Below are 52,208 nucleotides of genomic sequence, written 5' to 3'. Positions count from 1 at the left end.
TCCCATTCCGAGCCGTACTCGGCCCGCTGCTCCACCACCATACGAACCGCCCGCTCGCGGACTTCAGGTGAAAATTTGTTGGTTGTCTTGCTCATAACGGATGCTCCTTCTCACAAGTTGGAGCCTCCTGGAAACCCGGGGCGCTTCAAAGCCTCTCTACGTCAGCCTCTATGGCATGACGTCAGTCACGCAGATCGAGGACGAGTTCTACCGCCAACTCCATCCCGTCCTCTCACATCCCGGCATGAAGCTGGCGGGCGCCGTCTCCAAGGGGTTGCTGAAGGCTGCCTTCAAGATTGACCTGAACAGCGACGGCAAGGACGACGGCACCATCAGCCCTTCGTTACCTGAACTTGACCTGCGCACCGGCCTCGACGATCCGCGCGGCCGCCTGCTGGTATTCGACGACCTGGAGCGCTGCCGCATCCCCGTGAGCGAAGTGCTTGGCTTCGTTAATGCCTATGTTGAGCACGAGAAGCTCAAGGCGATCATCGTCGCGAACGAGACGAAGGTGATGGAGGGCGACGAGACCTACCTAGAAATCAAAGAGAAGCTGATCGGGCAGACTCTGGAAGTTCTGCCAGAGACGCAAGCAGCGTTCGCTTCCTTTCTGACTCTGATTAGCGACCAGCGAACCCGCGACTTTCTCGAAGAGCATGCTGACGTCGTTCTCGCCGTACATGCCGAAGGCGGTCGCGGCAATTTGCGTACGCTGAAACACGCCATGTGGGACTTCGAAAAGCTGTCCCGGCACTTCGAGAAACGGCACTGGGATAAGTCGCCCAGCATGACAAAGGCGCTCAGGGGCGTGCTGGCCACCTCAATGGAGAGGCGTGCCGGAAAAATGGTCGAAGCCGACTTGGAGCGCCTCGTCGGCAACACCTTCTCCCGGATCTTCCACAAAGAGGCTAGCGCAAAGACGACTGCGGCTGATGAGATCGATGACCGCTACAAGCAGATAGACTTCGACGACATCGTTATATCGGTCGGCGTCCTCGCGGGCATGCTCTTCCGCGGCGATGTAGATGGCGACGCGATCCGCGCCAGCCTCGATGCGAGCAGCGACTTTCTCCAGCCAGAAGAACAGCCGCTCTGGCATCGCGCGCACCATACCTTCTACGGTGACGACGACGAGGCCGACATCGTAGCCGCCCAGGTGGAACATGCATTCGCCTCCGGATCCGTCAAGGCCCGGGGCCAGCTGATGCACCTTTTCGGTATCCGGCTCTGGTTCTCCACCCTCGGCCTGATCGACCGCAACCGACAGCAGGTTGTCGACGAGGGACTAGCTTACATAGCGAAACTGGAAGACGCGGGCGAGATCGCCGAGATCGATCGGAGCTCATTCGACCGCGACAACTCATTTTTCCAGACCCGCGTGATTGACGAGACGACACCGGAATACCGCACACTGGCCGACGCCTATTCAGAGGCGTCAAACCGCGTGCTCCGTTCCAAATACCTCACAATAGCGCACGAGCTGATACGCCGGCTTCCTTGCGAGCCTGACGAGGTCCTGCTCGACATGGTCGTCAACAACGTTCGCTCGGCCCCCTATTTTGATCAGCCGATTCTCGCCGCCCTACCTCCAGAATATTTCGTCAAATGCGTCCTTGGATGGCCGCCGAAGATTCAGTCGCAAGCACTCAATATCCTGCACGGACGACACGAACTGCGTCATGGCGACATGCTCACCAGTGAGCGCGCATGGGTGACGAGAGTTGACGATCTTCTGACTGCAGCCCTTCCGGCGCAACGCCCCATGAGCCGCGAGCGGTTGCGCGCCGCGATCGCGCGCAAACTGACGCCACTCCGCCCGACGTCAGATACATCAGCTGTGGGGCCATAGGAAGGAGAACAAAAACCCCGCATTGGCCCAAATAAAATGACATACTAGATCGCCAACGGCTCTATGGGCCAATCTAACTCGCTGTCGCTGATCAAAATTCTGGCCGCATCACCACATCACGGAACAGGGCAGTGATCGCGCTCGCCCGCTCTTCACGCATACGTTGAGACTTCTCGACCGTCGGCTCCGCCCGCTGCCACTGGCTTTCGTTCCAGCGCATCGCCTCCACGAGCAGCGCCCGCTCGAGAACCTCTTGCTCAATCCCCTCGCTGATCGAGTTGCTGAAAGGAGCCCCCTCCTCCGTAAATCGCGGCTTGAACTGATATGGCCCCAGCGTATCGCCCAAGTAACGGACCAGCTGCGTACCGTGACGCCATTTCCCACCTGCATGAATGTCAAACGACACTCGGCGGTTGAAGACCCGAAAGCGCTTCTGCAACTGCTTGCTCTGCCGCGTCCCGCCTGGAGGCGCGATAAAGTCGATCGACTCCACGCGATCGAAATGCACCTGCGTGTGCTGCACGAGATGGCGCATGAGGTCGTCATCCATATTGCGGGTAGCGCGCATAAGCCCGTCTTCCGGAATCAGCGGATCGCCCACCCCCAATCCAAGGATCATCCTAGAGCTGGTATCGACAATGAACGTAGCCGTAGCCAATTCCACCCGGCCGCTGATCTGAACCATCACATCGACTGCGGTCTGGTCCACCAGGATCTGAAGACCAGCAGCCCCAGCCGCCGGCTCTGCGACACCTTCCCGGCGGAGTACCTTTATGCGTCGCTGGATCGAGGATGCGGACGGAGGCGCCTCGCCCGCGTCCGCGCAGGATTCAAATATCCAGCGTATGATCGACGCGGGCGAAGCCGCGGGCTCATGCTGCAGTTTCCAGCGCAGCGCACGCTCGGCAACGGGTGCGAAGCCTTTCTGTGCTGGTGCCGCGACAGCCTTCACCCGGAAGCTCGGTGACAGACCTCGTGTTGGGCCCAGATCCTTCAGCTTCTTCAGCAGTCGGTAAAAATTGCGCTGCTCCATATCGAGCGCGCTGCACGCGTCGCCCACGGGCATGGGGTCATCGTCGCGAAGATAGAGGTCCATCGTCCTCAGTCTGGCAATCACCGCCTCCCGCTTAGAATCATCCAGAGACAGGAACAGGGCGTACTCTGATTCGCCAGAAAAGCCTGAAGCGGCATGCCGTTTGACCAACTCCTCGTCAGTTTCGAGGGCCGACCGGTCCGAAGCAACGTCGCGCGTGCCGTTTTTCTTACTGTTCATCCATGACTTATTAGAACAGTAAGGCACTCATCGTCAAGTGAGTTGGTCACGATACTGTGCAGTTGAAACCACATTCCTGTTGCCATCACGGTCATTTTAGCGTTCCTAAATGCACAGTATCGTGACCAACATGGAGACAGTGCGATGACGACTAAACCGCGAAGTGCAGATCGAAACAACCTCGTTTCAATCGTTTATACAGAGTATCTGATCGAGATCATCCGACATTTTGAACGACAGCAGCGCGTTAAGACGTGGAGTCGCTCTCGCTCCAAGTGGCCCAACAGCAACCGTCGCGGCTGGACGTTCTGGAATGACTGACGCATATGAAGAACTGGCTGAGATCGACGTTCGCGCCGCTATCAACCTCATGCTGCGCAACCCGTCATACGAACCCTCCGCTGGCCGGTTGCGCGCCGAAACCTTGCTCAGGAAGCACAACAGCCTGGTCAACACCATGGCTCGCATCGTGGTCGCCAACGACAATGGATCGCTCCGAACAGTCTCTGGCGGAACGCACCATGCGAGCGGCTGGTACCCTTCCGTGAAGGTCGGCCGCACACAGCATTATGAGAGCCTGCATCAGCTTGCACTGATCGAGCGGTGCGAGACGGACCCCAATGTCGTCCACTACCAATCAGAGGCTCGCCGCTTCGAATTCATCCTGCGGAGGAAGGAGCGGTACACCAGTGACGTCGACATATTGGACGCCGATGGTCGCCTGGCGGTCGTCGAAGTCAAAGGCGACGATGCGGACCTCCGAGATCCAGAATATCGGCTGAAACTCGCCGGCGTCGCCGAGATTTGCCGCCGGGTGGGCCATGAGTTCCGTATCACCTTCGGTTCCGAAATTTTCGAGAATAGCCGCCACCGCTTCAACGTACGCCTCGCCAGCTCAATGCGCCGCACGGCCATCTCATCGTCGCAGAAGCGGCTCGTCGAAAGCCTCCGCAGCAAAGGCGATGACATGCGGTTGGGCGAATTCGCTGAGCTGATGGCGCCCGGAAATTTTGTCCAAGGGCGGGCAATCACTTTCGCCATGCTGGTGAGGCGCATCGTGTCGCTCGATCTCACGCAGCCTCTCATCGATGAGATGCCTGTCAGCTTCATCTGATCATAGATCAAATACCCTAGGAAGGATTCAACCATGACCTAGAGTGAAATCATAACTGCCTGACGAACCCGCAGGCACCCATCACAACAGAAGCAATGCCATTCGCAGCGTAGAAATATCTACTGCTGATGGATGTTGCGCGCCCTCAGAATACCCAAATCTCGGGAGAGATACGTGAATTACTTCCCCTATAAGCTCAAACGCAATCAGCTATACAGTATCGAAGGTCAACCCTGTGTTTTTACATCACATGGATATGGCACACGCCTGAACTTCGAACATGCTGCCACAGGCAAGCCCGTCGAATATCTCGATGACGCCGGCGTCGTCCGTCCAATGGACCAGGATCGCTTCCGGACGCTGCTTCAGAACGGTCAATTCTTCCAGATGGCAGAGCGTGGGCAGTCCCCGGCCAAGAACAAGATCGCTGAATCACATCTCACGCCCGCCGAATGTGAGGAACTCGATCCCGAAAGCGCACTTCGGCTGGCAACGTTACGGCTGCTCGACCGGAACGGCGTAATGACCGGCGTGAAGGCAATCTCTGCGGGATTTGCCGAGCACTGGACACCCGAGCTGCACGCCAAATATGGCGAGGCACCCAATCCGCACACCGTGAAACGCTGGATGCGGGAGCGCGGTAAAGTTGGCGATCGCGATGCTCGTGAGGCCACAAGCGCCCAGGGGCACCATTGCTATGATGAAGATGGCATCCGCATGGAAATCCGCCAGCGCCTGGCTTTGACCTACTATGTGTCGAAGAAGAGCGTCACCGATATCAATGTGCTGACCAACGCCGAGATTAGCCGCGTTAACGATGGCACTTCGCTCGAATACGAGATGCCTACGGAGCCGCTCCTCCCGGTGAGCATGAGCACCACATATCGCGATATCAAAAAGCTGGAGTGCGAACAGACGGTTGCGGCCCGCCACGGCAAACAGGCGGCCTACTCTCGGTGGCGTGGCGCAGGGAAAGGCCATGAGGCGGAGCGTCCTCTGGAATTCGGGCTTATGGATCACACACCCATACCCGCTCTCCTCGTCATCGACGTGGAACGCGCCATCATCCTGGGCCGCCCCACTTTCTCCGCACTTGTTGATGGGTTCAGCAGGGTCGTGCTCTCGCACATGCTGTCCTTCAATGCTCCATCATACGCCACCGTGTCGGAGTTGCTTCGCCGGTCTGTTCTGCCCAAGATCGTGCCGCCGATCATCAAGAACAAGCACCCTGAAGCCCAGGACGTCTGCGGCCTATGCAGCACATATCACGTGGATGGCGGTATGGAATTCCGCAGCCACGATATGGAGAGCATGAGCAAGGCGACCGGTGCAACGATCCGCATCAGTGGTCGGAAAAAGCCGCGCGAACGAGCCCTTGTTGAGCGCATCTTCCTCACCATCCACAATTACGTGTCATCGAAGGTGGCCGGCGCCCATCTGCCGATCGCCCTCTCCCGCGAGTATGATTACGACCCCGCCGTGGATGCCGTGCTGACGCTCGACGAACTCGAGGCACTCATCATGTTCGCCATCGCGGTCTATCACACGACCCCGCATGGCGGCCTGAACGAGAAACAGCCTCTGCTCTGTTGGAAACAGGGCACCGCCCAGTACGGGATCGTTCTACCGCGTGACCCTCGCATCTTCGAGAAGGCCCTCCTCCCCAAGATCAATTCGCACCGGCTGACCCACGCTGGCATCGAGTGGAATGGCCTGCGCTTCGGCGATTATAAAGCCGTGCCTGACCTGCTCGCCGATCTTGTCCCTTTGGAAGGCAAGCGTCAGCGCCTGAAGAATGCCACTGCAACGGTGTCGTTCCGCTATGACCCGTACGATCTGCGCAAGATTTGGGTGATCAACCGCAAAACCAATCAGGACGTCGAGCTGTACTGCCAGACGGCCGGCTATACCGACGAGCCGATCAGCCTGTGGATGCACGAGCAGATCCGTGAGAAGGCCAAGGCGGAAGCCGCCGACTTCAACTCACGGGAATGGCGTGACGCCTGCCGCGCCGAGCTTCTCGACGCCATCGACCAGCTGACGCCCGAAGCCAAGGAGCGTGAACGCAAGCTTCTGGCCAAGCTGTACGAAAACAAGCGCATCCGCAGCATCACCGGTGAACTCGCCAGCCTGCAGCGCGAGCGCCCCGAACCGGTCGATATCCCGATCATCTATGCAGACGTGATCGAGCACGAGATGCACGATGCCGACACCCTGTCTCGTCGCCCCGCTCCACAGAAAGCTGCCCCTACCGCATCTAAACGGCGGAGCAACCGGCAGAAGGCGAAAGCTGCCAATGCCCGAGAGGCGACGCCAGAGGACATGCCAGAGCGCGACCGGCGTGCTCCTGCGCCGCCACCCACCCCGGACGCGTCGACCACCGACCCCGAACCACGCCGTGAACGCAAAAAGCGCTCGAACGACAGCAGCTACTTCTAACCCCTACCCGAAAGGCAACACATGACTACCACCACATCAAACCCGCCCATTGTACGGCCGAATGAAGCCGCTGCCCGGTCTCAGCGCGTGGCAGATGCCCGCAGCGCGTTCCGCCAGATCAAGATTGTTCATCCTCGCCAAGAGGCCATCATTGCGGGGCTGGATGAGGTCCGGCGCTCTGGCATCGCCACCCGTGGCGAGCGGCAATATGGCATCACCCTCCTGGCTGAAAGCGGTTCCGGCAAAACGACAGCAGCCGAACATTTCCGGGACGGCATCGAACGCCTGGGCGAACTTCCAGAAGGCAGCCGGCCCGTCCTGATCGTTAAGCTCATGAGCACTGGCACCGCCAGGTCGCTATTCTCTTCCATCCTGCAGGCCCTGGACGACCCCTTTTATGACCGCGGCACCGAACCCAACCTGCACAAGCGCGCCGTGCAAGCCATCAAACGGGATAACGTGCAGTTGCTCGTCATCGATGAAATCCAACATCTGTCGCGCCGGTCATCGGCCGCAAACCATGTCACGGATAGCCTGAAGACGTTCCTTGATTCTGGCCTTGTTCCTATCGCCTTTTTCGGCACCCACGACGCGGACAAGCTGTTCCAGTCCAGCCACGAGTTGAACGGCCGGCTCTTCCCTCCCCTCACGCTTCCTCCCCTTGATTGGTGGGCGGATGACGATCGAGACCTATTCCTGGACTTCGTCGAAGACCTCGATGCCGCCATGGTCGACAAGCAGATCATGAAGGTCGCCAGCGGCCTGGTCGAAGAGGACATCGCTCGCCCCCTTTGCCTCGCAAGCAGCGGAATCATCGGCCGCACCTGCCGCATCGTGGAAACGGCGGCGATAAATGTCGTGCGTGGAGGTCGGCATGCGATTACCCGCAACGATCTCGCCATGGCAGTGAACAGCTGGGCCATTGCCCATAGCTTCATCGACTATAATCCGTTCGTGGAGATCGAAGCTTGAGCCAAGTGAAATACCCGCTCGCGCCAATCGCTGGCGAAAGTCTCATGGGCCTTGTCGCCCGTGTGACTGCCGAGAACGGGTATCCACGGACAGGAACGCTGTTGTCTGAGGCTGGCTGGGTTTACGACAACAAGCCGACGGCGGCCACAACCAACGCCGAACAGCTACCGGCGCTGGCTGACATTCTGGTGGTGCCGTACCCCCAATTACTGCACCATGCCCACGGTCCAGAAGAAGGCAGCGCGATCATACATTGGTTTGGTGGACGCGCGTGGCAGAGCGAACTGAGAACCACCATCCGCCGATATGCACCGGCCAGCCTTGCCCTATCGGCTCATCATCGTGCGATTTGGCAGTTGGCCTCCGTCCCATTCTGCCCGGAAACCTTTCAGGTCTTGCGCAGTGAGTGTCACGAATGCGGCGTTACCCAGCGGTGGCGCTACGCCAACGGCATTGCCACCTGCGACCAAGATGTCTGCAGCGCGGATCTCCGAGAGGGACAAGCCGAGTTCATCCCTCACGAGATGCGCGGCAATTTGGGCATCTATGCTGGCCTCTTCAGCCATGATCCCGATGTACGGGCCGCTTCACGATCACAGCTTCCAGACCCGATTGCGAGTTTGGAGCCGCACGACATTGCCGACTTGGCCTTGAAGCTCTCCCCCTGGCTAAACGACCAACTGCGCGGAAAATGGCTGACCAATCCTGACCTTACAATGGCGGTCGTCAGCGCGCTTCATGACGCTGTAACGCTGCTGCGCCAATGGCCCATCGTTCCAGCCCAGCTACTTCCAACTCCAGGCGAAGGGGACAACTGGTCGAACAAGCTGGGGCACGCCGTCAAGCAAGCCCGGATCGGCCGCTCCTCGCCCCGAGTCAAAGCCCTGTTCGCGATGTTTCTACATGGCCTGCAGCAAGAGCAACCCGATCTCAGTCAAAGCCCTGATCTGTCCGACCTCCCGTCGGCCGACGAGGGGAATGACATAATTGGACTGATCTCCGCCAAATCAGCCGTGCGCGTGCTGCGCGAGACGGATACCATCATCGCAAAGCTGCGAGCCGCCGGCGTCTTCAAGCTAACCGACGTGCGAGTTCATGGCGTAGTTAGACCATTCCATGATCCCGAAGAAATCGAGGAACTGGCGCGCACCAAGCCTGACCGTCTGCCTTTGACCGCTGTGTCGCAGTCAACTCAGTTGCCCCGCTATGCCATAGCGCAGCTGATGCAATCTGGATTGGTCGCTCCCCTGACCCACCCTTATTGGGAGGCGCGATATGGCGTCCGCAATACCACCACGCAGGCCTGGGCGGCATTCGAGGCAAAGATCCAAGCCAAAGCCGATCCCGCTGTCGTTGACGGCGTTCCGCTACAAATCGCAGCTAGGGCTATTGGCGGTCGCGCCAAGCCATGGGCCGACATCTTCACCTGGCTCCTGGGGCCGGATGGTCGATTCGGTTTGCCCCCCAAGGCGACGGACCTGTCCCACCAGATACTAATCCCGGCCGAACTCATCGACACTTTGCGGATGTTGGAAAACCCGTTGTCCGGTGCCCATGTCGAGGATGAGCTATCAGGCGCCGATGCCAGCGAGATACTCAACCTGGCCACCAATCAGTTTCTCAAATTCGTCGCCACCGGCCGCATACGTCGCCACGGTAAAGCATATCTCGCAGCGGATGTTCTTCAGGCTGCAGCAGAGATCATAGGATCGGTCGAGATCGGCTACAGGATGGGATTGCCTCCCCAGTCAGCACAAAAATGGGCGCGGAAGGTCGGTTTGCCGACGATACATGATGCGGGCTACTGCCGCATGAGCTTCGCCAAGATCATGAAACAAGGCGCTTGGTCAGCCTAGACGACGCCCGCGTCGCGTGAGCGCTCCTCGATCCGGGCCAACATAGCACGCTTGCGCGCTGTTCGGCGCGATCCGCTATTGCGCATGGCATCGGTACGCTCTGGGGTATCGATGATACCCAAGGCAGCCTTGCGCTCTCGGATTCCCGCTAAAAGGTCAGAGAGGGTGATAATCATGCCGCTCCATCCCTTCCGTGGATCCCGGTCCATTTTAGAAATGTTCAGCCCGCCTGCGACGTTCCTGCGTCGGTGCCGATAATATCCCATGCAGGGTGCATGTGACAGCTGCGTCCACCGCCCAGGTGCGATGCCTGACCGCCGCAAATCCGAACCCGCGGTCCTGTTGCAAACCAGTGCAAAAGCTCAACGAGGGTCTCGCCGGGAAATCCGACGATTACTATCGTATAGTCGATAGCGATTGAGGAAAGCATGCCCGGGAATATTCCCCCCGACAAGAAAGCCGCGTTCGAACGTCTGGCAAACCATCTGGATGAGGAATATCCCTATCCCGGGTGTCGCGACGATCTCAGGGATGTGGCCAGCGGCAGCTCCGCCATAATTGAACGCGCATACTGGCGCGATCCCGTGCAAGTCATGACCGGCCTCGCATGGATGCTCGTCGGCCTGATGATCGGAGTGCTGCTGTGAGGGCCGATCGCATTGAGCGCGAATGGTTTTGCAAGCGCTGCGGCAATTCCGTCCACAAGCTGCAAGGATCATGGGCCCACATACGCAATCAACATAGCCCAAAGTCGTGCGGTCGAAAGCTGACCGACAACGACGTCTATCGGTTGCCGCTGAGCCGAACGAGGGAACGCACCCGTACACGGAATAAACAACAGGAAGCGCAAGATCGCCTGCTCATCGCTAAGCGGCGCTGGGATGAAGCCCGCTGTGAATGGGAGGCAGCCCAAGACGAACTCTATCTTGCCTCGGAAGCGCTGAAGTCCATCAAGAATAGTCCCCCATTGGACTAGCCTGGTCATCCCATCGGTTCAATCCAACGCCGCCGATAACTGCGGCGCATAAGCCGCTTTCCGGAGGATTCGAAGCAGCCTGTTCCATATCCAATGCAACCTGTGCTGAAGGGGGTCTGGAATTTGCCCAATCGGTCTGAGACAATTACTCCCGGTCTTGCAGGGAAGCATTACAATGGACTTCAGAGTAATTGAGGAATGGCTGTCTGATGCGCCTGAACGGCACGCGATGCCGAAGGAACAACAGAATGCCACGACGGCTGCCATAGGCGCTGCGGCGAAGACAGCCGCGGCTTCCGGCGTTGAAGCGTTCGATTTGGCGCGGCTGGAGATGGCCACCGGCCCTCAGGCGGAAGAGTATCGCCCTTTCCGGACTTTGACGCTTGCTGAGTTGGTCCGCGCCGCCGCTGAAATTCGGACCGTTCAGGACAAGCTTCGCTACCGCGACGATACGATCGCTGTTGATCCAGCCCTTGAACGCGCGGTCCTGACCCTTGGCGATGCCGGGATGCCTCTCAACGAGCACCGGTTTGCGGCGACCGAACGCGCCTTTGTCCGTGCGGAAATCTACGAGGCGGCGAATGGGGCCCTCTCGCCAAATGAAAAAGCCCGGATGATCCTCTACGACGTCGCCACTCAGGAAGAGGCGCGTGGCCTCGAACTGATCGGCCGAGGCGGAGTCCTAAGCGTCAGCCGAGGCATGGCGATCGCCAAGCCCGCTCAGGAGCTCGTATCCAGCATGGGCATCCGAACACTGGAAAAGGACGGCCTGGGTCAAAAGGACATCACGATGGCAGCCGTCGGCCGTTATGAGCGAGTGTCAGAATTCCATCGAGCCGGGATCGATTTAGGGGCTACTTTAGCGCGAGCCGGTGGCCCTGGCGCCGCAGCATTAGATGCGCGGTTGGAACGCCTTGCTTCTCAAGCGCCAGAGCCGGTGCCCAATGGCCTCGATCGGGAATCTGAAATCACCGGGGGCGATGCGGAGGGAACCTACCTATCTGAGGCAGTTACTCGCGGGATCGCTTCGCAGGCGAGCGACATCAAGTTCGAATTAGCCATCAAGCCGAAAGGCCGCACAGATCCAGATGCAAGCGAACAGCACAGCTTTGCTATGCCTCGCGGTCGAGGCCGCGATTAAAGGCGCAATGGCGCGCGACCAGATGATCATTGAGGCCCCGCGCGCCGACGTCGTCATGCTTGGAAACACACTTCGCTAATGTTCGCGTAATGAAATGAGGATTCGAAATGCCCGATGAAACCATGATCTTCGGCGTCAGCGAAGAGGGCCCGAATGGCGATGCACTGGACTTCATCGATCTAACCAAGCTGCATGTCGGAAATAAGGCTCATGACGCCTACCGCGCAGCCGTTCTCGAAGCCGCGCAACAGCGACGGGAGAAGGGATTTGGCTGCGCCTATCTTCCACATGAGGGCATGCTGCTACTCATGCATGAGGTTCCAGGTGAGGCGAAGGTGCCTGACGCCGCCATGCCATTCACGATCCACGGCTTCGCGTCTCTCCTTTCCGACGACTGACAGGAATAGGCACGTCCTCAGCGTAACCTGTCGCCGCACCGGGATGAGGGACCGCCCCCCCTTTCGGCTAGTCCAAGCCCATCCATCAACTTCGTTAGCCGAAGAACAGGCTCTTGCTATGTTCTCTTTTTGTTCGCATATTGCCGGACATGACACAGCCCGATTCTCTCTGGCTCGCGCAGAGCCTTCTGAACGCCCCTGGGTGGGCACGAGTGGCACTGACGGCGCCGAACGAACGGTTGCGGGAGCAAGCCGCTGTAGAACTGGCCCAAACAATTATCGTGGCCATGGAACGTCAGCCGCCTCACTTTGATCGCAGGCAGATGACCCTTCCCCTCTGACGTGGGGGCGAACGTCCCCCTGCGGAACCTCGGCGATTATGCCCACCGAAACGTCAATCTTTTCATCATCTGCAGATGCGGCCACTCAGGAGTAATCGATGCTGACAAACTCAACCGCTGGTTCCTCGCGCATTGCTGGAACACCGCTATGGAAACCGTCGGATCGCACCTGCGCTGCACGCTCTGTCGGGGACAGCCTGAACGATTTGCTCCAACGCCTCGACAACCGGACCGGCCTAACTGGATGAACAGTGAAGCAAGCTGGAAACGGCTGGTTCGGCGCCTGCGCGATTAGTGGCGAAATTCGCAAGTGCCTGGCAGCAGATCAAGCTGCAGGGGATTCTGTTTTGTCGTCCAATGCGTTGTCATGCGCACTATGTAGCGCTGTGTATGACGCGTCTCGCTCACTGGGATTTACCCGTCCTTCAAAACAGGCGATTTCCCGGTGTGTTTCGCCGAACACGTCCTGAAAATCTGCCACAACCTTTATCGTGATCGCGATAAAGGTAGCCTTCTCGAGCAGGGCCGCAACGCCATCCTGAGAACGCAATCCAAGCGGAGATGATGTCCAGGAATCCGCCGAAGGTATGTCCTGCCGCCAGTGAGATCTTTCCAGGTCTGGTTCATCGCCAAGCATCATGCCGCGCTGAGTGTTATCGCCATAAACAGCGACAATATGTGCGTTGTATAGCCAGCGTAACCGGCGCGCAGGCGATGCGCCAGAATTCTGGAAAGTTACCTTGGCAGTCAGATCGCCCAGCTCACTAAGCTTTGCCTCCACCGACTGAACCACGACATATGCGCGGGCCTGCGCCCGCCCATATTCCATAGCTATGCGGTTCGCATCGGTGGCTATCCCGATCGTGCGCTGCCCTTGTTTGAAGGCGCTGATCAATCCCAACAGCGCCGCGCTGCTAGCGCAAAGCGAGCCAACCGCGATCAGCAGACTCCATTGCGCTGTCAATGTCGCCTGCTCAGTAGCAACTGCTGAACGCAGAGCGATACAATCCGCCATCGGTCCTTTCTTTGGCAAATTTCGACAGATCTCCGACATATCGTCAGAAGCCGACGGGATATAATGACCCGCCAGAAAACCAATCCCGATGGCAAGCGTTAGCGCGAATGTCATAACCAGGATTGAAACAATCCATTCGCGTTGAAACGACTTAGTCTGTCTCATTCGGCATAATTTCCCTAGCGATGAGCGTGCGCAATAAGAGAGATATGGACATGCCGTCCGCTGAAATCGATCTCTAAAAGGTGCCGCCGATGGTCGCAGGGCTCCAACGGTTCAATTCCGGGCTTGATCAGAAGATCCGACTTCCTGCTGGATACCGTTGCCGTCGGATTTTCATGACGACAGAAATATGGGCGCGGCCAATCGACCGCGCCCATCACTTCTCACTTCAGCTTATGGTTCGCCGAAACGAAGGTGCCGTCCGGCTTCAACGCAACGTACAACAGCTTGCGAGCTTCCGGTTCAGCGTCGTTGCGGAAGATCACCACATCCTGACGGGCGCCCTGAACGGTACGCGACTTCGTTTCTACGAACTTCGCCTTTGACCAGCTCGCCGGCAATGTGCCCTTGGTGATGAGCTTGATGACATTGTCCTTCGCCACCTGCTGAACAGGACGATCCTGCTCTTCTTCATCATGATTGCCATGCGCCATCACCGGGGACACGGGAGCGAGAACAACGGCAGCTGCGATAATGAATTTACGCATCAGATTTTCCTTCTCTCATTATGAGTTGGGTCAGGGCTTGGCTGCGAAGGCGGAAAAGCCACCGGTCGCAGATGCAGTGATGGTGACAGGCTCGCTGGTCTTGTTCTTCCAGTACCAGCCATGCGTACCGTCGAAGGGGGCTGTGAAAGATCCGCTTTCACCGGCCGACGTGCCCTTCTCGTAGCTGGTGTATTCGCCTTCAGCCGCGTTGAATTCCTCGCCATGCAATTCGTAGCGGATCTTCGCGCCATCGGTTTTCCAAGCGTAGCGCATCGCGCTGCCGGCGGTCATTACTGCCTTAATCTCGCGCCCTTCGTTGGGCTTGAGCGTAATGACGACCTGGACCGGTTCACCCGGGGCAGCCACGGCCGGCTTGGACGCCATTGGCGTAGCCTGTGCGGACGACGCCACTGGCGCGGCATCATGCTCAGCCTGCTTCATCTCGCCCATCGGAGTGAGACCGAGAGCGCCGCCGACGCCTGTCGGATCGACGCCATATTCCGCAGGCAGCACGGTCGTCACCAGGATCACCGCAGCAGCGCCAAAGGCGATGAGTGTAGCCCGATTCAGTTGGCCAAGGGTGGGCAGTTCGCCCGGCATGGGCGAGTGGGGTCGGGTCATGAGGGATCTCCAAGGTACAGGCCGGCGAGTTGATAGCCGGTGAGAACGAAGCCGGCGGTCATCAGCACGACGTTCGCGGTGAAGGCATGTTTGGCGAAGCTGCGCGTGCGCCGCCAATATCCCATGATGATGAGGATGGCCGACAGAGCCAGGATCTGGCCCATCTCGACGCCGACGTTGAAAGCGATGAGATTGGTGATCAGGCCATCAGACGATAGCGCGAAGTCCTGCAGCTTCGTCGCCAGGCCGAAGCCATGAAAGAAGCCAAAGATCAGCACGGCCGCCTTCGTATTCGGCTGGAACCCGAACCAACGCTGAAACGCACCGAGATTGTCGAGCGCCTTGTAAACGACCGACAAGCCGATGATCGCATCGACAAGATAGGCGCTAACATTCGTTCCCAGCAGCACCCCTGCGATCAGGGTCGTGCTGTGACCGATAGCGAACAGCGTGACATAGGATGCCACTTCGCGCATCCGGTAGAGGAAGAAGATGACGCCGAACAGGAACAGCAAATGGTCGTATCCGGTGACCATGTGCTTGGCGCCTAGATAGAGAAACGCCCCTATCTGAGGGCCGGTCGTTTCTTCGATATAGCCTTTGTCGCCTTCCGCGACGCCGTGAGCCAAGGCCACATCGACGACGAAAAACGCCAAGGCTGTAAAGACCGCAGCATAACATGCCCACGGTCGAGCCAGTCTGAGTTTCATATAGATATCCGTATGGTCGCCAGCGCCTCGACGCCGGCAGATCAGCACCAAGTGCGAGACCAACGCCTCGCACTGCCATGCTTCAGGATATCGATGGCGGCTCGAGTAACGGAGCCATGATGAACGGCGCCATGAAAGGCTGGCGATGCGCGCCGCTATGGATAGCCTTCCCAGTCGGGACAGGTTTCAGCCCATGGTCATCTGGCACGCGATCACCGACTAGATGAACGTGACCGCCTCCTGTAGCGCTGCCCGGCTCCTCATGGTTTTCTGAAAAATGTTGATGCTCTGTAGTAGCCTCAACGGATGGTCGGTCGCTTTTGTGGAAATGCTGTGACACGGTCAGCAGCGAGCCGTGTGAGATCATCATAGCGATTACAAGCAGGACAGAGAGGAATGGATAAGTTCGCATTCGTCACTCCTTCCTTCTCTCATTCATCCAAACGGCCATTCAACGGGCGGCAAACCGCACACACGATAGATTATCGCGAATGATTCTCAACAAAATTGCGAGCGTCAGATGACCTATTCTCGTCACGAACCAAGTCGTCGGCTAGTTCTACAGGGCTAAGGCCCAACGGCTTGCCCGAGGTGCAGGTGCGCTCCGGCCGGTCTGTTTCGCTGATGCGCAGGACGCGATTGGTGATCGTAGCTGTGATGCCTTCCCCGACATAGGTCAGCCCTTGAGCCGGAGCAGTCAGGCGGATCGGCTGCGGTTGCGCGGGTCCACTCAGGATCATCACCAGTCCCTCATCGCGGTACGCCGCGTGGAGAAGGGAGCCATCATTGCACTGAAATTCATGATGAGCTTCGCGATCGCTGAGCAGCGCCTGGTCGTCGGCGCTGAGTTGGCCATTGCCATCGCCAGATGAGCAAGCCCCGGCCGCCAGCGCCGCCATCATTACGATAGCCAGCTGGCCTGAGCGGACAGAAAATCGAGAACGTTCGTCAAGGAACATGGCACTTTCCAATCCTCGAGGGTCTGGCGTTGAGCAAATCATAGATGAAGCAGGCGGCAGCTCCGCCGCCGCCTGCCTTTCGATTAAGCAGTTGCCGGTTCGGAATTACCCGACGACTCTTGCGCCTGTTTCTTCTTGAGGCGCCCCATGAATGCCGTGATCGCCGGCAACACGAGCAACGTCAGCGCCGTCGACGTGATGAGGCCACCAATGACCACCGTGGCAAGCGGTCGCTGCACTTCAGCCCCTGTCCCCGTAGCGAGGGCCATCGGCACGAAGCCGAGACTTGCCACGAGCGCAGTCATCAGCACCGGCCGCACGCGCTCCATCGCGCCGCCGATGATCGCCTGATCCTCCTCTGCCCCATCCTCTCGATATTTGCGGATGGCGCTCATCATGACGAGGCCATTCAGAACCGCGACACCGGAGAGAGCAATGAAGCCCACCGCAGCCGTGATGGAGAACGGAATTCCGCGCAGCAGCAGAGCGAAAACACCGCCCGCGAGAGCCATGGGCACCGCACTAAACACGATCGCTGCTGGGATAGCGCCACCCAATGCCATGTAGAGAAGTGCGAAGATCGCGGCGAAGCAGATCGGCACCACGATCAGCAGACGCAGACGCGCCGACTGAAGGCTTTCGAACGTGCCGCCCCAATCGGTGTACATGCCAGCAGGCAGTTGGAGTTCGCCAACCTTCTGCTGCGCCTCTGTGACGAAGCCGCCCAGATCTCGGCCACGCACGTTGATTTGCACGATCACCATACGCTTGCCATTCTCGCGGCTGATCTGGTTCAGCCCTGATGTGAAGCTGAACCGTGCCACCTCGCGGAGCGGGATGGACCTTGCCACCTGACCTTCTGGGGTAGGCAACATCACCGGGATGGACCCCAGCGTTTCCAGATCATCGCGCTGCGCATCGGGTAGACGGACCACGACCGAGAAGCGACGGTCACCTTCGAACAGCAGCCCGGCTTCCCGGCCACCAAGAGCAGCCGCCACGGTATTGGCAACCTCTTCGACCGAAAGGCCGTAACGCGCGACCGCCAGTCGGTCGATCTGCACGTCAAACGTCGGCGCGCCGGATGTCTGCTCGGCACTGACATCGCCGGCACCGGGGATCTTCCGAACCACCGCAGCAATGCGCTGCGCCTGCTGGCTCATCTGATCGAGGTCATCGCCATAGAGCTTGATGGCCACGTCAGCCCGAACGCCCGCGATAAGCTCGTTGAAGCGCATCTGGATCGGCTGCTGGATCTCCGTCCGATTGCCGATCAGCGGCTTCATCCTCGCTTCGATCCGCTTGAGGATATCGTCCTTGCTCTTCACATCGGATGGCCACTCACTCTCGGGCTTGGGGATGACATAGGTGTCCGAGGCATTTGGCGGCATGGGATCGGTGCCCAGGTCCGCGTTACCGTTCTTGGAGAATACGAGAGCCACTTCCGGCAGCGTCTTTAGCGTATTCTCGATCCGCAGCTGCATCTCTGTCGACTGGTCGATCGAGGCCGACGGCACACGGAAGTTCGTGACCGTGATGTCCTTCTCGTCAAGCTGGGGCATGAATTCTTCGCCCAGCAGGCCGAAGCACAGGACGGCTGCCAGGAACATGCCACCGCCGGCCGCAATGAACGGCAAGGGACGCGCCACGGCTTTCTTCAGGAGCGGCTCGTACTTTTCCTTGAACCAACGGATCGGTTTCACTTCCGTCTCGCTCACCTTCCCCTTGATCACGATGGCGATCATCGCAGGGATAAAGGTAATCGAGAGGATGAAGGCCGAGGCCAGAGCAATCATGAGCGTGACCGCCATCGGCGAGAAGGTCTTGCCCTCGACACCCTGGAAGGTCAGTAACGGCACAAACACGAGGAAGATGATGAGCTGCCCGTAGACGGTCGGTCGAACCATCTCGACCGCAGCCTCCGTCGTCTCGCCCAGCCGCTCCGACAACGTCAGCAGACGCCCTTCATGCTCCTGCCGTTCAGCGAGCCGTCGCAGCGCATTCTCAACGATGATAACCGCGCCGTCGACGATCAGACCGAAGTCGAGCGCACCAAGGCTCATGAGGTTGCCGGATTCCCCAATGGCGTTCATGCCGCTGGCCGTCATCAACATGGTCACCGGAATGACCGCCGCCGTGATCAGCGCCGCGCGGATGTTGCCCAGCAGCAGGAAAAGCACCACGATGACGAGAAGCGCGCCTTCGGTCAGGTTCTTCTCGACCGTCGAAATGGTCGCATTCACCAGCTTCGAGCGGTTATAGACCGGCTCGGCAAAGACGTCTGGCGGCAGACCCTTGTTGATCTGCGTGAGCTTCTCCGCCGCGCTCATCGCAACGATCCGGCTATTGTCGCCCACCAGCATCAGGACGGTCGAGATCACAGCCTCGGATCCCATGCGGCTGCCGGAGCCGGTGCGGACCGCGCCACCGATGACCACTTCACCGACATCACGCACGCGCACCGGCACGCCGGCACGGGTCGCAACGACCGCCTCCTCGATTTCCTCAATCGACTTCAGGCGCGCATCGGCGCGAACCAGGAAGCTCTCCCCGGCCCGCTTGATGTAGTTGGAGCCTGCCGACAGGTTCGCCCGCTGCAAAGCATCAGCCAGTTCCGTCACCGACAGGCCATAGGTGGCCAGCGCGTTGAGATTGGGCTGCACCAGATACTGCTTCACGAAGCCGCCGTTGGAATCGACGCCGGCCACGCCTTTGACATTGCGCATTTGCGGACGGATGATCCAGTCCTGCACGGTGCGCAGATAGGCCGCCTTCGCCAGTTCGGTGGTTAGTCGCTCGCCTTCAGGCGTGAGGTAGCTGCCGTCCGACTGCCAGCCAGGCTGGCCATTGACGATCTTGACGTTCTTCCCATCGGGATGACGAAATGCCACCGAGTAGAAGAAGATTTCGCCAAGGCCGGTGCTGAGCGGCGCCAGATTGGGCTGAACGCCGGAAGGCAGACTATCCTTTGCCTGCGCAAGACGTTCGGTGACCTGCTGACGAGCAAAGAAGATGTCCGTGCTGTCCGTGAAGATCGCCGTCACCTGGCTGAACCCGTTACGCGTGAGCGACCGGGTCATGGTGAGACCTGGAATGCCGGCAAGGGCCGTCTCGACCGGATAAGTCACCTGCTTTTCCATGTCGACCGGGCCGAGCGTGGGATTGAAGGTGTTGACCTGCACCTGACGGTTGGTGATGTCCGGCACGGCGTCGATCGGCAGCTTGGTGATCTGCCAGCCGCCAAATCCGACAATGGCGAGTGTCAGGAACAACACCGCCCATCTCATCCTGACGGATAGACTGAGGATGCGCGCAATCATTCTGCCGACTCCTTCTCAAGCTCAGCCTTGAGGAGGAAGGCGTTGGTCGTCGCGATCTGCTGCCCCGCCTTCAGGCCAACCGCAATCGCAACCATGCCGCCACTGCGACTGGCGACCTGAACGGTCTGTGCCTTGAAGCCCTTGGGTGTGCGGACAAAAACCACTGTCCGTTCGCCGACTGTCTGGACTGCATCCTGCGGCACCGTAACACCGCTGGCACCCTGGCCACCGCTGGCGAAGATACGTGCCTGCACAAGCTGTCCCGGAGCGATCGCGCTGCCACCACCGCTCGGGGTGATGACGACTGTGGCTTGCCGGGTCTGCGCGTCGACAACACCGGTCGCCGAGCGCACACGCCCTTCCACCTTCTGGCCGTCGGACGTCGTGAGTTCCACCCGATCGCCAGCCTTTACCCGGCCAGCGTCAGCCACAGGAACCGCGGCCTCGATCTGGATGCTGCGCGGATCTGCAACCCGGAACAGTTCTGTCTCCGCCTGGACGAACGAACCCAGACTTGCTGTTGCCGATGTGATCCGACCAGAGACCGAGCTCACGACAGATACGGACCGACCATCGCCAGCAACCCGTGCTGCACGCGCAGCCGCGTCCACCTGGCGCGCTTCGGCCCGAGCTACCGCCAGATTGGCTTCGGCCGTTTCATAGTCCGCCCGCGCCGATACACCTTGCGCGAGCAGGCTCTTCTCGCGGGCTAATTGCCGCGCAGCGAGTGTCGCGCGCGCCGCCGCGGTCCCCCGATCAGCCGCGATTGCCGAGGCATCACGACTTTCCACCAGCGCGATCGCCTCACCGGCCTGAACCGTATCACCGATACGCTTGAAGATGCGCGTCACCGTGCCTGGCGCTCGCGCGGTTAGAACAGCCTCGGCATCAGGCGTAGCTTCAACCGTGGCGCTCGCCATGACGATCCCCGAGAGACTGGAGCCGGAGACAGCTTCAACCGAGATTGCCGAGGTCTTGATGCCGTCCGCAGTGATTTCCAAGGTATCGGCAGGCTGGGCCTCTGCTTCCGCAGCGCTTTCCTCAGCCACCGGTGCGCTGGGCGCTGTCATGCGTGCAACGCCGAAGCCGGCCAGTGCCGCCAGAATGAGGCCGACCGCAGCGCCGGCATAGAGTGTGTTGTCGGACTTCATTGGACGGGTTCTCCGGTGATGGTGCGGCCCTCAAGCCGTGCAAGGCTGGCGCGGGCATCGAACTGGGCAGCGCGGGCATCGAGCACCACGCCGCGAGCAGCTCCCAGGCCATGGCGGGCAGCTAGCAATTCGATCAGCGGGGACTTCCCCGCTTCATAGGCGATGCGTGCAAGCCGGTAACTTTCTTCGGCCGTGGACAGCGTTCTATCCGCAGCCGCTGCTCTGGCGTCTGCCGCTTCGTTTAGGGCAAGCGAAGCCTGGATTGCAGCCTCGGCCTCCAACCGGGTTGCCGCCTCCCGTGCCTGCGCGCCGCGCAGTTCGGCCTGCGCAGCGTCGATGTTGCCGCGGTTCCTGTCGAAGAGCGGGAATGGCACGCTCACAGCTGCCAGCAGAGCATTCGCGTTATCGACCTCAAGCCGTCTAACGCCGACGGACACCGTCACATCAGGAATGGCCTGCCGCTTGGCGGACGTCACCCGCCGCGCGGCGGCTTCTGCGTCAGCTTTCGCTGCCAGATACGGCGCCGTCTGCGTCGGGTCGATGGGCCCCTGCCCCTTCATCGGCGCCAACCGGTCCAACATGGGTTCGGCAAGCGTCGAATAAGACACCGACTGACCACTGAGCGCAGTCAGGCGGGAATAGGCGCCAACCCGCTCTGCTTTGGCCGTATCGACGACAGCCCTTAGCGAATTCACTTCGGTTTCAGCCTGAAGGCCGCGAAGCCGGGCTTCCTTGCCCGCTTCAACCAGAGCGCGGGCGGCCTTAAGATCCGCTTCTGCTTCTTCCAGTTCATCTTCAGCCAGCCCGATCCTGCGATCGGCGACTTCAGCGCCAGCATAGGCACGCGCCAGTTCATATGCATAGGACAGCCGGCCGTCACGCGTACGCGCCTGAGCAGCGACCACGCCTGCTTCGCCTGCCGCAATGCGAGCGGAGCGCTTTCCGAAAAGCTCAAGCGGCTGGTTTACCTGGAGCGTGTTTTCCGCACGACCGAAGCGGTTGTAAGGGCGTTGCCCCCCCACATTCTCCGTCATGACGCTCACGGTCGGATTGGGATATGCGCGTGCCTGCCGTGCCAATCCTTCGGCTCGATCTACTTCGGCTTCGAGCTCCAATTGACGTGGCGCTTCGCTGGTTTGCCGAAAAAGCTCGGCAAATGGTGGCGCGACTTGCGCGCTTGCAGCCGTGCCACCCGCCATAAGGCAGGTCGCAACGACCGCGCCGGATACCGCAATACGCGGCAGCCGGCCTCGAAAGGCTTGCATTGTGTAATTCCCTCGTAGGTCTGATCAAAAGATGCGCGCAGATGCGCGCCAGGGATCAGACCTCGGGTGGTCTCAAGAGAGAGGCTGGCCCCGTGGAACCCAACGCGGCAGCGTGGAACAGCTCCCAACGCCCAGCGACCGGCGCAACATCTGCAACTATGACGGGCTGCGACGGGAGATCTGTCGACTGATGCGCGGCATGTGCAGCAATGTGCATCATGTCTGCCAGGTCAGGCTGGTCCTTCGACTCATGCCGGTCATGGTGATGATCGTGATCGGCGACGCTGGACGCGACCTGCTGGGCCGCATGCGCCTGAGGTAGGGTGTCATGCCAAGTGGTCAGCAGGGTCACACCCAACAAAGCGAGCAGGCCGCACAGCGTCGACACGCGCCGACGCCATATAAGCGCCGTGCTGTTACGCCGGGATGAGTGCAATGCTCGCATGGCGCGCACGCTATCTTCGTCACATGCGCTCGGCAAGCCGGATCGACCGAAAGAACGAGTCATGATCTTGGCCAATGCTGATGAAGATCGTCGATCACATAGGCGTGGCCAGCGCTTTGGCCATGCTTGTCCCGAAGGTGGGGATGGTCTGCATCAAGATCGACGTGATCATGCGGAAGTTCGTCAGGATCCGCGCTCGGCCACAGCAAATAAGCAGCGATCACACCAAAATGCGCGATGATCGACATGGCAATGAACGTCATTACCTGATTTTCTCTCGCGCCAAGCTGGCCAGCAAGCGGATAGCAGATCAACCAGCTTCCGTGGCTCAGGGCGAACTGCGCCGCAAAGAGTGCAGGCCGATCTTCCGCATTGGCCGACCTTTTCAGTAGCCGCCCCGACGGGGTGACACTCATCGAATAGGCCATACCCAGGACAAACCAACCCGCGAGCAGTATGGACCAATAGTTGGAAGAACTGCCGAACCAGTGCGTGAGGGCACCCATGATCGCAAGCCCCCAAGCCAGCACTGCTGCGGCAGTGATCATGATCGAGCGGTCGGATATGCGGTCGAGAATACGGGGCAACCCCAGCGCAGCGAGGATAGAGCCTCCACCAAAGGCTGCCAGCGTGAAGGCAACGTCCCGCTGGCCAAGGCCAAGCTGGTCCCGCACAATGACAACAGTGTTGACGATCACCATCGAACTCGCCGCCGCCGAAGCAAAGGTCAAAGCGAGAAGGCCGCGCAGCCGTGGCGTCTTGAGGTAAATCCGCATGCCCCTGGTGGTCTTGGCATAAATGCCAGTGCGCACCTCCTTACGGTTGAGCGCTCGAGGCAAGGTGGTCGACAGGACCAGAATGGCCGAACCGACGAAACCGACCGCCGTGCCCGAGAATAACCAGTGGAAGTTGATGACAGTCAGCAAGGCAGCCGCGAGCATCGGGCTCGTCAGGCTTTCCATATCATAAGCCAACCGCGACAGGGCGAGTGCCTTGGTATAGTCGCGCTCTTCCGGCAGAACATCGGGAATGGTCGCCTGAAAAGTGGGCGTGAACGCTGCCGAAGCAGACTGAAGCACGAAGATCAGGACGTAGATCTGCCAGATCTCGCTGACGAACGGCAGGCAGATCGCGACGGCGGCGCGCAGCACATCCATCGTGACGAGAAAGGCGCGACGCGGCAGCCTGTCGGCAAAGGCGCCTACGACGGGAGCCACACCAATATAGGCGATCATCTTGATGGCCAGCGCGGTCCCCAGCACTGCGCCTGCCGATCCGCCAGCAATGTCATAGGCGAGCAGCCCCAGCGCGACCATAGCCAGCCCGGTTCCGACCAAAGCCACCACCTGCGCCAAGAACAGGTGACGGTATGTCCGATTGCTCAACACCGAAAGCATTGCATGACCTCATGACGAATCATCCTCCCCGGGGGGATATGAATGGCGCTTGCAGTATCCCCCCGGGGAGGATACTGCAAGCGCCATTCTTGGAGTCGATTCTGCATGGCCGATCATCAGCACGAGACGCATCCTGCGATCATAAAGCGATTGAACCGTGCTGGCGGCCACCTGCGCAGCATCGTAACAATGATCGAAGAAGGACGTCCCTGCGTCGAGATCGCCCAGCAGTTGCAAGCGGTCGAAAGTGCGATCGTCAACGCCAAGAAGACCCTGATCAACGATCATATCGATCATTGTCTCAGCCATAGCCAAGACAGCGGCGGCGTCTCCAAGGCCGTTGAAGAATTCCGGGCAATCTCACGATATCTGTAACGCCATTTCTGTTATAGGCCTCCGAGCGCAACCCGAACTGAGCATGTGAGCCAAGGCGACATGACACAGCTGATCCGCTGCATAATGCTGACAGTTCTGGCGATCCTCGCTCAAGGAGCGGCTGGAGCCGCCCTGCCGCACGCGCCGCTTCAGGGACATCATTACGAATATACCCATACCGATCCAGTAGGTAAGGCGCACACTGAGCCGGCGGATCTGGTTGATGGGCAGACGGACGAACTTCCTGACGGTTCTCACCGTCACACCGGTCATCACACGCACGGATCAGCAGACGACGTCAGGATAGCTGGTGTAGGCGACCGGCACCGCCGTATTCTCAAGCGTCAGTTCCGTCGGTCTGATGACCAACAGCTGACGATCGTCCCCTCCCCTCCGCTGCTAGAGCCGCCCTCCGCCTGATGCCGCAGCGCCCTTTTCGCAGGGCGCCCGACCTTCCGATTGGTCTGACCTGCCAGTCTGACAGCGGCTGTGATGCTTTACGTCCGCCGCTGCCTTCGGCACGTTCGAAAGGCATCTTCTGTGGTAACACCGCATTCTGGCGGGCGTCCTTTGCGTCCGCACCCACCTGCTATCGTGCTCGGGCTCGATAGCGCGATCAATCTCAGCATCATCCGTGAACTCGGCCAAAAGGACGTGCCGGTCATCGGCGTCGGTACGGCCGCAACCTCAATGGCTGCAGCCTCACGACATTGCTCGCAAGCCATCATCCGTCCGGCCGGGCCAATCATGTCCTGGATGCCCGACATCGTACGTCGCACGGGCGCGATGGCACTATTTGCTGTGTCCGAAACCGATTTGCTGCAACTGGCGTCAGGACCAAAGTACATCGGCAAGTGCCAGGTTCTGACGCCCCGCTTGGAGCAATTGCAGCGGGCGCTCAGCAAGAGCGACACACTGAGCGCAGCCAGAAAGCTCGGGTTCGACGTGCCGCAGACATGGCAACCTCGAGCCGGCGAAGATTTCGCCGCGCGGATCGCTGAGCAGACCTTCCCCGCTATCGCCAAGTGGGACAACCCAAATGACATCCTCCCCCTTCTCGAAGAGGCTGGCCTCAAATGGGAGAAGGCAGAGTTCGTCAGCAATGCCGGCCAACTCGACCGCTTGCTTGATCGCTTCCAAACAATAGGCCGCTGGCCCCTGATCCAGTCCTATTGCGATGGCGTGGGGCTTGGCCAAATGCTCTACATGAGGCGTGATCGCGCGACCCTGCGCTTTCAGCATGTGCGCCTTCATGAATGGCCGCCAGAAGGCGGGGTGTCGACGCTCTGCTACAACGAGCCACTCCATCAGCATCAAGCCCAGATGAAATTGTCGGAGCGCCTGCTTCAGGAATTGGAGTGGGAGGGCCCCGCCATGGTCGAGTATCGCTATGACGCGGCACGGAAGCGCTATTGGCTCATGGAAGTAAACGGCCGCTATTGGGGCAGCCTCCCGCTCACTCGCCATTGTGACACCCTCTTCGCCTGGGAAGCCTATCGACGTTCGGTCCTGGGCCAGGTCGTTGACGCGCCGGTGGGCCGGCAAGACATAATTCAGGCACGCTATATGATTCCGGAAACCAAGCGGCTCATGCGCCTGCTCATCAGGCGCTCTCGCGTTAATGAGCGCGTCGCTGAATATAGCCGCCTGCAGGAGCTGCGATCCTACCTCGCGGACTTCGTGCGCCCGAACATGCGCTACTACGTCTTTGACAAGGACGATACCGGCCCATTCTATCAAGACATCCGCAACATGGTCGGGAAGATTTTCAAGGGGGGCCGTCATGACCCTCGTTGAAAAACAGAAGGTCAACGTGCGTCCTGATCGGCTTGAACAGCAACCGGTCAGCGGCCCGTTCAGAAACAGGCTGAAGGAACTCGACGCCCTGCGCGGGATCGCGGCGATCAGCGTGATGCTGTTCCACTACACCTCGATCTATCCCGACTTCTTTCCCGAGCGCCGCAGCATCGGCGTGAGGTTCGATGCCGGAGGCTATGGCGTCTTCCTGTTCTTCGGCATCTCCGGTTTCGTGATCAGTCGCACGCTGGAAAACACCGTGGGCATCGCCGACTTCACCATCAAGCGTGTTGCCCGGCTCTTCCCAGCCTATTGGGCGGCGGTGCTGATCACGACGCTGGTCGTGCAATGGAGCGGGACCGAACGGCTACAGGCGGAATTCGAAACGGTCATGATCAACCTAACCATGTTGCAAGGCTTCTTCTTCGTCCCGTCTGTAGATGGCGTGTACTGGACGCTGACCGTCGAGCTCGCCTTCTACATATGCGCGGCCCTCGCATGGATGGCGCGCAAGCGGGTGCGCATCGAGTACCTGCTTGCTGGTTGGATGGCAGTTGGCGCGATCGCCTCCGTCTCCGAGATAGCGCCGTATCGGGTACAGATGCTCCTGGTGAACCAATACAGCCCGTTCTTCGCCATTGGTGTGCTCACCTACAGAGCGTGGTCAGCACAACGGCGCTATCTCGACCAACTTCCCTATTTCGCGATGGCGCTGGCGATACTGGGCTTCAATGGCGGCGCCGCCTTCCTGATCGCCGGGGTCGGAATTCAGGTGATGCTCTGGCTGGCCATCAACGGCCGCCTGTCCGCGATCACTCATCCTATTCTGCTGTATCTCGGCGCTCTCAGCTACCCGCTGTATCTCATCCACCATCACGCCGGCTTCGTGCTGCTCCGGGCAATCGACCGCGCACAGATAGGCCCCTTCGCGGGGGTCATCGTCACGTCGGCAACGATGCTTGGTCTGGCAGCCCTCCTGCACCACAGCATCGAGGCACCTGCGGAGCGGGCCATCCGAACATGGTGGCTCAGGCGCCTTAGCCCCCAGCCAGTCTGATCGAGCTTCCTCTTCGGTCGCCATCCGCGCGGCCATCTGCACATCATGAAAGACCCAATATGCTCTTTGGCAACACCGTGGCCCTCGGCCCCATTTTCCCTGTCGATCTCGAGCGCCTGTTCCGCTGGATGGACAATGCCGACGACGCTCGCCTGAATGAACCCTACCGACCGCTTAACTGGCAGCATCAGGAAGCATTCTGGCTAAATGCCGATCAGGACGCCTCACGCGTCTTCTTCGCTATTCGCGTGCAGGACGCTCCGCACATTGTGGGATTCATCCAAATCCACAAAATCCACGCCATCCATCGATCGGCCCTTATCGGCATCCGCATCGGTGAGGTCGAAGACCGCGGCAAAGGCTTGGCAGCAGACGCGATGGCAGTCGCCATTGAATATTGCTGGCGTGATCTCAACCTGAGCAGGCTCGAACTGAACGTCTTCGCCCATAACGAACCCGCACGGCGGCTGTACCATCGGCTGGGTTTTGTCGAAGAGGGCACCTCACGCAACGCGCTCTTCATGGGCGGGAACTGGATCGATGTGGTGAACATGGCGCTGATGCGACCAGATCGCGTCGCCCCTGAGGGTTAGGCATTCATGCCCGGTTAGGGCGGATTTGTTAGGAACAGCAATCCCGCAAGAAATTGAGACCATGAAACCGACGATCTTACTGACCGCCTTGGCCCTATGCTTGTCCGCATGCGGTCCCGTCCATCCCAGATGGAAGAACGAAAGCTCCCATGACATCCGGGTGACCTATTTCAAAGGCACGGCGCACTACGGGGTACTCATCAAGCAGGGTCGGGAAAATGTGCCGGTCGCACCTTTCGACTTCCAATCGGTTGAACGGATCGAAATCGAAGATAGTGGCCAGATACAGCGGCTAACGAAAGCCGCTGTATCGCAGATGCACACCGAGTGCGGCCATGGCTATTCCTGCCGCATTCGATACGGAGACGATCACCAGTTGAAGGTCGCGCCTGGCTAACAGCTTCCGCTTGCCACCCATCGCACCGACGACATCAGCCGAAAGGCTGGTCAGTCGTCGGTGCGATCATTCGTCAGGCCCTTTGCGCGCAGCTTGGACAGGCGCTGCGGTAAATCCGCAGCAACCTTACGCGCCTCGCCCGGGCGCAGATTGCGCCAACGACGCACTTCCTCACGAGAACGGCCGCAACCGCGGCACCAGCCGGACGAGGCGTCGAAACCACAAAGGTCAATGCAAGGCGAGCGCACAAATCATTCCACTGAATTTGATTGAATACCATACCCCCCCTACCCTATAGAGCATCATCCTACCAGCAGCAATTTGCTGCATGACACTGAGGCTACCGAGGGAAAAATGGCCCACATCAATGAAAACCGAGACGCGCTACTCGGGCGAATCAAGCGCATCGCGGGCCAGGTTGGCGCAGTAGAGCGCGCGCTTGGCGGCAATGCGAATTGCACCGAAGTCCTCCATCTGGTCGCAGCCGTTCGCGGCGCCGTGAATGGCCTTCTCGATGAGATCATCGTCGAACATCTGGAGGCCCATGTCGCACGCGACGGTCTGTCGCCCGAAGAACGCCAGCAAGGCGCAGAGGACCTCGTCACGATCATCCGGAGGTACAGCAAGTGAGTACCAAGACCGCCGTGCTGGCCGACACCGGCCACCTGACGCACGAACATATGTTCCTGGCCGCCAGCCATGACGACAATGCCCGCCGGACACTCTGGGTCGTGGTGCTCACCGCCCTCATGATGGTGGCAGAGATTGTCGCTGGTTACACTACTGGATCGATGGCCCTACTGGCTGACGGCTTCCATATGGCCACCCATGCCGGAGCGCTTGGTGTTGCAGCCGCGGCTTATGCCTACGCGAAACGCAATGCTCATAACGGCGACTTCAGCTTCGGCACCGGGAAAGTCGGGGATCTCGCCGGCTTCGCATCGGCCCTCGTCCTGGGCATCATCGCCCTCGCTATCGGCGTTGAGTCCGTCATGCGGCTGTTTGAGCCTATCAACGTCGCCTTCGCGGAAGCCACATGGATCGCAATCCTCGGACTGCTCGTGAACATAGCGTCGGCCTTCCTTCTATCTGGTGGTCATGGGCACGACCATGGTCATCACCATGATCACGGGCATCACCATGGTCACAGCCATGGTGGCGACAACAATCTGCGTTCTGCCTACATGCATGTTCTGGCCGATGCCCTGACATCGGTGTTGGCGATCGCCGCACTTCTGGCCGGTCGCTATCTGGGCTGGGTATGGATGGATCCCATCATGGGCATTGTCGGTGCCGTTGTGATTGCACGCTGGTCATGGTCACTGATGCGCGACACGGCCGCCATTCTCCTGGATCGCACCGATCGCCACGTGGCCGATGAAGTCCGCGAGTTGGTCGAGACGACTGGCGATGCCCGGATCACGGATCTGCACGTGTGGAAGATCGGCCCTGAAGCACACTCCGCGATCGTCGGCGTGTCTGCCCATCCGGGTGTAGATGCGACGGAAATCCGGCGGCGCCTGGTGCCCGTTCACGAGCTCCAGCACCTTACCGTCGAAGTCGCGACAGTGGCATAACCGACAGGAATATCGCGATTTATCCCACATTTTCTCGAATCGTGGAAATGTGGGATAAATTTTTAGGAACACGCGATCGGAATATCCATAACCACGGGCCCAGACAGAAAGCCTTCACAAGAGTCGCGGTTCACTCTGACTGTTCCAAATGGCTTGGGTCGGCAGGAGAGGAAGAGATAAAAAGAACGTAGGAACTTTGTGCGCGCTCCACGGCGACAAAGGAAATTCATCCATTGGACGCCTCGCCACAATAGATCTGTCCATGGTTCAAAATGCTGAAACATCCCTTCGCTCTTGTGAAATCAACCGGCAAGGTCGTTCACATCGATGACGCTTCTAAAACCCAAGCGCCATTTATCTGCGCCGGCTGCCAATCCGAAATGCGCCACGTTGCAGAAACCGTCCCGCATACCCGTAAGGGTAGCGACAAAATCATAACTCGGCGCGGTCACTTTGCACATGTTTCGCATGACGAATGCACATCCGGCCTCGAAACAAGCCTTCACCTGTGGTCGAAGATGGTAATCGAAGAGGCCCGTACTGTCGGACTTCCTCTGCACCATGTCGAATATCTGGACATAGCACGCGACTTTGAGACGGAGTGGAAATACCATGCCGTTACGTTGGAAGAGTGGCAGGACGGCATCAGGCCTGACATCGTATTATATCATCCCGATGGACGCCTGAATGTCGAGATCAAGGTTTACCACGCGGTTGACGAAGCCAAGGCAGAGCTTCTCCGCCAGCGTATCCAGTCATGCATCGAGATCGACGTCGCTGACTATGATTTCGAGACAACTTCGGGCCAAGATCTGCGACAGGCGATCCTTTCCGATGCCCCCCGCGTCTGGATCGCGCATCAGTTGGAGCCCGAACGCATTGCCCTTCTCAAGGAAGAAAGAAGGCAAATCATCACCAACGAAGGCAATCGACTGCGCGACCTGATAGAAAACATTCCCCATCGGATAAAAAGTGAGACCCGCAAGCAGCACGAAGCTGAAATTACGTACTACGGAACTGGAGCTTTTGTCGGCAGAACGATACCCGGTGAGCACTGGTTCTCTGCGCCTGCCCGAAATTGGCAGCACGTAACCCTTCGCGATTTTCTCCGGTCCAAACCGGATGAAAATGGCGATATCCTATACGACAGACCACCCAACATTTACCTCTCCCGTACCCGGGCAGACCAACCACAAAATTCAGTTCCTCCCGTACGCCACCCATTTTTGAATGCTGAGCTTCCAAGCCCATATGAAGTTGACCCGGATGTGCTTGAAGCTGCCGGCATCAGCCGTAAAGAATATGGGACACCTAATCAGGCAGTCGCAACCTACATGCGAATGCTATGCGACGAGCCAGATATAGAAGACGCACATCCGATCGCCAGGCGCATAATTTGCCACGGATCCAAACCAAATACCTTTCGTATCAATCCAGAAAGAGCGGCCTACATTAAGCGTCGAAAAAAGCTTCAACGAGAATACATAGCCGCAGGACGTCGCCGCAAGCTATCTGGATTCGAATTTCGCGATTGGTATGTCGAGCCGCTCTCGCACAACGGCATAACCCCGCGACAAATCTGTATTGAAGGCGGAGTGGCCTACGCCCGTCTCGTCGCAGAGATGCTGGCCATAGTGAACATGCTGGACGGTGGATGGCCCGTCCGACACCTACTAGGCATCGAGGAAGAGTGGCTTCGAAGAAGGCAAGCACGGCAATACAACAAGCCCGATGCAGAGGGCGGCGGCCCGCACCCGTTTCTCGAAAACACTCATCGTCGATGCGCGTCTTACACCATGATGCGCAAAGGTCTATCCTACATCGAAATTCTCGTCGCAATGTGCGATCGCGTTTTTGACACGACAGAGGCAGCCGGAGCTTTCCTCTCCACCCCAAACCATCGAATCGCAAACACCACACCAATGCATTTCGTGCGAGACATTCCCACTCTTCAACGATGCATTGACCTAATGCCTGCAGATCCCAAGCTCACCGATCTTAACGGGAAAACCTACAAAAGGATCTGGTAGCTGACATACGGCATCTGAAATGATTGACCTGTCACGCTGCTCTTTGATCGAACACAGAGAAAAGGCCAGGCTCCCGAGACACCTTGATCTCGTCATCCCAAGCGAACGTCTTCACTGACCGTCGCAACGCTCCATCCTTGCCAGTGATAATCACATCCTGCGCCTTGCGTAGTTCGACCAGCGCTGCATCCACGATCTCACCGATTACCGGCGCCTCGTTGCAATGGGATGCGAACAGTTCTTTCTTGGTCAGCGGCCCCTTCCCGGCTGCCGCCCGTGCGTGAAGCATCCTGGCGAGTTGGTCGACAACGGCGTTCTCCGACCTGGTTCGCGCGTTGTCGTTGAAGCCAAAGTCCAACATATCCTTCCGCACATCCTCGCTTGGATTAAAACCAAGCGAGTTAAAGCCCGCTCGACCGAAATGCTCGAATGTGTTTTCCATTCCCCAGTGGATCTTGCCCATTTCCTCTCGAGCCGAATGGTGCTTCGACAGGTGCAGGAGCCAATAATCCCGATTGGACCCACCTTCGGGGTGGATGAAAAACGGCGTGTAATAATCGGCGCCAGTGTTCCGCTGGATATGCTCGTAGAGCGTGTTTTGGATGAAGCGCTTCCAACCCCGCATCTGCTTCATTTGCAGCATGTCCTGGACATCACTGCGACCGAGATCGACCGCCGCCAAGCCCGCGGTGTCGATCATCCTGTCATTCAGCAGGTTCACCAGATGGTCTACCATGAAGGTCAGCACCACTTCCGGGTTTTGAAGGGCTGCCATGATCTTGCGGATTGTGGCGAATGTGACTGAACTCCATCCGTATTGATCCAGGAAGAACAAGGAGCGATGCGCCCGCCCTCTTGCCTGGATGCGTGCGATCACATCTCCAGAGACCTCTTCAAACTTCGAAGTGAGGATATGGATGTCCCGCCCGATCCGAGAGCCGTGACCCTCGCTTTCCAGAAGATCCCGTAGAAAATCGATATGGTTGCGGTTCGCATCGACGAAGACAAAGTCGACATTGATCGCAATGCCTAGTGTCCGTGCCGCTGCGACCTCAGCCCGAACCCGGTCGACTGCAGCCAACATTCGAAGTGGAGACCCGTCAACCTGACCGCCATCAAGCGTATAGCGACCGCCACCACAGAACCCGTCAACGATTGTGAGGTTGAGAGCACGGGTGCGATGACTCTTAGTCAGTGTGCGAATGTACGCCCCAACATAGGCATCGAATATCTCATGCTTTGCCGCACTGTGGCGACCGAGTTCGGGCAGACTACCGCCCACGATCCAATCGTAACCCAGATTACCTGCCATGGATTGATGCCTCGCTGGCCCTGCCGCCATAGACAAGTTATGAGTAATACTTACAGCAACTGTCCATCCCCTTCTCATTCATTTTGCTCATATTTTCCAGTTTTGGCACCGAAACTCGTTGCCCCACGATTCGCGATATGCCAAGATTCATGGTACGTTCTAGGGGCGCGTTATTATGGCCGACGGCAGTGCAATCGAGTGGACAGATGCGACGTGGAATCCGGTGACGGGTTGTACGAAGATTACTGCCGGCTGCGACAATTGCTATGCCGCCCGCTTCTCTGAGCGGTGGCGCGGCATCCCAGGTCATCCTTTCGAACATGGCTTCGACCTCACCCTTCGGCCTGAACGGCTAGCGCAACCGCTCGCTTGGAAGCGGTCCCGGATGATCTTCGTCAATTCGATGAGCGACCTATTCCACAAGGAGGTGCCCCGCACCTTCATCGATCAGGTCTTCGACACGATGGAGAAGGCGGATTGGCACGTCTTCCAAGTGTTGACGAAACGCAGTTCGCTGATGCGCAGCTATCTCAAGCGGCGCTACCGTGATGCCACACCACCGGCTCACATTTGGCTCGGTGTGTCGGTCGAAGACAGCAAATCCAGCGCTCGTATTACGCATCTGCGAGATGCACCTGCTGGCGTCCGCTTCCTTTCCGTAGAACCGCTGATCGGTTCAGTCGGAAAAGTTGATCTCACGGGCATTCACTGGGTTATTGCGGGCGGCGAAAGTGGGCCGGGCGCGCGGCCGATGGCAATCGAATGGGCGCGTGAAATTCGCGACCTATGCGCCGAACAAGGCGTCGCGTTCTTCTTCAAACAATGGGGCGGCATCCGGCCAAAGACCGGCGGCCGTGATCTCGACGGGCGCGAATGGAACGAGCTGCCGGTTCCCGTCGCCTCGCGCGCCGCTTAACGAGGGGCATATCCCCACCAGACAAGATCAACGGTGCCGCTGAGGCCTAACCGAGACAAACCCGACATGGCCGATGTGGAAAGAGCTGAACATACCTTTGGTGGCGGGTGGACCGAGATCAAGCTCAATGCTGTTTCCGATTACCTCAACTTTTACACGCGAGCGCTGCAAGCGAGTCCGTCGCCGACCAATCCCTTCGAAACGTGGTACATTGATGCATTCGCCGGGACAGGTGACCGCACCATCGAAAGCAAGTCGGCCGGGCTTTTTAGCCAAGAGCCAGGAGTCATGGAACGCGTCCGCCTGGAGGGCTCTGCACGTCGTGCGATAGCCATTGATCCGCCCTTCCGCCACTTCGTATTCATCGAGAAGGATCCACAGCGCTTCGCCGCACTAGAGCGGGTGAAATCCGACTTTCCAAACCACGACATCCGATGCGTCCCTGGGGATGCCAACGATGAACTGCGCAAGGTGTTCTCCAATGGCCCTTGGACGCAGCCGGGCCGGAGCGGACTTCAGCGCGCCGTCGTATTCCTCGACCCCTATGGCATGTCTGTTCGATGGGATACTTTGAGATATCTTGCAAACACCCAACGAGCAGACGTCTGGTATCTCTTTCCACTGCACGCCGCCCTTCGCCAGTTGAGCCACGACCATGCGGCTCTCGACGCTGGAAAAAGGGCATCGCTGAATGAGGTTTTCGGCACCCCCGATTGGGAGCAGCACTTCTACAAGTACACCCCCAAGCCTTCAGACCTCTTCGACTTTGCGGCCACATCAACGCCCAACCGAAGTGCCGACCCTGACAAGGTAGAAAAATTCGCGGCCGAACGCCTACGGACCATCTTCAGTTTCGTGTCTGAGCCGATCCCGATCTTGACCCGGCATAAACTGCGCCAGTTTTCATTATTCCTGCTCAGCGGAAACCCCAACGAACGGGCGGTGTCGCTGATCAAGAGGGGCGTCGCTGCTCAGATTAAAAAGTTTGGCGGACGAACCTTACCTTCGTCCCGGTGACGACAAGCACCATCCCACATCAGTCCAGCTATTATTTCGATATCGCCTGCCTAAAGGCACTGAGTGAAGTCCGGCTGGATCAAGATCAACACCTGGACAGAAATCTCAAAAGACGATGTTGAAATGGAATTATGATGAGAAATGAGATTGCCACCTGGCGCGAGATCAGCCAATCGTCACGCGCTCTCGCGAAGCGTTTCGATCGAGACAAATTCCTGAAGACAGTCTTCAAAGGCTGCATCAAAGTAGGGAAGAGCAAGAGCAACCCAATCCGTGGAAACTTCGTAGCAGCCGGCCTGCGCGAAGCGGTCGGTCATATTATCCACAAACTGTCACCTGACGAAGATGTCCGTGCATGCGTCTGGTTCGTGCAAGCACCAGACACCGATACGGTGACGAGGAGGCAACGGGCGAATTACATCATCAAGGCCGGCCTTTCAGACCAATTCGTAAAGGACATACTGAAGTTCGAGGTGAAGCCCCATGCCGACGAATTGATTGACATGGTGAATGCGCTAAACCGCTCTACACATGTCCGCCCAAACACCATCCTAGCCGACGGCTCAAAAATCAGGCGGATTTTCAGCGAAGTTCTCGACGGAATCAACGCCCTACTGGACGCGGCTGAAGAGAGCCGCGACCTTATCGAAGAGGCGATCGCGGGAGCGATGCAGACCGCCGTGTTCGAAAAGATGATTGGGGAAGCAATCCAGGAGCTCGATGAGCTGTCTACCCACACAGCGATCGACCATCACTGGGTCGACGAAATCGTGGTCACCGACATGGATGCCAACACGATCTACTACGAGGTGACCGGATCCGTTGTGGTCGAACTGCAATATGGCTCAGGATCTGATGTTGCGAATGATATCGGCTCCCGCGACACTGACGAATATCCCTATGAGGCGGAAATCGAACTTCCCATCAGCGACCCGCTGACGGTGACCGCGTCAGACGTGCGAGTAAAAGTCGACACAAGCAGCTTCTACAAATAACGCTTAGCATCAAAGGGCGACTATCACTGCCACGATATCCGCGCACTCCCGACGGACATAACCAGCCAAACTCTGATTATGTCCGTCGGGAAAGCCTGCGCTTTTAGAGCCAGCGCACCCGGCCGGTCGACAGTTCGTACACGGCGCCCACGACCTTCAACTCGCCACGTTCCTGCGGCTCGATAAGCATCGGCTCTGAGAACTTCTGCAGACGTTCAACCATGCGCCGGACGTTTTCCTCGACAGCAGTGTCGACCAGCTTGTCTTCGCCGACATTGCGCTGAGCAGCCAGAACAGCCGGCACGATCGGCTCGATCATACGGGCGATGCTACCCGGAAAGCGTGTGTCCTTCGTCACGACGTCGGCTGCAGCCGCAACAGCGCCGCACTTCTCATGCCCCAACACGACGATGAGCGGCACCTTCAGCACGGCCACCGAATATTCGATGGAGCCCATGCCGGCGGTGTCCACGTTGTTACCGGCAGTCCGGACAATGAACAGTTCGCCGAGGCCGGCACCGAACAGCTGTTCTGGACCAACGCGAGAGTCCGAACAGCCCACCAGCGTCGCGAACGGCTGCTGACCTTCTGCGAGCGCCAGTCGCCGCTCGCGTGACAAGTCGGCCGGCACCGGCGCATCAGCCACGAATGCCTCATTGCCGTCGACCAAGCGCTGCAGGGCCTCGTCCGGTGTCGGTTGCGTGCTAATTACGCTTGCAGTTGCCACTTCTTACTCCTTCACATGAATGGGCGCGCGAGGCAGATAAGAACCGTCTGTCGCCGGCGCCCAACTCGATCGTAACGATTGATTTCCGTCCCTTTACGGCCTGTTGGAGGGTGTAACGGCTGCGTCTGTCCTTTGATCCCCTACCCTACCACTGCGTTCCCGCCACAGGAGGAAGCGGCCCCGGGCTCTTCCTCCCCAGAGACTCCAAAAGGTCGATTTCGATCGTCCTACACATCGTTGATAGCGGCACGTCATGGACGGTGTTGGCAAACGGGTCCGTCAGATCCTGCCCGATCCGCAACGCAGCCAGGAAGATCATCCCGATCAAGGTCGATCCTATCGGTGTGTAGAGATCCAGCGTCTCTACCAACGAGATCGGTAACAGCACGCAGAACAGCCGCGTGAAGAAGTTCGGCATGAACTCGAAGCCGCTGGGCAGCGGCGTGTTCTTGATCCGCTCCATGCCACCCTGGGCATTGGCGATGTCGATCATCACTCGTTCGAACAGGGACTGCTGGATGGTGTCGATCTTCCCATCAGCCCGCGCTCCAGACACGATGCGAGACATGTCCTCGAGCAACGCATTGGGGCGGTTCGTACGCTCGGCAGCCACTTCGGCGGCCTCCTTGCCCGCCAGCCGCTCAATATCCTCTGTCGGATCCTGCCCCCGCAGCCGGCACCGCATCGCGTGCGCGAAAGAGATCTGCCGCAGCACAATAGCTTCCGCTTCCGGGCCAGCCGGCAATACATTGCGACACAACCGGGCGATGCTGCGCGATGCGTTGATCAAAGCGCCCCATAAGGTGCGCGCCTCCCACCAGCGGGCGTAAGCGGCGTTCGTCCGGAACCCGAGAAACAAGGCGATGGCCGTGCCGAACAGCGCGACCGGCAGCGCGGGCTCCTTGATCGGCATGAACCGATGGAAAATGGTGACCGCCACATCCCAAGCGAACAGGATGGTCAGCGGCTTCCAGATTTCGAGTATGATCTGCTGCAGGCGGGGACGCGCTCCGACGATCATCGCGGTGCTCCATTGTCTATGATGTGAGAAGTGTAGCGCCCAATTCTTAAAATCAGGGGGCCACCAAGGATTCAGGCTGACGAGCGCCTGTTCGGTTCAGGATGTCGAAATTGCCCTCGGCAAAAAAGCCGATATGCACCGGCTCGGGCGATAGGTTGTTCCAAGACCATTCGTACAAGCTGCCATGCTGGGGGCGTAATTCCCCGCGCTGAGCGCCCGATGCAATTGTGTCGGCAAGAATTGAACCTTGGTGCCCATCTTCCAGGCGAAGGCGATAGCGGACCTTTGCGCCGCGACTTTCGCTTACGAACCGTACGGTTCCCTCCCCGGCCACATAGGCTGCTACCCGCTGCGTTTCCCCCGGCTGGATCGTGAAGTGCATACGCTTCGTGGCGGGTGGATCATTAAGTGGTGCGTGCAGTCCGCCGGACATCGCCCACACTCCCACCACAGCGAGAGCGACGCATATCAATATGCCTGTCCCGACAAAGATGGCGTCGAATTTTCCGATCCTCACGTCGCGTCTCGATGGCGACCCGCATCCTGTTCAAGCACGGACCGGATCCCGATATGCCAGAAGCCGCAGCGCGTTGATGACCACCAGCAAGGTGGATCCCTCGTGAAGGGCGACAGCCGGTCCGATGCCAAGACCCAGGATGGTCGCCGGTACGAGGAAGGCGACGACACCCAGGCTGACGAACACATTCTGCCTGATAACCCAGCGCGTGCTCCGGCTGAGGCCCACCGCAAACGGCAGGTGCGACAGATTGTCGGCCATGAGCGCCACATCGGCTGTCTCCAAAGCAACATCTGAGCCGGCCGCGCCCATGGCGATACCCACGGTTGCGGTCGCCATCGCTGGCGCGTCGTTCACGCCGTCACCGACCATGGCGACCTTGGTTTCGGCACGCAGCTTCTTGATGGCCTCGACCTTGTCTTCAGGCATGAGATCGCCCCAGGCTTCATCGATCCCGACCTGCTTGCCTATGGCATCAGCCACACGCTGGTGATCGCCCGAGATCATGATCATCCGCTTGATGCCGATCTCGCGCAGGCGTTCCAGCGCCGCGCGGGCTGCTTCGCGCGGCGTATCCAGAAGACCGATAGCCCCCATATCCCGCGAGCCGCTGCGCACGACCATGCTGGTCTGTCCTGCCTCCCGCAGCGTCTTGATCGCAGCATCCATCTCGGTGGACAGCGGGGCGATGCCGTCGCTGCGGAACATCTCGGCCTTGCCAATGAGAACTTCGTCCTCACCGACAAGAGCCGAGATGCCGCGACCCGTGAGGCTTTTCAGATTTTCAGCCTCCGGAACTGGATGATCGCCAATATGCTCGCGCCCATCTCGCGCAATTGCCTGGGCCAAGGGATGGTCGCTGAGGCTTTCTACAGCCACCGCCAGCGCCATCAGTTCTTCCCTGGTGACGCCAGGCGCCGGGATGATCTGCTGGATGCGCGGCTCGCCCATCGTCAGCGTGCCGGTCTTGTCGAATGCGATAGCGTCGAGCGAACCCAGCAGTTCGAGTGGGGCACCGCCCTTCACCAGGACGCCGCCACGCGCCGCACGGGCAACACCCGACAGCACGGCGCTCGGCGTCGCAATGGCCAACGCGCAAGGGCTGGCGGCCACAAGGACGGCCATCGCCCTATAGAAACTGTCGCGGAAAGGCTCGTCGACGACCACCCATGCGAATAGCAGCAGGAAGGCGAGTGCAAGGACTGCGGGCACGAAGAAGCGCTCAAAGCGATCCGTGAACCGCTGCGTGGGCGACTTCTGCGTCTCCGCCTCGCTGACCATCTTCACAACCTTGGCCAGCGTGCTTTCGCTCGACAGCCGCGTGACCTCGATCTCGATCAGGCCGCTGCCGTTGATCGTCCCGGCGAAGACCCGGCTTGCTGCAACGACGCGATCAGGATTGGCCCGAGCAGCGTCCGCGCTTTCGACCGGCTCCTTGTCGACCGGGATGCTTTCGCCAGTGACAGGTGCCTGATTGACCGCAGAATTACCCTTGATGACGAAGCCATCGGCCGCAATACGCTCATCCGGCTTGATGATGACCACGTCGCCAAGGACCAGTTCCTCTACCGGTACGACACTGGAGCCACCGTCCATCCGCCGAACGGTAGCCGTCCGCGGCGCCAGTTCGGCCAGCGCTTCGATTGCACGCTTGGCGCGACCCATGGCGTAGTGCTCGAGCGCATGCCCAAGACTGAAGAGGAACAGAAGCAAGGCACCTTCGGCCCAAGCACCAAGAGCGGCCGCGCCTGCTGCTGCCACCAGCATCAGCGTGTCGATCTCGAAGCGCTTCTGGCGTAGATTTTCGATGGCCTCGCGCACCGTGTAGAAGCCGCCGAAGACATAGGCCGCGATGAAGAGAGCGAACGGAACCCAGGTGGGTGCCGTCAGGAACGTCTCGATGAGATAGCCCACCCCCAGCGCGCCGCCGCAGGCCAGAGCGAAGATCAGCTCGGTGTTGGGTCCAAGCAGTCCGCCATGCCCATGATCATGGTCGTGCTTCTCGCCAGCCGGGTGATCGTGATCCTTGTCGTGGTCATGTGCCGACGGCTTTTTGTCCAGAGTGGTGAGAGCCTTCCGGCTTACACCTGCATCGCGAAGCGCCGTAAGAATTCCATCCTCCGACGTGTTCGTGCGATCGAACTCAACCCGCACCGTCCCAGGAAGAATGGCCTCGGCTTCGAACACGCCTGGCAGCGCGCGCAGCATTTCGCCAATAGACCTGGCACGCCTCTGATGACCAATGCCGTCGACCTCCCACACCACATGGCCGATACGCTCTGCGATCTGCGTTCCCGCCGCCTTCGCCAGCTCCCGGATACGCGGAAGAGAGATCGCGTCCGGATCATAGTGGATGCACAGCTGCGGCAGTGTACCGGCCGGCTCCTTCGTTACATGCACTTCAGCGACGCCGGGACGGCTTTCAATCAAGGATATCAGGCGCGAAACACAACCGTCAGCTGTGTCGGTGACTTCAGGGAGTAGCAAGGGGACATCGAGGCGGAGTTTTTCAATCATGACCATCATCCTGGTTGGGGCACTCAATCTTCGGTAAAAGCAGTCGCCATCAGGGTGGATGCAGGCGTCCCTGCTTGCTGATCGTCCGAGTTCTCCTGCAGATCAGCGGTTTCTGATCGGCGCGTACGAGCTTCAACGTGTCGACGCCGGTCAGGCTGACATTGAGCTTATCGCCGACATAGGTAAGGCCCGTGTCGGGCGCGGTGAGACGGATCGGCTTCTGGTCCGGCAGGATCGCCAGATCGAGGGTCAGTCCATCGACCAGGAAATCGCCGTCCAGCTGCGTTCCATCTTCGCATGCGTAAAGATGCTCCCCGACGAGCGTAGGGATGGAATTGCGATCATGGCGGCTTTCATCACCGCCGCCATTCTGCTGGCATCCCATCAAGCTGAGCATCAAGACTCCTCCAGTCAGGGAGAGACGGCTCAAACGATATTGTTTCAGGCGCATGTTGTTTCCCGGATCTCGAGGGTAAACTGTCGTCATGGGCGGCAAGGGAAGCCGCCCATGACGCGGGCCGTTCTCGCACACAGGGGTAGATGCGGCGGCCAAACTGGTCATCAGTCGAACAGTTCGCGCAGGAAGCCCTTGCGACGACCATGATGGTCGCCCCGAGATCCATGGCCGTCACCACGATCGCTTCCATGCTTTGAGCCAAACACACCAAGCGTGCCTTCACGCCGTTCGACCGGCTGAGTTTCGCTGATGCTGCGTTCGATGATCTTGTCGAGTTCGCCGCGGTCGAGCCAAACGCCACGACACTGGGGACAATAGTCGATCTCGATGCCCTGTCGTTCGCTCATGAGCAGGTCGACCTTGCACACCGGACAGGGCATTCCGTTCGAAGGGGTACGGTTCGTCATGTCAGGCCTCCTTGATTTCTGGGCGGCCCTTGGCCTCCCGAATTTCGCTACGGGCGTCCTTGAGGATCTCGATCCCGCCCTTGATGGCGATCAGCGCAGTAGCGACACCGACGAGAAGATCCGGCCAGTTTGTGCCGAGCCACCAGACCAGCACGCCGGCGATCAAAATGCCGCCATTCGAAATGAAGTCGTTGAAGCTAAAGGTTGTAGCTGCGCGCATGTTGACGTCTGGCTGCTCAAGCCGTTGCAGCAGCCTCAGGCAGATGAAGTTGACGACGGCCGCCACGGCCGACATCGCCATCATGGCCGTGCCAATGGGCTCGCTGCCGTAGACATATCGACGGCCGACATCGACGAGGATGCCGACTGCGAAGACCAACAGCATAGAGCCGGAGAACATTGCCGCCCGGCTCTTCCACATGACGCCTCGGCTCAGGGCTACGAGGCTCAGCGCATAGACGAGAGCATCCGACAAATTGTCGACACCATTGGCGATGAGCGCGCTGGAGTCTCCACTGAAGCCCACGACAAAGAAGGCAGCAGATATGAGGACATTCAGGATCAGCACGATCCAGAGCGTCTTGCGCTCCATTCCCTGATCGGCGCCAGTCGTTGCGCTATCCATCGCCCTTCCCCTTGCCCTTGGTCACATTCGCGGCTCGCCGTTTGTGACGATTGGGTGGAGGAACTGCACGGACCGCGCGCTTCGCCAAGGCCATGAAACTTGCGTCTTGCTCCCTCATCTGGCGACGAAGGCCCTGGACTATCAGGCGTGCCCACAGCCCGAGAAAACCTGTGCATTCGAAACTGTGCCGCACGTGCAGTCCTGTTTCATTCTCGAAAAGCTCATACCCCTCTTCGATACTGAACAGCGGGAATGTCCTTGTCCTCCAGCGGATGCTGTCCGGCTTTTGATGGGCCACAATCTTAGCTTCGAGCGAGGCATGTTTCCCCATCACAGTCCAGGTCATATCGATCTTGTTCCCAAGGTCGATCACGCCTGGGCCAAAGCGATAGTGCGGGTGCCATGCCTCATATTGGTTGAGGTCGGCCAACAGCCCCCATGCCCGCATACGCGAGATCTGGGGACTGAATATGGTTTCCTCTCTCATCGGTCTGATCCTTTCCATCGAGCAGGAAGAGGCGGGAGGGCAATTCCTGCCCTCCCGTCACATCAGTGCTGCGGTTGAGCAGCCGGGGAGACCTCGACCTCTGGATCGTCCTCCTCGAGCATGCTGGTGCGGCCGTATCGCGCATAGAGCGTCGGCAGGACGAACAGGGTCAGGAGCGTCGCGGAGATCAGGCCACCGATCACGACCGTCGCCAATGGCTTCTGGACTTCAGCGCCAGCGCCGCTACCCAGAGCCATCGGCACAAAGCCAAGGCTTGCAACCAGCGCGGTCATGACCACCGGCCTCAGACGCTGAAGCGCGCCGACCCGCGCCGCCTCAGCCCGGTCCATGCCGGTTCGCATGAGATCCTGAATGGAGGACACCATGACGAGACCGTTCAGGACCGCGATGCCCGACAGTGCGATGAACCCGACCGCTGCGGAGATGGAGAAATCCATGCCCCGCAGGAAAAGGGCCAGAACGCCACCTACCAGAGCCAGCGGAACGCCGGTGAACACGATGGCGGCATCACGGACCGACCCCAGAGCGCCATAAAGCAGCAGCAGGATCAGAACGAAGCAGGCCGGGATCACCAGTTGCAGACGCTCCTGAGCCGATGCCAGATTTTCGAACTGACCACCCCATTCGAGATAGCTGCCCGCAGGAAGGCGGACTTCCTTACCAATGGCCGCCTGTGCGTCCGCTACCACGCTGCCGACGTCACGCCCGCGCACGTTCGCCTGAACGACAACGCGACGCTTGCCGTTTTCACGGCTGATCTGGTTTGGACCGTCGACGACGCGGATATCCGCCACGCTGGCCAGCGGCACAAACTGCCCACCCGGCGTCGGCACCTGAACCTGACTGAGCAGCGATATATCGGCGCGCTGATCTTCGGAAAGACGGATCACCACCGGGAAACGGCGGTCGCCTTCGAAGATCATGCCCGACTGCTGGCCCCCCAGCGTTGCGTTCACGATGTCCTGCACGTCCTGAGCGGTAACGCCGAGGCGGGCCATGGCATCGCGATTGACGCGGATGTCGAGCATCGGAAGGCCCGTGGTCTGCTCGACCTTCACGTCGGCAGCCCCCTGCGTGCGGCGCAGGACGCTGGCGATCTTCTCCGCCGTCGCGTTCATCGAGTTGAAGTCGTCCCCGAAGACCTTGACCGCGATATCACCACGCACGCCGGCGATGAGCTCGTTGAAGCGCATCTGGATCGGCTGGGTGATCTCGTAGGCGTTGCCCGGGAACTTGGCGAGCTGCCCCTCGATCCGAGAGATGAGTTCCTCCTTCTTCAGGCTGGGGTCCGGCCATTCCTTCCGGTCCTTGAGGATGACGAACATGTCAGTGGCGTTGGGCGGCATCGGGTCGGATGCCAGTTCGGCCGTACCGGTCTTGGAGAAGACGAACTTCACCTCCGGCTGCTTCGACATCATCTGTTCGATCGGCACCTGCATCGCCTGGCTCTGCTGCACCGACGTTGCCGGAATACGCAAAGCCTGAATCAGAAGGTCGCCCTCATCGAGCTGCGGCAGGAAAACCTGGCCCAAAGACATGAAGGCCAGGATCGCGAGAACGAAGCCGCCGACACCAGCGCCGACAGTGACGACAGGCCGATTCATCGCCCGGTCGAGACCGGGTTCGTAGCGGGCCTTGAGCCAGCCCATGATCCGCCCTTCCTTCTCCTCGATCCGCTTGGACAGCCACAGGGCAATCGCAGCAGGCACGAAGGTCAGGGAAAGGATGAAGGCGCAAACCAACGCGATGATGACGGTAAGCGCCATCGGCACGAAGGTCTTGCCCTCAACACCGGTCAGGGTGAGCAGCGGCACATAAACGAGGATAATGATCGCCTGGCCATAGACCGACGGCTTGATCATTTCCCGCGCAGCGGAAGCGACCGTGTCCAGCCGCTCCTTCACGGTGAGCAGACGGCCTTCATGATGCTGATGCTCAGCCATGCGTCGCAGGGCATTTTCGACAATGATGACGGCGCCATCGACGATGAGGCCAAAGTCGAGAGCGCCAAGACTCATAAGGTTGGCCGACACCCCAGCACGCAACATGCCAAAGCCGGTCAGCATCATGGTCACCGGGATGATGACGGCGGCGATCAGCGCGGCGCGGAAATTGCCCAGCAGCAGGAACAGCACCACGATGACGAGGACCGCGCCTTCGCTCAGATTCTTTGCGACCGTCTTAATGGTCGAGTTCACCAGCGCTGTACGGTTCAGCACAGGCTGGACGATTACGTCTGGCGGCAGTGAGGCGTTGATCTCCTCCAGCCGGTTGGCGACTGCGGTCGCGACGGTGCGGCTATTCTCGCCGATCCGCATGATGGCGGTGCCGACGACGACTTCGGTGCCGTTTTCGGATGCCGAACCCATGCGGATCGCCTGCCCCGTACGGACGGACGCAACCTGACCAAGGGTGATGGGTACGCCTTCCCGGGTGGCCACCACGATCTTGGAGAGTTCGTCAGCGTTGCGGACAAGAGCGTCCGCACGGACTGCCAGACCTTCGCCATTGCGATTGACGAAGCCGCCACCGACGCTGGTGTTGTTGCGTTCGAGGGCTGTGCTGAGCTGCGTCAGCGTGATCCCCATCGAAGCCAGGCGCTGGACGTCGGGCACGACGAGGAACTGCTTGGCATAGCCGCCAATCGAATCGACGCCGGCCAAGCCCTGCGTGTTCTTCAGCAGCGGCGAAACGATCCAGTCCTGCGCGGTACGCAGGTAGGTCGCCTTGTCGGTGTCGTTCGTCAGCCGTTCGCCTTCCGGCGTGATGTAGCTGCCATCGGGCTGCATGCCGGGTTCACCCGGCTGGTGCTTGTCGTCCTTGCGATGCTCCAGACGGACGGTCCACATATAGACCTCGCCCAGACCGGTGGCGATCGGGCCCATTTCGGGCGTTACGCCATCGGGCAAGTTCTCGGACACGCCTGTCAGGCGCTCGCCGACCTGCTGGCGGGCGAAAAAGATATCCGCCTGATCGGAGAAGACCGCCGTCACCTGCGCGAAACCATTGCGGCTAAGCGAACGGCTATATTCGAGGCCCGGAATGCCGGCGAGCGCAGTCTCGATCGGGAACGCCACCTGCTTTTCGACCAGTTCGGGCGAAAGCGCGGGCGCACGGACGTTGATCTGCACCTGATTGTTGGTGATGTCCGGCACTGCGTCGATAGGCAGGCGAGACAGGGCGGCGGCGCCGATCACGGCGGCAATGGCGGTCAGCAGCAGGACGAGCCAGCGCTTGTGAACCGCCCATGTTACGATTGGGGCGATCATCGGCTCAGTCCTCCGCGGCTTCGCTCTTGCCGAGTTCGGCCTTGAGCGTGAAGCTATTGACGGTGGCGATCTCCTCGGTGCCCTTCAGGCCCGACTTGATGATCACGCTGTCGCCGGCACTGTCGCCCAATTGGACGGCGGTTGCCTGGAACCCGGTCTTGGTCCGCACAAAGACGACCGACCTGCCCTCCTCTGTCTGCACCGCAGTCAGCGGCACACGGATCGCGCCATCGCCGCCGCTGCCGGTGAGCGCGACCGATGCCGTAACCGGCTCGCCGACGCGCCAGAGGCCATCACGATTGTCGAGAGTCGCGATGACGGGAACCAGTCGCGTATTGGCATCGAGCGCCGGCGACACGAACGTCACCTTCGCGGTCGCCTGTCGACCAGCTGCCTTGATATTCACCGTTGCGCCCGGACGGACCCGGCCCGCATCCTGCGGCTGCAGGTTGAGCGAAAGCGACACGCTCGAAAGGTTGGCGACGCGGAACAATTCAGCATCCGCCGCGACCGTCTGCCCCAGCACCACGCTGCGGCCGATAACCTGACCCGACATAGGCGCCACGATGCCGATGCGATTGAGGCCGCCGCCACCCGTGCCCGCAGCAGAAACCTGCTGCTGCGCCAGACGAAGGGCGATGCGGGCTTCGGTCGCTGCGGTGCGTGCAGCGATGAGATCCTGCTCAGGCGAGACGCGCTGCGAAAACAGACGCTGTTCGCGGGCGAGATTGCTGTTCGCCAGAGACAGCCGTGCGCGAGCAGCTTCGGTCTCGGCGTTGAGCGAGGCGGCCTCGCGGCTCTCGATCACGGCAAGCGTCTGGCCGCGACCGATCGACTGCCCAAGGTTACGGGTCAGCGAAACCACGCGGCCACCGATCGCGGCCGATACCACCTGCGTGCCCTGAGGGTCGCCATCGATGGTAGCGGGGAGCTCGATCGTGCCCGAGCCGCCCATCATCGGGCGCGCCGTCTGAATGCCAGCCGATGCGATCTGATCGGCCGAGAGCGTGATCTTGCCCTCTTCGGCTTTCTCCCCTGCCTTTGCTTCAGCAGCGGGTGCCGCGTCGTTGGACGGATTCTCCTCGGCACCGCTTCCGCAAGCGGCGAGCGCCAGCATCAGGGACAGGGGCAAGGCGGCGTAGATGATCTTCTTAGATGTCATGGATCAGTTCCCCTGTTCCGGCGCGGGCGCTGTCAGGCGCTCCAGCTGCGCGCGGGCATTCTGGTAAGAGGCGAGCGCGTCGATGGCCGCGAGGCGCGTCTGGGCGAGCGTACGTTCGGCATCGAGCAGATCGAGCTGGCCGAACTTGCCTTCGCGATAGCCGATGCGCGCAATACGAGCCGCTTCCTGAGCTGCCTCAAGGGCAGGACCAGTAGCCGTCTGTGCAGTGACTGCGGCATTCGATGCCGATGTCTGCGCGTCGGTGATGGCCTGCTCGACGTCGAGTGCCGTCATACGCTTCTGGGCTTCCACCTGATTGCGCTGCGCGCGAGCCTGCGCGACAGCCGCCTTGCCCGAATTGAAGATCGGGATAGGCATCGTGACCGTGAAGATCAGGGCCGTATCGTTGGTGGCTGACAGCCTGCGTAAACCGGGGCCAGCTTCGAGATTGGGGACTCGTTGAGAATTGGCGAGTCGGACACTGGCATCAGCTACGGCAAGGTCCGCGTCTGCGGCAGCCAGGGCCAGCGTACCTACCGCGCTCGGTGGGACTTCGGGACCATAGCCACGTGGCAAGCGCTCCAACCAAGCCGTATCGAGCGGTCCGCCCATCGGTTGCCCAATCCGACGCTCGAGATTAGCGCGGCTGGCCTGTGCCAGCCGGATAGTCCGAACCAGTTCGGCATCGGCGTTGATCTTCGCAACGTTAGCGCGCTGCTCCTCGATCGGAGAGGCCCGTCCGGCCTTTACCCGTACACTCGCAGCGTTCGCGGCGTCGCCGGCTATCCGCGCCTGATCGCGTGCCGTTTGGACACGCCGTTCGGCAGCAGCCGCTTCGATATACAGCTGCGTGATCTGCAGCCTGATGTCTGCCTGCGTGATCGCCGAGACTAGCAGCGCCTTGTCGGTCTGGGCATTAGCGACCGCGATGCGTGCGGACCGCTTGCCACCCAGTTCGATGGGAACAGCCATGCTGACCGTCGACTCGGCGCTACCAACGCCGCGATACGGTCCGCTTCCTGCGATATTCTCCACCTGCGTCTGCACGGTGGGATTGGGACGAAGACCAGCGACGGTACGTGCGGCGCGGGCCGCTTCGACATTGGCTTGCGCGGCTTCGGCCGCCGGGGCGCTGCCACCAGCGGCGGCGACTGCCTGATCAAGCGTATAGGGTGACGCCCCCGCTACCGCAGCGGGCATCTCCTGTGCCTGCGCCACAGCGACGCAGGACACGGCAGCCAATAAGGCTGCAATGGATCGGAACATGAATAGGAATCCTGAACACGAGTCATGGACGACCGGCGGCCTGAATTCAGGCGCAACGGTCCATTATGGCTCTGTCAGGCTATGGGTGGGCGCAGGTCGGGGCCGATGGCCCAGCGCTTGGACGGAATCGGCGCAGGGATGAACACAGGCGCGTCCACCGCCAACGGAAGCATATCTTCGCTTGCAGAGACCGGAACGAAAGCCGGAGCACCCTGGCAACCGCCATGATGATGCGGGATCGCCTTGTCGGCATCACCCTGCGTCTGGTCCGCGTCCCCTTCGCTATGCACGTAACCCGTGCACTCGATTGTGGGGGCACGGGCGTTAGGAACTTCCTGGGCATGCACCAGCGTCGTCGTCAGCATGGACAACGAAAGCAGGCAGAGCAGGAAACGTCCTAAGCGGCGCATGACAGGCTACATAGTAGGCTTTTCGCAGAATGTCATCTGCAAAAGTAAAATCGCGGCATATTGGACTGTTTCCGAATGTTACATCAGATCATTGTGCCATGATAGCGCACTGATACACCATATCATCACGGATTAACTTTACCTAAACTATGATGCGATCAAATATACATTATGGCACAGACAAGAATCATTCGAATAAATCTGCATACCGACCTAGACACAAGGCGCAATTTGCAAAATAGCCACCCCCCGTCTTATGGGCATTACAGATCCTTTGGAATCAGGCTGCACTTTAGACAGAAGCTTTCTGATGCCGCTTATCCGCGGACCATCCGGGGAACCAAAGCTTCCTCTCAATCCGTGAGTGCCGCCCGATAATTGCTCATGCATTCTTCTACGATGCGATCTTGATTTCCGACGAAGATCACGGCTGGAAATCCATGCAGTATCCCCTTAGAGGCATTGCCAACCGTTGGCCGGCAAAAGCCTCCAGACTGCGACTGCCGTTATAATCACGCCGAGCGACAGAACGCCGCCAACGACAAGAAGAGCAGCGCGGTGCCACTTGATGCGGGCGTGGAGGTCATCGAACACGTCAGAGAATTGATCGGCGATCAGGGCAAAGTCGTCGCTGAGGCGGGTGCTTTGCCGCTTCACCTCTTTCGCGATAACATTGAGCGTCTTCCACTGGTTCAGCCCGGCAATCCCCAACATCACCGCGAAGACGATTGCTCCTATAAGCACGCCAAGGTTCGTCCAGAACTCGAGGCCGCACGACGCCGGCACCTTCTTGAGTTGGGTAACCACGACGATCGTTGCAACAGGAATGCCAAGGAGCTGGCCTTGGATATCGACGATGGTCTTGTGGATCTTGCCCACGAAATCCAGTCGCGCCGTTTCAACCTCATTGCGGATCTTCGAGTACGAGAAGCTCGAGGTGAAGAGTCGATATCCCTTCTCGACCTCATTCGCGAGGCGATCTAGATTCCGAATTAGGAAACCGAACCGATCCTTGTCGCGTAGCGAACGCACCATTTCGATGAGGGTGGTCTGAAGAATCGTCCGCTTCTCATCCAAGTGCAATTCGTCTTCGAACAGCTTCGTCAGCCGCACAGCCTGACCCACCACGTCGCCGCGAAGGTCCATTGAACCAAACTGGATCGGCACGACGACCTTCTCTTTGCCGATGAAAATGAGCTGACGCATCGTTTCATCAACCAGCGACGCGCTATCGCGAAGTATCTTGAGCACGTCCAAGACTGCACGATACGCAAGCAGTTTTGGCGGGACAGGGTTATCACCCGACGCGTAATGTTCTTTCTTGATGTAATACCGCTGAGGCTCCGCGAGCACGGCGCCAGGCGCCTTGAACAGATCATCCAAAGTGGAAACCAACAGGCCCATCTTCGCCACATTGGGCCGACCAATCGTTACCGGCACTTCTGCCCCGACGGCCAGATCATAGCCGTCCTCGACCGAAATCTGGGCATCGTTGTAATGCGTATCGATCTCCATGATGGCGGTTAAAACTGCCACCATATGGTCGCTCTTGATCGTCAGAACGTCGCCGTTCTCATCATCGAACCGCGTAGCGCGGTATATCTCGACAAGATCGGCAAACGTAACATCAATCACTGATCATCCCTTCGGCGCGCATCTGATTGATCAGCTCGTCTGGCACATCCATCAACGTAAGGGATTTCTTGTCCTTGTCGAACACGACTTTGCTCTGGTCGATTGCTTCACGCGTGAATTCGACCGACCACATCTTCGTTTTGGCGGTCACTTTCACGAGGGCTTTCAATGCGCTGGCGTTCGGAACATAGCCTTCATTCAGCTGACGATCGGTATTGGCCAGAAATTTCGATAGCCTGCCGGGTTCCTTCGGCATCAGGCGATTTGCCATAGCTTCGAAATCCACCGGCTCCTTCGCCTTATTCGCCTTGCCAAGATAATCTAAGGCATCGGACAGGAACGCCGTCGCCTCGGTGTCGACCATCTTTTCAGTGAGCGTAAATTCCTTCAGTGCATCCACGAGGCTCTGAGTGTCCTTACGCTCCAGAACCGCCGAATCGCAGCCAAGGAAATCACGAAAATAATCGGATATCGAACCCTTGCCTTTCAAGAAGCTCAGGTAGCGGTCCTGCTTGTCCGCCCAAGCAGTAAGATTAATGCGGCCGGCGAAGCGGAAACCATCGAGATCGAGGTGCTCGACGTCCTCCATTCCATGATTTTTGGTCAGGGCCGCGCTCAGCTTGTCGGTGACCACCGTGACGAGCATGAAATCTGAACCATCCCGTCGGAAGTGGGCAAAAAACACATGCCCGCCGACTGAAGCAGATTTCTTTCCCGCTTCCCGTGCCAGATTATCCATCATCTTGCCGGTAAGACCGAGGAAGTCCTTCTCCTTGGCCTCAACATAGGCACGGATTTGCCCCTCGGTGGGAGAACCTTCTGCCGTTGTGAACCGACCGTGAGACTTGGAAGTCCGGCTGTTGTAAAGTTCATAGACCGTGGAGATGACGCGAAGCGTCGTGTCGGTCACGTCAAGCAACTTCTTGGAGAGTGCGACAGAATAGCCAGCATCGCTACGATTCAGGTCATGAATCGCAAGCGCAATTATCTCGGTCACCAATAATCCCCCCAACGTCCAAAACCGTGACGGACATGACCAATCCTTGGGACGTCCGACTGTTACGCAAAACTTTGAAGCACGAGCGAGCGATAAGCAAGGTGTCGCAGATTTAGCGCAGATATCATGCTCTGGGCTTCGGCTAGGAATCTTCTCGACGCGATGAAAGGTTCATCTGAATCGCCGATAAATAGGGATCGGAGCAGAAGTTGACATTACTCCCCCTCCAGAGGAGCAGAAGTTGAAAATCAGCCGTGATCCTCTGATGACAAAAGCACCGGAAACTCTAGGGGGTCAGGAGCAGACTTCCTGACAACCGACATTTGTCAATTTTCAGCAAGACTGCTCCTCTATGTCATACTTCTGCTCCTCATTTAGATCAAGCACATTCAATCTACAAAGCCTGACGGCGTGAATACGCTTCACTTCTCTCCTTGATTTATGGAGTGAAGAAAATGGAAGATCGCATTGCTCACTATATGGTGACTTTCACGGCCAAACAGTGGCCGGAAGCCTATCGCAGAGCTTTAGCAGGTTGCGGAAAAAGGCTCTTTCCTTGAGCCGCTTGAGGTGATTCAGACGCCTTCAACTGAGGTTGAAGGATTTGAGATGCGGGGCGGCGATTACCGGAGCGAAGGGTTGTTTTCCTACGTGAGCTGCGAAGCTCGGGTT

General features: G+C 59.2%; 49 protein-coding genes. 22 read left to right on the top strand and 27 right to left on the bottom strand.

Annotated elements, in window-relative coordinates:
* Positions 1–100: 100 nt before the first annotated feature.
* Complete coding sequence (locus F4U95_RS21440) at positions 101–1,849, top strand: P-loop NTPase fold protein (RefSeq protein WP_150443133.1); 1,749 nt, start codon at positions 101–103, stop codon at positions 1,847–1,849.
* Positions 1,850–1,940: 91 nt separating this feature from the next.
* On the opposite strand, the gene F4U95_RS21435 is transcribed toward F4U95_RS21440, so the two are convergent.
* Positions 1,941–3,122, bottom strand: coding sequence for a hypothetical protein (locus F4U95_RS21435; RefSeq protein ID WP_150426837.1), 1,182 nt, complete (start codon positions 3,120–3,122; stop codon positions 1,941–1,943).
* Between the two features lie 313 nt (positions 3,123–3,435).
* Here F4U95_RS21435 and F4U95_RS21430 point away from each other — a divergent pair, with 313 nt between their 5' ends.
* The 4 genes from F4U95_RS21430 to F4U95_RS21415 all read left to right on the top strand — a co-directional run bounded on the left by F4U95_RS21430 (position 3,436) and on the right by F4U95_RS21415 (position 9,503).
* Positions 3,436–4,236, top strand: a complete 801-nt coding sequence (locus tag F4U95_RS21430) for a hypothetical protein (protein WP_037479997.1) — start codon at positions 3,436–3,438, stop codon at positions 4,234–4,236.
* A gap of 174 nt (positions 4,237–4,410) precedes the next feature.
* Positions 4,411–6,675, top strand: coding sequence for a Mu transposase C-terminal domain-containing protein (locus F4U95_RS21425; RefSeq protein WP_125999560.1), 2,265 nt, complete (start codon positions 4,411–4,413; stop codon positions 6,673–6,675).
* Positions 6,676–6,696: 21 nt separating this feature from the next.
* Positions 6,697–7,647 carry an ATP-binding protein gene (locus F4U95_RS21420; RefSeq protein ID WP_125999561.1) on the top strand — a complete coding sequence of 317 codons (951 nt, stop codon included), beginning with the start codon at positions 6,697–6,699 and terminating at the stop codon, positions 7,645–7,647.
* A gap of 5 nt (positions 7,648–7,652) precedes the next feature.
* Positions 7,653–9,503 (top strand): TniQ family protein, encoded by a 1,851-nt coding sequence (locus tag F4U95_RS21415; protein WP_228220568.1) that lies wholly within the window; start codon positions 7,653–7,655, stop codon positions 9,501–9,503.
* On the opposite strand, the gene F4U95_RS21410 is transcribed toward F4U95_RS21415, so the two are convergent.
* Positions 9,500–9,679, bottom strand: a complete 180-nt coding sequence (locus F4U95_RS21410; protein WP_009821120.1) for a hypothetical protein — start codon at positions 9,677–9,679, stop codon at positions 9,500–9,502. The genes F4U95_RS21415 and F4U95_RS21410 overlap by 4 nt on opposite strands.
* Before the next feature lie 252 nt (positions 9,680–9,931).
* Between F4U95_RS21410 and F4U95_RS21405 the strand changes: the two genes are divergently transcribed.
* The 4 genes from F4U95_RS21405 (at position 9,932) to F4U95_RS24980 (ending at position 12,359) form a co-directional block, all read left to right on the top strand.
* Entirely contained in the window at positions 9,932–10,150 is a 219-nt protein-coding gene (locus F4U95_RS21405) for a hypothetical protein (protein ID WP_004210831.1), read from the top strand.
* Positions 10,151–10,654: 504 nt separating this feature from the next.
* Positions 10,655–11,620, top strand: a complete 966-nt coding sequence (locus tag F4U95_RS21400; protein WP_009821118.1) for a hypothetical protein — start codon at positions 10,655–10,657, stop codon at positions 11,618–11,620.
* Between the two features lie 107 nt (positions 11,621–11,727).
* Positions 11,728–12,018, top strand: a complete 291-nt coding sequence (locus tag F4U95_RS21395) for a hypothetical protein (protein ID WP_150426836.1) — start codon at positions 11,728–11,730, stop codon at positions 12,016–12,018.
* Positions 12,019–12,167: 149 nt separating this feature from the next.
* Positions 12,168–12,359 (top strand): DUF6771 family protein, encoded by a 192-nt coding sequence (locus F4U95_RS24980; RefSeq protein ID WP_009821115.1) that lies wholly within the window; start codon positions 12,168–12,170, stop codon positions 12,357–12,359.
* A 325-nt stretch (positions 12,360–12,684) separates the two neighbouring features.
* Here F4U95_RS24980 and F4U95_RS21385 read toward each other — a convergent pair whose 3' ends face one another.
* From F4U95_RS21385 to F4U95_RS21350, 8 genes are all read right to left on the bottom strand, one after another.
* Entirely contained in the window at positions 12,685–13,539 is an 855-nt protein-coding gene (locus F4U95_RS21385; protein WP_009821114.1) for a hypothetical protein, read from the bottom strand.
* Between the two features lie 221 nt (positions 13,540–13,760).
* Positions 13,761–14,084 (bottom strand): DUF6488 family protein, encoded by a 324-nt coding sequence (locus tag F4U95_RS21380; RefSeq protein WP_228223159.1) that lies wholly within the window; start codon positions 14,082–14,084, stop codon positions 13,761–13,763.
* Positions 14,085–14,114: 30 nt separating this feature from the next.
* A complete protein-coding gene (locus F4U95_RS21375) occupies positions 14,115–14,705 on the bottom strand; it encodes a hypothetical protein (protein ID WP_037542107.1) in 591 nt (196 codons plus the stop codon).
* Positions 14,702–15,415 carry a HupE/UreJ family protein gene (locus F4U95_RS21370; protein ID WP_050763009.1) on the bottom strand — a complete coding sequence of 238 codons (714 nt, stop codon included), beginning with the start codon at positions 15,413–15,415 and terminating at the stop codon, positions 14,702–14,704. Before F4U95_RS21370 ends, F4U95_RS21375 begins: the two co-directional genes overlap by 4 nt.
* Before the next feature lie 482 nt (positions 15,416–15,897).
* Positions 15,898–16,374 carry a hypothetical protein gene (locus F4U95_RS21365; RefSeq protein ID WP_037542106.1) on the bottom strand — a complete coding sequence of 159 codons (477 nt, stop codon included), beginning with the start codon at positions 16,372–16,374 and terminating at the stop codon, positions 15,898–15,900.
* Positions 16,375–16,457: 83 nt separating this feature from the next.
* A complete protein-coding gene (locus tag F4U95_RS21360; RefSeq protein ID WP_009821109.1) occupies positions 16,458–19,694 on the bottom strand; it encodes an efflux RND transporter permease subunit in 3,237 nt (1,078 codons plus the stop codon).
* Complete coding sequence (locus F4U95_RS21355; RefSeq protein WP_150426835.1) at positions 19,691–20,845, bottom strand: efflux RND transporter periplasmic adaptor subunit; 1,155 nt, start codon at positions 20,843–20,845, stop codon at positions 19,691–19,693. Before F4U95_RS21355 ends, F4U95_RS21360 begins: the two co-directional genes overlap by 4 nt.
* Positions 20,842–22,110, bottom strand: coding sequence for a TolC family protein (locus tag F4U95_RS21350; protein ID WP_009821107.1), 1,269 nt, complete (start codon positions 22,108–22,110; stop codon positions 20,842–20,844). The genes F4U95_RS21355 and F4U95_RS21350 overlap by 4 nt, the downstream gene beginning before the upstream one ends.
* Before the next feature lie 112 nt (positions 22,111–22,222).
* Between F4U95_RS21350 and F4U95_RS21345 the strand changes: the two genes are divergently transcribed.
* Complete coding sequence (locus F4U95_RS21345) at positions 22,223–22,432, top strand: hypothetical protein (RefSeq protein ID WP_125999564.1); 210 nt, start codon at positions 22,223–22,225, stop codon at positions 22,430–22,432.
* A gap of 182 nt (positions 22,433–22,614) precedes the next feature.
* Here F4U95_RS21345 and F4U95_RS21340 read toward each other — a convergent pair whose 3' ends face one another.
* Positions 22,615–23,952 carry an MFS transporter gene (locus tag F4U95_RS21340; protein ID WP_037480016.1) on the bottom strand — a complete coding sequence of 446 codons (1,338 nt, stop codon included), beginning with the start codon at positions 23,950–23,952 and terminating at the stop codon, positions 22,615–22,617.
* 105 nt (positions 23,953–24,057) lie between these two features.
* Between F4U95_RS21340 and F4U95_RS21335 the strand changes: the two genes are divergently transcribed.
* From F4U95_RS21335 to F4U95_RS21310, 6 genes are all read left to right on the top strand, one after another.
* Positions 24,058–24,327: a metal-sensing transcriptional repressor gene (locus tag F4U95_RS21335; protein ID WP_009821105.1), complete on the top strand. Its 270-nt coding sequence runs from the start codon at positions 24,058–24,060 to the stop codon at positions 24,325–24,327.
* Positions 24,328–24,387: 60 nt separating this feature from the next.
* Positions 24,388–24,747, top strand: a complete 360-nt coding sequence (locus F4U95_RS21330) for a hypothetical protein (protein ID WP_125999565.1) — start codon at positions 24,388–24,390, stop codon at positions 24,745–24,747.
* A gap of 174 nt (positions 24,748–24,921) precedes the next feature.
* The gene (locus F4U95_RS21325) at positions 24,922–26,124 is read left to right on the top strand and encodes a carboxylate--amine ligase (RefSeq protein ID WP_009821103.1); all 1,203 of its coding nucleotides are present in this window, start codon (positions 24,922–24,924) and stop codon (positions 26,122–26,124) included.
* Positions 26,111–27,181 carry an acyltransferase family protein gene (locus tag F4U95_RS21320; RefSeq protein WP_009821102.1) on the top strand — a complete coding sequence of 357 codons (1,071 nt, stop codon included), beginning with the start codon at positions 26,111–26,113 and terminating at the stop codon, positions 27,179–27,181. The genes F4U95_RS21325 and F4U95_RS21320 overlap by 14 nt, the downstream gene beginning before the upstream one ends.
* Positions 27,182–27,240: 59 nt before the next feature.
* Positions 27,241–27,774 carry a GNAT family N-acetyltransferase gene (locus tag F4U95_RS21315; RefSeq protein ID WP_009821101.1) on the top strand — a complete coding sequence of 178 codons (534 nt, stop codon included), beginning with the start codon at positions 27,241–27,243 and terminating at the stop codon, positions 27,772–27,774.
* Positions 27,775–27,835: 61 nt separating this feature from the next.
* Positions 27,836–28,171, top strand: a complete 336-nt coding sequence (locus F4U95_RS21310; protein ID WP_004210810.1) for a hypothetical protein — start codon at positions 27,836–27,838, stop codon at positions 28,169–28,171.
* A gap of 50 nt (positions 28,172–28,221) precedes the next feature.
* Here F4U95_RS21310 and F4U95_RS21305 read toward each other — a convergent pair whose 3' ends face one another.
* On the bottom strand, positions 28,222–28,419 hold the full coding sequence (locus F4U95_RS21305; protein ID WP_037480019.1) for a DUF1289 domain-containing protein: 198 nt from the start codon (positions 28,417–28,419) through the stop codon (positions 28,222–28,224).
* Between the two features lie 106 nt (positions 28,420–28,525).
* Between F4U95_RS21305 and F4U95_RS21300 the strand changes: the two genes are divergently transcribed.
* The 3 genes from F4U95_RS21300 (at position 28,526) to F4U95_RS21290 (ending at position 31,778) form a co-directional block, all read left to right on the top strand.
* Positions 28,526–28,801, top strand: coding sequence for a metal/formaldehyde-sensitive transcriptional repressor (locus F4U95_RS21300; RefSeq protein ID WP_004210808.1), 276 nt, complete (start codon positions 28,526–28,528; stop codon positions 28,799–28,801).
* Positions 28,802–28,851: 50 nt separating this feature from the next.
* Positions 28,852–29,748 (top strand): CDF family Co(II)/Ni(II) efflux transporter DmeF, encoded by an 897-nt coding sequence (gene dmeF / locus F4U95_RS21295; protein ID WP_052027850.1) that lies wholly within the window; start codon positions 28,852–28,854, stop codon positions 29,746–29,748.
* A 272-nt stretch (positions 29,749–30,020) separates the two neighbouring features.
* Positions 30,021–31,778, top strand: coding sequence for a hypothetical protein (locus tag F4U95_RS21290; RefSeq protein WP_125998924.1), 1,758 nt, complete (start codon positions 30,021–30,023; stop codon positions 31,776–31,778).
* Between the two features lie 31 nt (positions 31,779–31,809).
* Here the strand turns inward: F4U95_RS21290 and F4U95_RS21285 are convergent, their stop codons facing one another.
* Entirely contained in the window at positions 31,810–33,090 is a 1,281-nt protein-coding gene (locus F4U95_RS21285; RefSeq protein WP_037480023.1) for a three-Cys-motif partner protein TcmP, read from the bottom strand.
* Between the two features lie 175 nt (positions 33,091–33,265).
* Between F4U95_RS21285 and F4U95_RS21280 the strand changes: the two genes are divergently transcribed.
* From F4U95_RS21280 to F4U95_RS21270, 3 genes are all read left to right on the top strand, one after another.
* Complete coding sequence (locus F4U95_RS21280; RefSeq protein ID WP_017503063.1) at positions 33,266–34,006, top strand: DUF5131 family protein; 741 nt, start codon at positions 33,266–33,268, stop codon at positions 34,004–34,006.
* Positions 34,007–34,072: 66 nt separating this feature from the next.
* Positions 34,073–35,023 (top strand): three-Cys-motif partner protein TcmP, encoded by a 951-nt coding sequence (gene tcmP / locus F4U95_RS21275; protein ID WP_037480024.1) that lies wholly within the window; start codon positions 34,073–34,075, stop codon positions 35,021–35,023.
* Between the two features lie 134 nt (positions 35,024–35,157).
* Positions 35,158–36,018, top strand: a complete 861-nt coding sequence (locus tag F4U95_RS21270) for a pPIWI-associating nuclease domain-containing protein (RefSeq protein WP_125998965.1) — start codon at positions 35,158–35,160, stop codon at positions 36,016–36,018.
* Positions 36,019–36,121: 103 nt separating this feature from the next.
* On the opposite strand, the gene F4U95_RS21265 is transcribed toward F4U95_RS21270, so the two are convergent.
* From F4U95_RS21265 to F4U95_RS21200, 14 genes are all read right to left on the bottom strand, one after another.
* Positions 36,122–36,745: a carbonic anhydrase gene (locus tag F4U95_RS21265; protein ID WP_004210803.1), complete on the bottom strand. Its 624-nt coding sequence runs from the start codon at positions 36,743–36,745 to the stop codon at positions 36,122–36,124.
* A gap of 145 nt (positions 36,746–36,890) precedes the next feature.
* Positions 36,891–37,766 carry a bestrophin family protein gene (locus tag F4U95_RS21260; protein WP_037510716.1) on the bottom strand — a complete coding sequence of 292 codons (876 nt, stop codon included), beginning with the start codon at positions 37,764–37,766 and terminating at the stop codon, positions 36,891–36,893.
* Between the two features lie 52 nt (positions 37,767–37,818).
* Positions 37,819–38,199, bottom strand: a complete 381-nt coding sequence (locus F4U95_RS21255; protein WP_228223024.1) for a hypothetical protein — start codon at positions 38,197–38,199, stop codon at positions 37,819–37,821.
* Between the two features lie 114 nt (positions 38,200–38,313).
* Positions 38,314–40,800: a heavy metal translocating P-type ATPase gene (locus F4U95_RS21250; RefSeq protein WP_211364027.1), complete on the bottom strand. Its 2,487-nt coding sequence runs from the start codon at positions 40,798–40,800 to the stop codon at positions 38,314–38,316.
* 49 nt (positions 40,801–40,849) lie between these two features.
* Positions 40,850–41,197, bottom strand: coding sequence for a hypothetical protein (locus F4U95_RS21245; protein WP_125998966.1), 348 nt, complete (start codon positions 41,195–41,197; stop codon positions 40,850–40,852).
* A gap of 164 nt (positions 41,198–41,361) precedes the next feature.
* Positions 41,362–41,604: a TFIIB-type zinc ribbon-containing protein gene (locus F4U95_RS21240; RefSeq protein WP_412458744.1), complete on the bottom strand. Its 243-nt coding sequence runs from the start codon at positions 41,602–41,604 to the stop codon at positions 41,362–41,364.
* A 61-nt stretch (positions 41,605–41,665) separates the two neighbouring features.
* Positions 41,666–42,289 carry a cation efflux transmembrane domain-containing protein gene (locus F4U95_RS21235; RefSeq protein ID WP_125998927.1) on the bottom strand — a complete coding sequence of 208 codons (624 nt, stop codon included), beginning with the start codon at positions 42,287–42,289 and terminating at the stop codon, positions 41,666–41,668.
* The gene (locus tag F4U95_RS21230) at positions 42,282–42,776 is read right to left on the bottom strand and encodes an SRPBCC family protein (protein ID WP_125998928.1); all 495 of its coding nucleotides are present in this window, start codon (positions 42,774–42,776) and stop codon (positions 42,282–42,284) included. The genes F4U95_RS21235 and F4U95_RS21230 overlap by 8 nt, the downstream gene beginning before the upstream one ends.
* A 62-nt stretch (positions 42,777–42,838) precedes the next feature.
* Entirely contained in the window at positions 42,839–46,066 is a 3,228-nt protein-coding gene (locus tag F4U95_RS21225) for an efflux RND transporter permease subunit (RefSeq protein ID WP_150426833.1), read from the bottom strand.
* Positions 46,067–46,070: 4 nt separating this feature from the next.
* On the bottom strand, positions 46,071–47,228 hold the full coding sequence (locus tag F4U95_RS21220; RefSeq protein WP_010338225.1) for an efflux RND transporter periplasmic adaptor subunit: 1,158 nt from the start codon (positions 47,226–47,228) through the stop codon (positions 46,071–46,073).
* A 3-nt stretch (positions 47,229–47,231) separates the two neighbouring features.
* Positions 47,232–48,494: a TolC family protein gene (locus F4U95_RS21215; RefSeq protein ID WP_150426832.1), complete on the bottom strand. Its 1,263-nt coding sequence runs from the start codon at positions 48,492–48,494 to the stop codon at positions 47,232–47,234.
* Between the two features lie 74 nt (positions 48,495–48,568).
* On the bottom strand, positions 48,569–48,904 hold the full coding sequence (locus tag F4U95_RS21210; RefSeq protein WP_010338223.1) for a hypothetical protein: 336 nt from the start codon (positions 48,902–48,904) through the stop codon (positions 48,569–48,571).
* 453 nt (positions 48,905–49,357) lie between these two features.
* On the bottom strand, positions 49,358–50,539 hold the full coding sequence (locus F4U95_RS21205) for a hypothetical protein (RefSeq protein ID WP_150426831.1): 1,182 nt from the start codon (positions 50,537–50,539) through the stop codon (positions 49,358–49,360).
* Positions 50,532–51,536, bottom strand: a complete 1,005-nt coding sequence (locus tag F4U95_RS21200) for a nucleoid-associated protein (protein ID WP_228221999.1) — start codon at positions 51,534–51,536, stop codon at positions 50,532–50,534. Before F4U95_RS21200 ends, F4U95_RS21205 begins: the two co-directional genes overlap by 8 nt.
* Positions 51,537–52,208: the final 672 nt, after the last annotated feature.

Origin of the sequence: Sphingobium limneticum, from assembly GCF_008710165.1 — a bacterium.
In the GTDB taxonomy this organism is placed as follows: Bacteria; Pseudomonadota; Alphaproteobacteria; order Sphingomonadales; family Sphingomonadaceae; genus Sphingobium; species Sphingobium limneticum.
This window is presented reverse-complemented; position numbering and strand designations above follow the sequence as displayed.

Bases quoted from the DNA above. Each gene is read 5' to 3' on its own strand.
- F4U95_RS21270 (WP_125998965.1), top strand. From the start codon at position 35,158: ATGAGAAATGAGATTGCCACCTGGCGCGAGATCAGCCAATCGTCACGC.
- tcmP (WP_037480024.1), top strand. From the start codon at position 34,073: ATGGCCGATGTGGAAAGAGCTGAACATACCTTTGGTGGCGGGTGGACC.
- F4U95_RS21255 (WP_228223024.1), bottom strand. From the start codon at position 38,199: ATGTCCGGCGGACTGCACGCACCACTTAATGATCCACCCGCCACGAAG.
- F4U95_RS21380 (WP_228223159.1), bottom strand. From the start codon at position 14,084: ATGCGTAAATTCATTATCGCAGCTGCCGTTGTTCTCGCTCCCGTGTCC.
- F4U95_RS21360 (WP_009821109.1), bottom strand. From the start codon at position 19,694: ATGATTGCGCGCATCCTCAGTCTATCCGTCAGGATGAGATGGGCGGTG.
- F4U95_RS21355 (WP_150426835.1), bottom strand. From the start codon at position 20,845: ATGAAGTCCGACAACACACTCTATGCCGGCGCTGCGGTCGGCCTCATT.
- F4U95_RS21365 (WP_037542106.1), bottom strand. From the start codon at position 16,374: ATGTTCCTTGACGAACGTTCTCGATTTTCTGTCCGCTCAGGCCAGCTG.
- F4U95_RS21300 (WP_004210808.1), top strand. From the start codon at position 28,526: ATGGCCCACATCAATGAAAACCGAGACGCGCTACTCGGGCGAATCAAG.
- F4U95_RS21285 (WP_037480023.1), bottom strand. From the start codon at position 33,090: ATGGCAGGTAATCTGGGTTACGATTGGATCGTGGGCGGTAGTCTGCCC.
- F4U95_RS21440 (WP_150443133.1), top strand. From the start codon at position 101: ATGCTCCTTCTCACAAGTTGGAGCCTCCTGGAAACCCGGGGCGCTTCA.
- F4U95_RS21395 (WP_150426836.1), top strand. From the start codon at position 11,728: ATGCCCGATGAAACCATGATCTTCGGCGTCAGCGAAGAGGGCCCGAAT.
- F4U95_RS21400 (WP_009821118.1), top strand. From the start codon at position 10,655: ATGGACTTCAGAGTAATTGAGGAATGGCTGTCTGATGCGCCTGAACGG.
- F4U95_RS21385 (WP_009821114.1), bottom strand. From the start codon at position 13,539: ATGAGACAGACTAAGTCGTTTCAACGCGAATGGATTGTTTCAATCCTG.
- F4U95_RS21290 (WP_125998924.1), top strand. From the start codon at position 30,021: ATGCTGAAACATCCCTTCGCTCTTGTGAAATCAACCGGCAAGGTCGTT.
- F4U95_RS21435 (WP_150426837.1), bottom strand. From the start codon at position 3,122: ATGAACAGTAAGAAAAACGGCACGCGCGACGTTGCTTCGGACCGGTCG.
- F4U95_RS21335 (WP_009821105.1), top strand. From the start codon at position 24,058: ATGGCCGATCATCAGCACGAGACGCATCCTGCGATCATAAAGCGATTG.
- F4U95_RS21250 (WP_211364027.1), bottom strand. From the start codon at position 40,800: ATGATTGAAAAACTCCGCCTCGATGTCCCCTTGCTACTCCCTGAAGTC.
- F4U95_RS21210 (WP_010338223.1), bottom strand. From the start codon at position 48,904: ATGCGCCGCTTAGGACGTTTCCTGCTCTGCCTGCTTTCGTTGTCCATG.
- F4U95_RS21215 (WP_150426832.1), bottom strand. From the start codon at position 48,494: ATGTTCCGATCCATTGCAGCCTTATTGGCTGCCGTGTCCTGCGTCGCT.
- F4U95_RS21405 (WP_004210831.1), top strand. From the start codon at position 9,932: ATGCCCGGGAATATTCCCCCCGACAAGAAAGCCGCGTTCGAACGTCTG.
- F4U95_RS21280 (WP_017503063.1), top strand. From the start codon at position 33,266: ATGGCCGACGGCAGTGCAATCGAGTGGACAGATGCGACGTGGAATCCG.
- F4U95_RS21410 (WP_009821120.1), bottom strand. From the start codon at position 9,679: ATGATTATCACCCTCTCTGACCTTTTAGCGGGAATCCGAGAGCGCAAG.
- F4U95_RS24980 (WP_009821115.1), top strand. From the start codon at position 12,168: ATGACACAGCCCGATTCTCTCTGGCTCGCGCAGAGCCTTCTGAACGCC.
- F4U95_RS21370 (WP_050763009.1), bottom strand. From the start codon at position 15,415: ATGAAACTCAGACTGGCTCGACCGTGGGCATGTTATGCTGCGGTCTTT.
- F4U95_RS21340 (WP_037480016.1), bottom strand. From the start codon at position 23,952: ATGCTTTCGGTGTTGAGCAATCGGACATACCGTCACCTGTTCTTGGCG.
- F4U95_RS21315 (WP_009821101.1), top strand. From the start codon at position 27,241: ATGCTCTTTGGCAACACCGTGGCCCTCGGCCCCATTTTCCCTGTCGAT.
- F4U95_RS21260 (WP_037510716.1), bottom strand. From the start codon at position 37,766: ATGATCGTCGGAGCGCGTCCCCGCCTGCAGCAGATCATACTCGAAATC.
- F4U95_RS21235 (WP_125998927.1), bottom strand. From the start codon at position 42,289: ATGGATAGCGCAACGACTGGCGCCGATCAGGGAATGGAGCGCAAGACG.
- dmeF (WP_052027850.1), top strand. From the start codon at position 28,852: ATGTTCCTGGCCGCCAGCCATGACGACAATGCCCGCCGGACACTCTGG.
- F4U95_RS21430 (WP_037479997.1), top strand. From the start codon at position 3,436: ATGACTGACGCATATGAAGAACTGGCTGAGATCGACGTTCGCGCCGCT.
- F4U95_RS21220 (WP_010338225.1), bottom strand. From the start codon at position 47,228: ATGACATCTAAGAAGATCATCTACGCCGCCTTGCCCCTGTCCCTGATG.
- F4U95_RS21245 (WP_125998966.1), bottom strand. From the start codon at position 41,197: ATGCTCAGCTTGATGGGATGCCAGCAGAATGGCGGCGGTGATGAAAGC.
- F4U95_RS21330 (WP_125999565.1), top strand. From the start codon at position 24,388: ATGACACAGCTGATCCGCTGCATAATGCTGACAGTTCTGGCGATCCTC.
- F4U95_RS21225 (WP_150426833.1), bottom strand. From the start codon at position 46,066: ATGATCGCCCCAATCGTAACATGGGCGGTTCACAAGCGCTGGCTCGTC.
- F4U95_RS21310 (WP_004210810.1), top strand. From the start codon at position 27,836: ATGAAACCGACGATCTTACTGACCGCCTTGGCCCTATGCTTGTCCGCA.
- F4U95_RS21350 (WP_009821107.1), bottom strand. From the start codon at position 22,110: ATGCAAGCCTTTCGAGGCCGGCTGCCGCGTATTGCGGTATCCGGCGCG.
- F4U95_RS21420 (WP_125999561.1), top strand. From the start codon at position 6,697: ATGACTACCACCACATCAAACCCGCCCATTGTACGGCCGAATGAAGCC.
- F4U95_RS21240 (WP_412458744.1), bottom strand. From the start codon at position 41,604: ATGAGCGAACGACAGGGCATCGAGATCGACTATTGTCCCCAGTGTCGT.
- F4U95_RS21320 (WP_009821102.1), top strand. From the start codon at position 26,111: ATGACCCTCGTTGAAAAACAGAAGGTCAACGTGCGTCCTGATCGGCTT.
- F4U95_RS21230 (WP_125998928.1), bottom strand. From the start codon at position 42,776: ATGAGAGAGGAAACCATATTCAGTCCCCAGATCTCGCGTATGCGGGCA.
- F4U95_RS21375 (WP_037542107.1), bottom strand. From the start codon at position 14,705: ATGACCCGACCCCACTCGCCCATGCCGGGCGAACTGCCCACCCTTGGC.